A 57,671-nucleotide genomic window follows, 5' to 3' on the forward strand; every position below is an offset into this window, starting at 1 on the left:
GTGAGAACAGTCAGGTTTCGGGAGCAGGCGGTCGTGCCTAACAGTATGTGGCATCAATGTCTTGAAGTACTCCGGGATGAGTTTCCCGCGCAACAGTTCAATACCTGGTTGAGACCCCTCCAGTCGGATCTCCGAGAGGGGCAGCTGATGCTGTTTGCGCCGAACCGTTTTGTAATGGACTGGGTTAATGAAAAGTATCTGCGCCGTATAGAGGAAGTCCTGAAGGACCTCAACGGTGGTCAGGCGCCGCGGGTTCAGATGAAAGTAGGGTCGGCGCCCCGGGAAAGTGAACCGGTGGTGCGCTCGGTGGCTGAGCCAAAGCCGGCGAGTCTGGCCGACGAAATCGGGCAGCGGGTAACCGAGGAAGAGAAGAGTGTCGCGGCAACTGTGGCCGGTTCTACCTCTGCGGGTGTCAGCCGCAGTGCGCAGAAAATAAATGGCGAACGCCGGCCGGTGCAGGTGGAAGGTGACATCAAGCACCAGAGTTTTCTGAATGAGACCTTCACCTTCGAGACCTTTGTTGAGGGTAAGTCCAACCAGCTGGCCCGTGCGGCCTCAATGCAGGTGGCTGAGAACCCCGGCGGAGCCTATAACCCGCTGTTCCTGTACGGCGGTGTCGGTCTTGGTAAAACCCACCTGATGCACGCCATCGGTAATGAAATCGTCCGCCGTAATCCCAAGGCGAAAGTCGCTTACCTTCGATCTGAACGGTTCGTTGCGGATATGGTCAAGGCTCTGCAGCTAAACGCCATCAACGAGTTCAAACGTTATTATCGGTCCGTGGATGCGTTGCTGATTGACGATATCCAGTTCTTTGCCCGTAAAGAGCGCTCACAGGAAGAGTTTTTCCATACCTTTAATGCGCTGCTTGAAGGTGGCCAGCAGGTCATCGTGACCTGTGATCGGTTTCCGAAGGAAATCGTCGATATGGAAGAGCGATTGAAATCGAGGTTTGGCTGGGGTCTGACGGTAATGGTGGAGCCGCCGGAGCTTGAAACCCGTGTGGCGATTCTGATGAAGAAGGCCGAGCAGGCCAATGTGAAACTGAGCAGCGAGGCGGCATTCTTTATTGCTCAGAAGATTCGATCAAACGTTCGAGAGTTAGAAGGAGCGCTTCGTTTGGTGATAGCGAATGCTCACTTCACTGGGTCTGAGATTACCCCTCCATTTATCCGGGAAAGCCTGAAGGATCTGCTGGCGCTGCATGAAAAGCAGGTCAGTATCGATAACATCCAGCGCACGGTGGCGGAGTACTACAAGATCAAGGTGGCCGATCTATTGTCCAAACGCCGCACCCGGACGGTGACCCGGCCCCGTCAGGTGGCCATGTCCCTGGCCAAGGAGTTGACCAATCACAGCCTGCCAGAAATCGGCGACGCCTTTGGCGGCCGTGACCACACCACGGTGTTGCACGCCTGTAAGAAGATTGTGGAACTCCAGGAAACGGACCCTGGAATCCGCGAGGACTACCAGAACTTTATGCGATTGCTGACCACCTGACCGGGTGGCGATCAACCAACAACATTCACTTCCGACAACTGAAGCCGAGTGCCATGAAACTGACCATAAGCCGTGAATCCCTTCTTACTCCTCTGCAAAGCATTGCTGGCGTTGTGGAAAAGAAACAGACCATGCCGGTTTTGTCCAACGTGTTGCTGGAAGCTGAAGACAACACACTGACACTCACCGGTACCAATATGGAAGTTGAACTGGTCGGGCGGGTTACGCCGGTCCACGTGGACCAACCGGGCAGGATCACGGTACCGGCCAGGAAGCTGTCTGATATCTGTCGGGCACTGGGTGACGAAGCCCCGATTGATCTGGCGCTGGAAGGTGACCGTCTGCACGTGCGAGCGGGCAACTCCCATTTTACCTTGTCGACCCTGCCGGCTGAGCACTTTCCCAACGTGGAAGACGAGCCGGAAAGCTTCCGCCTGGAGCTGCCGCAGAAAGAACTGGGCCGGATGCTGGACGCCACGGCGTTTGCCATGGCCCAGCAGGATGTTCGTTATTACCTTAATGGCCTGTTGCTGGAAGTAGACAGTAGCCATGTGCGGGTGGTGGCGACCGATGGCCACCGCCTGGCCATGGCTCATTCCGACCTGCAAACCGGTTGCCCGGAACCCCGGCAGGTGATTGTGCCCAGAAAAGGCGTGTTGGAGCTCGCCCGCCTGCTCGACGATGTGGAATCGCCGGTCACCCTGGTGATTGGTGACAACCACCTGCGTGCGACGGTGGGCGCGTATACCTTTACCTCCAAACTGATCGAAGGCAAGTTCCCGGACTACAACCGGGTTATCCCCAGGGGTGGGGATAAGTTGGTGCTCGCTGACAGGGCAACGCTGAAGAACACCTTGCAGCGGGCCGGTATTCTGTCTCACGAGAACATTCGCGGCGTACGCTTGAACCTGGCACCGGGGGAGCTGCAAGTGTTCGCCAACAACCCGGACCAGGAACAGGCCGAAGACGCACTGCCGGTGGAGTATCAGGGCGAATCCCTGCAGATCGGTTTTAATGTAGGCTACCTGATCGATGTGATGAATGCGCTGGATGAGGCCCAGGTGAAGATTACCCTGTCGAACCCCAACAGCAGTGCATTGATCGAAGCAGAGAACGACAACAGCTGCCTGTATGTGGTCATGCCGATGCGGCTGTAACCTTTCCGGAGGAATTTAATGGGTGCCGTAACGAACGGAATCAAAGGTGCTTTCAGGGTTGGTCAGACACTGTCGGTGCTTGGCCGTACCGGGCTGAACTGGGTTCGGGGCGATCGCCCCCCTACCCCGAAACTGCTGCGCCAGACGTTTGAGAATCTTGGGGCCACCTATATCAAGCTTGGTCAGTTTATAGCGAGCTCCCCCACGTTCTTTCCAAAAGAGTACGTGGAAGAGTTTCAGTATTGTCTTGATAAAACCCCCAGTCTTCCATTTGGCGTGATCAAGCGCATTATCCGTGAGGAAATTGGGCGGCCGATTGATCAGGTGTACTCGGAAATCGATCCGGTGGCTCTGGCGTCGGCATCAATTGCGCAGGTTCATGCGGCGAAACTGGTGACTGGCGAAGACGTGGTTATCAAGGTTCAGAAGCCTGGCGTGGAGAATATTCTGCTGACCGACCTGAACTTTCTGTACCTGTCGGCGCGGATTCTGGAAACCCTGGCACCGAAGCTGTCGTGGACATCCCTGTCTGGCATTGTTGAAGAAATTCAGCAGACCATGATGGAAGAATGCGACTTCATCAAGGAAGCCAATAATCTGAAGGTGTTCCGGGAATTCTTGCTGAATACCCATAACGACGACGCGACCGTGCCCCGGGTATATGAGCAGTGCAGTACCCGCAGAATCCTGACGATGGAGCGTTTCTATGGCGTTCCGCTGACGGATCTCGACAGCATTCGCGGTTTTTCCAAAGATCCCGAACGTACCCTGATCACCGCCATGAACACCTGGTTTGCCAGTCTGACCCAGTGTGAGTTTTTCCACGCGGATGTGCACGCTGGCAACCTGATGGTGCTGAAGGACGGGCGCGTCGGGTTTATCGATTTTGGTATTGTCGGGCGCATCAGGCCGGACACCTGGCAGGCGGTCAGCGATTTCGTATCCGCGATTATGGTCGGTAACTTCGACGGTATGGCCGATGCCATGATCCGGATTGGCGTCACCCGTCGCACGGTGAGGGTGGATGAGCTCTCTGCCGACCTGCAACGCCTGTATCGTCAGATGGACCGAATGGTCCCGGACGACGTTCCCTATGAAATGGGTCAGGCGGAGGATGACGTTAACAATATTCTCATGGATATGGTGAAGGTGGGCGAAAGCCATGGGCTGCACTTTCCTCGGGAATTTGCGCTGTTGCTGAAGCAGTTCCTCTATTTCGATCGGTATGTGCATATCCTGGCACCGGAGATGGATGTGTTTATGGATGAACGGTTGACCATGCTCCATTAACGAGCGTCGCCGCCACGCATCTTGTACACTAAGGCAATGTCGTGTTCCGGCATTGCCTTTTTTTATGCTCCGACCCCGGTGATGAGAATTCCTCCTTTATGGCGCTTGTGAAACTCCAGACCCAGAATTTCCGAAACCTGGCGCCGGACCCTGTCGGTTTTTCACCTTCCTTTAATCTGTTGTACGGCGCTAATGGCAGTGGTAAGTCCAGTGCCCTGGAAGCGATTGCTTATCTGGGATTGGGGCGGTCTTTTCGGGTGAGTCGGCATCAGGCGGTGGTCAGCCATGGTCACAGCAAGTTAACGGTGTTTGGCGCTCTGGACAGTGGGCTCAGCAATAATGAGGACCAAAGTGGTACGGCGGAAGGCAGCACCGGCATCGCCCATCGGCTGGGAATATCCCGGGATGTATCTGCCAAGGAAACAGCGTTAAGGGTTGATGGCGAAGCTGTACGCAGTTTGTCATCCCTGGCCATGCATTTGCCCGTGTCGGTGATTGACCCAGGGGTATTCGACATTGTGGCTGGTGGTCCCGGAAAACGGCGGCAGTTTCTGGACTGGTTAGTGTTCCACGTGGAACCTTCCTTTTCGGTAATGTGGCAACAGTGCCAGAGAGTGACATCACAGCGGAATCAAACGCTCAGAAATGGTAGACTGGACGAATCTCTGCTCCGGGTCTGGGACAGTCAGTTCGGTGCCCTGGCGGAAACCCTGAGCGATGTCAGAGAGCAGGTTTTCAGGCAGTTCAAAGCGGCGTTCGATTCGGAGCTGCAGGAGCTGGATGCCAGCTGGACGGAAGGTCTGAAACTTGAGTTCTATCCGGGCTGGGATCGGTCCCGCTCGCTAGTGGATATACTGGCAAGCCACCGGGAGCAGGAGCGCCGTATGGGGCATACGTTGTATGGCCCTAATCGGGCAGACATCCGTCTCAAGTTAGGTGGTCGGCCGGTTGCAGAAACCTTTTCCCGGGGGCAGCAGAAGACACTGGTTATTCTGATGAAAATTGCCCAGGGAAAGGTGTTGAGTGATCTGGGTAAGCAGGTGACTTTCCTGCTGGACGACATTAATGCCGAACTGGATGTGCGCCATCGGATCATGCTGGTGCATAAGCTTCAGGATTTGCGTTGTCAGGTGTTTATCACCTCTATTGAGCATCCGGAACCTGACGTGCTCTGGGGCGACCGTGATGCACCGGAATACAGAATGTTCCACGTGGAACATGGAAAATTGACGGAAGAATAGACTGGCATTGGCGGCGTGTACCGTTTTCCGCTGAACCTCGCCAGTATCACCTTCAGGAGTCTCATTAATGAGTGAATCGAACTACAATTCCTCCAGTATCAAGGTCCTGAAAGGACTGGATGCGGTGCGTAAGCGCCCGGGCATGTACATCGGTGATACCGATGACGGCACCGGCCTGCACCACATGGTCTTTGAATTGGTGGATAACTCCATCGATGAGGCTCTGGCTGGCTACTGTTCCGAGATCGGGGTCATTATTCACCCTGACGAGTCTATCAGCGTTAAAGATAATGGCCGCGGCATTCCGGTGGATCTCCACGAAGAAGAGGGTGTTTCCGCTGCCGAAGTCATCATGACGGTTCTGCACGCTGGTGGTAAGTTTGATGACAACTCCTACAAGGTCTCCGGTGGTCTTCACGGTGTGGGTGTTTCGGTGGTTAATGCCCTGTCCTCTACCCTGACCCTGACGATCCGGCGTGAGGGCAAGGTTTACGAGCAGACCTATACCCACGGCGTACCTAACGCACCCCTGGCAGAAGTGGGTGAAACAGAAGCGTCCGGCACCAAGGTGCACTTTATTCCCTCACCGGAAACCTTTACCCATATTGAGTTTCACTACGATATCCTGGCCAAGCGCCTGCGGGAACTGGCGTTCCTGAACAGCGGCGTGCGTATTCGCCTGACCGATGAACGCAGTGGCAAGGAAGAAGTGTTCGAGTATGAGGGTGGTTTGCGGGCCTTCGTAGAACACCTGAACACCAACAAGACGCCAATTAACCGGGTGTTCCATTTCACCCGTGATCGAGAAGACGGCATCTCGGTTGAAGTGGCGATGCAGTGGAACGACGCCTTCCAGGAGAACCTTTACTGCTTCACCAACAACATCCCCCAGCGGGATGGTGGTACGCACCTGGCGGGCTTCCGCGCCGCCCTGACCCGTTCCCTGAATAACTACATCGATCATGAAGGTCTGGGCAAAAAGGCCAAGGTAGCCACCACCGGCGACGATGCCCGTGAAGGCCTCACCGCCATCATCAGTGTGAAAGTACCCGACCCGAAATTCTCCTCTCAGACCAAGGACAAACTGGTCTCCTCTGAGGTGAAAACCGCCGTTGAGCAGGAACTGTACCAGAGCTTTGCCGAGTACCTGCAGGAGCAGCCGAACGAGGCCAAGCTGATCGTCAACAAGATGGTTGAAGCAGCCCGGGCGCGGGAAGCCGCCCGCAAGGCTCGGGACATGACCCGCCGCAAAGGCGCCCTGGACATCGCCGGTCTGCCCGGCAAGCTGGCGGACTGCCAGGAAAAAGACCCCGCCCTGTCCGAACTGTTCATAGTGGAGGGTGATTCTGCGGGTGGCAGTGCCAAGCAGGGTCGCGATCGTAAAACCCAGGCCATCCTGCCCCTGAAAGGTAAGATCCTGAACGTGGAGAAAGCCCGTTTCGACAAGATGCTGTCGTCTGCGGAAGTGGGTACCCTGATTACCGCACTGGGTTGCGGCATCGGCCGGGAAGAATTCAATCCGGACAAGCTGCGCTACCATTCGATCATCATCATGACCGATGCGGACGTGGATGGTTCGCACATCCGTACCCTGCTGCTTACGTTCCTGTTCCGCCAGATGCGGGAAATCATCGAGCGCGGTCACGTGTTCATTGCCATGCCGCCCCTGTATAAGGTCAAGCGCGGCAAGCAGGAGCAGTACCTGAAAGACGAGAAGGCGAAAGAAGCCTACCTCACCCAGACTGCCCTGGACGGCGCTCAGCTGTTCGTGAATCCGGAGGCTCCCGCCATCAAGGATTCCGCCCTGGAAACCATGGTCAAGGACTACCAGGCGGTGATGGCGATGATCGAACGCCTGTCCCGCGCCTACCCCGCGAAGGTATTGCAGCAGATGGTGTACAACACCACCCTCAAGCCGGAGCAGCTGAAAGACGAGGCGGCGGTTGCCAAGTGGGTTGCACACCTGGGTGATGGTCTTGAACTGGATACCCGCACCGGCACCAAATACGTATTCTCGGTCACCCGGGACGAAGAGCGTGGCTTGTATCTGCCGATGGTTACCATCTATGTGCATGGTATTCCCCATGAGCACATCTTCAGCCATGACTTCTTTGAATCATCCTCCTACAAGGCGATTGCCCGCCTGGGTGAGACCCTGGAGGGGTTGATTGACGAGGGTGCCTACGTGCAGCGTGGCGAGCGCAAGCAGGTGGTGTTGTCGTTTGAGGGTGCTCTGGACTGGTTGATGAAAGAGGCCCAGCGTGGTCTGAACATCCAGCGCTATAAGGGATTGGGTGAGATGAACCCGGAACAGCTGTGGGAAACCACCATGGACCCGGAAAGTCGCCGCATGATGAAGGTCACCATTGAAGACGCCATCGCTGCCGACCAGATCTTCACCACCCTGATGGGTGATGACGTGGAGCCGCGCCGGATCTTCATTCAGACCAACGCCCTGGAAGTGACCAATCTGGACGTGTAACCACACTGACAGACTGGCATAAAAAAACGGTGGTACCCGACGGGGCCACCGTTTTTTGTTATCAGTCAGGAATTTTTATTCCGAGAGATTACTTCGAGGATTCCGCGCGTTTCTGTTCCTTCTCTTTTTCCTTCTCCACCAGGTGCTGAGCCATCACCTCTTCCAGGGTATACCCGGTCAGGCGGCGGATGGTGCGCCACAGGTAGTAGAAGATCAGCATCATCATGATCATTGAGGGAATGGCGATCATCGGATAGCTCACCAGGGTCATCCGTCCAAGCTCTTCGTTGAACGCCTGAGTGCCCGAGGGGCTGACCACGATCCACTTGGCCAGCACATAGTTCATGATCGAGGAGAACAGGAAGGTACCGGCAAAGAAATAGCTGGCGTTGAGCAGCCGCGCCTCGAACTCGTCAACACAGCCCTTCTCTTCCAGCGAGGCGTGGATCTTATCCACATCCAGAATGTTCGGGTTGTACAGCAGCGTTCGTACCAGTGGGTACTTGGTCCGGGTGGATATCAATACCGCAAGACCAATCACTGCCGGTACTGCCGCCTCCTTGATGGCCAGCCAGCCGGCGTCCAGCTCCAGTAACCCGATACCGCCAGTCAGGCCAACGCTGATCAGGCCCAGCAGGGCAATGAAGTTCTTTTTGCGGTAACGGATGAGCTCGAACAATCCCCAGCCAAGAGGAAACGCGAGGCCAATGACCAGTGCGTTGACACTGCCAAGATGCTCGTCACCACTGAACTTCATCAGTATGACCGAGGGAATGATGATACTGACCAGAAGGTCAACCCACGGTCTGGGTTTGTGGTCGGGAACGGAAGGGTTAGTCTGGGACGTCATGGTTACCGCCTATCGATGAATCGACGGCAGGCGCCTGAAAAGGCACTGCCGGAAAGAGCTTCCGGCAGTATACGACGAATTGAAGGCCGAACGTAACCGGACTCAGAAGCTACCGGACGAGCTGATGGATGAGCCCGCCGCGCCGGTTTGCACCTGGTTATTGGCGCCGCTTTGCCACACCAGCTGGGCATCCGGGTCTGACTCGCTGCGTTTGATGCACTTCCACTCTAACGGCGTGTTCGCAGGCATGTCGAAGCTCCCGGACCAGGTTGGATAATTGTCTGGATCCAGTTTCAGCGCATTCGCAGGTGACCAGTTGCCCAGGGTGGCATGATTGCCGGTAACGTAGACACTTTGTCCCCAGTCCGTGGTGCCGTTGCTGCACTGGAAGGTGACGCTGGCCTGCTCCCCGTCTGAACCGTTGCCGTTGTCTCCTTCATCGCCACCACAGTCAGCGCCAACATGCAGGGCCGCCGCTTCCATGGGCGCCACTGACAGACTCACCTGCCCACCCTGCACGGTTGCGCAGCTACCGCCACCGGCTACGTTACGATAGTGACCGTCGGGCAGGCCGGTCGTGAAGGTTCGAGCCAGGGTACTCCCTTCCCGGTTGATGGCCACAAAGCCCTTGTTGCCACGGCTGAAGGCGATCTGGTTATTACCGTTATCCCACCAATGGCTGACGCCGGAACCATCCGTCACGTTGCGGAAAGCCACCATGTTGGCAATCGAGTCCCAACGGTGTTCACAAATCCAGGCGCCGCCACATTGTGGGCTACCATTCTGGTAAACCGCCTGGGCGGGTGGTCCCTGGTCGCCATCCGAGAAGCTGTAACTCGACATCACCTTCGGATACCCGTAGGGCCAGGCCAGCATGAACACATTGGCGAGGTTATACAGGCCGCCATCCTTGTAGGTAACGATATTGCTGCCACCGGCACCATGGCCCCGCTGATTGTCGTGGTTGTCAGTAAACACCACCGCATCACCACCGGCCAGAAAACCCCAGCTTTCGCCAAACCCGTTGAGATTCGCCAGGCGCTGATTCTTGAACACGTCGCCAATAGCCGCGCTGTAGCGGAATTCGGTAACATCGGAAAGCCCGGTGTACTCGCCGGCACTCACCGCCTCCCCGCCCAGGTCTATCACTTCCTGGAAGACATACAGTGGATTGTTCACCCGGTTCAGGATGCCACTGATATCAGACGGCGACATATGCTTGGCAGCGTCGATTCGGATACCTTTCACACCAAGTGCGGTCAGTTGGTTCAGATACCCGGCTAGGGTGTCCTGAACGTAATTGTCTGCGGTGTTGAGATCGGGCAGCCCTACCAGCTGGCAGTTCCGAACCCGCCAGGCATCGGTGCCGTAATCTTCTGGATTGATGCCGCAGGGTGTATGAAAATCATTGCTGCTGTAGATGGGATAACTGAGGGAGGTTGAGCTGTACGCTGAACCCGCAGTGCCGGTACCACTGCCATTGGCCATATGGTTGATGACCGCATCGGCGTAAACATCCACGCCGGCCGCGTTACAGCGCTGGACCATATCAGCAAACGCGCTGGCGTCGCCACTGCGGCTGTTAAGCTGGTAACTCACCGGCTGATACCGGGTCCACCAGGCACTGCCCTGAATATGCTCCTGGGGCGGTGATACCTGAACTGCGCTGAAGCCCTTGGGGCCCAGGAAGTTTTCGCATTCCTGGGCGACGTCGCTCCATTTCCATTCAAACAGATGCACAAAGGCACCGGCCTGGGCCTGTTGCGTTGGCAATGTCAGTGCCAGTCCGAGCGCGGCACCGGTTGCCAATCGGGAGAGTGAGATCATTGCATGCTCCTGTGTTGTCATTGTTGTGGTGCATTTGGGATCAGCCTCGGTTGTCGGTTTTTTGTTCAAACGGGCTGACGTTCACAACATGCAATGATCAATGATTAGCCAACACATCCTTGGAGCAGATAAAAGGGGCGTAGGCACAGGAAGGGTATGTTTTTTGGTCACATCCACGCTCCTACTCCAAAGCATGAAGACCAAAAAAAAGCCGGGCACAAGCCCGGCTCTCTGGAACTGAAAGAAAGCGCCAATATCAGGCACCCACCTCCTTCAGGCATTCCTCCACAATGTTCAGGCCCTCTTCCAGCACCTCATCTTCGATGGTGACAGGCATCAGGAACCGCAGAGTGTTGCCGTACATACCGCAGCTGAGCAGTATCAGGCCCTTCTCCTTGGCTTTCTTGGTTATCGCCGCTACCAGCTCCGGCATGGGCTTGCGGGATTCCTTGCTTTCCACCAGCTCAAACGCGGCCATCGGCCCCATGTTGCGGGCATTATCCACGTGAGTGAACTGCTCCTGCCACTGGTCGAACCGGGCCCTCAGTTTGTCACCCAGGCGCTGGCTTTTGCCGAGGATATCTTCCTCTTTGATCACATCAAACACCGCCAGAGCTGCGGCACAGGCAGTAGGGCTGCCGGTGTAGGTGCCACCGAGGGAATTCGGGCCCGAGGAGTCCATTACCTTGTCGGTACCGACAATGGCAGAGATCGGCATACCATCGGCCATGGATTTGGCCATGGTCATGATGTCCGGCTCAACGCCGCTGTGTTCGATGGCGAACAGTTTGCCGGTACGGCCAAAGCCGCTTTGCACTTCGTCGACAATCAGAAGAATGTCATTGTCATCGCAGATTTTGCGCAGGGCTTTCAGGAAACTGGCTGGGGCGGGATAAAAACCACCCTCACCCAGAACCGGCTCCAGTACGATGGCGGCGGTTTCGTGGGCCGGGGAATCGGCTTTCATGGTCATTGCCAGGCCACGCAGGGCGTCTTCCTCAGTGATGCCGTGGTAAGGCACCGGGTAAGGCGCGCGGTACACCAGGCCGGGCATGGGGCCGAAGGAGGTCTGGTAAGGAGCGGCCTTGCCGTTCATGGCCATGGTGAAGAAGGTACGGCCGTGGTAGCCACCGTCAAAGCAGATCACGTTGTTCTTGCCGGTGGCTGCACGGGCAATCTTGACCGCGTTTTCCAGCGCCTCGGCCCCGGAGTTGGCCAGCATCACTTTGCCGTGGCCTTTGACCGGCACCACTTCGCTCAACTTCTGCGCCAGTTTTACGTAACCCTCATAGGGCATTACCGTCTGGCAGGTGTGCATCAGCTTGTCGAGCTGGGCTTTAATCGCCTCGACCACTTTCGGGTGCCGATGGCCGATGTTCAGAACGCCGATACCGCCGGCAAAGTCGATCATGCGCTTGCCGTCGGCGTCCCAGACTTCTGCATTCAGGGCGTGATCTGCAAATTGATCATTGGGGCTTGCCGCGCCCGCAGCGACGTATCGCTCTTTGAGTGCCTGCAATTCTTTATTGCTCACTTTGCTGTTCTCCCTGGTTCAGGATTGAGAAATTCTCTTAACAGTGTAGGGAGTACGCACTCAACACACAAACCGACCATTGTCCGTGTCTGCGGCTTCGTCCCGGAACTGCAGGCTGGCCAGGCGCCGGTAAAGTTCATTATCGCGCATCAGTTCATCGTGGCTACCGACCGCCAGCAGCCGACCCTGTTCCAGTACCGCGATGCGGTCAGCGTCTCTGACGGTTGCCAGCCGGTGGGCGATCACCAGGGTGGTACGCCCAGCGGTGAGCGCCGGCATGGCTTGCTGGATCAGGTGCTCGCTTTGGGCATCCAGGGCACTGGTGGCCTCATCCAGCAAGAGAATCGGGGCATCCGCCAGCAGCGCCCGGGCGATGGCCAGGCGCTGCTTCTGCCCACCGGATAACCCCAGCCCGGCATCCCCCAGCGGTGTGTCGTAGCCCTGCGGGAGCGCCTGGATAAACTCGTCGGCATGGGCAATCCGCGCCGCCTGCTCAACTTCGGATTGGGCTGCGCCAGGGCGGGCATAACGAATGTTGTCCGCCACCGTGCCATGGAACAACGCCGGGTTCTGGGGCACCAGGGCGAAGCAGCGCCTTAGCGCGTCCAGAGACAGATCGGAGGTGTCTACCCCGTCGATCAGGATCCGCCCGGCGTCTGGTTGATAGAAATGCAGCAACAGGTCGAACAGCGTGGACTTGCCGGCCCCGGAAGGACCAACCAGGGCCAGGGTCTCCCCGGGGCGGATATGCAGCGACAGATCGGCGATCGCCGGCTGGGCCTGTCGGCCGGGATAACTAAAGCCCAGATGCTCGATGGTGATCTCGCCGGTGACTGGCCCGGCAAAAGAGTGCTTTTCGCCTTCTCGGACAAACGCCGGTTCGGTCTGCAGCAGCTCAAACAGCCGGGCCGCAGACCCGGCAGCCCGTTGCAGTTCACCAATCACCTCACTGATCGCACCTGCCGCAACGCCAACCAGCAGGCTGTAGAACACGAATGCCGCCAGTTCACCGGGGCTTATCCGGCCATGAATCACATCCAGCCCGCCAATCCAGATCACAATGCCGACCGCCCCCATCACCAGGGAAATCGCCAGAGTGGTCAGCCACGCCCGCTGCCGGATGCGCTCGCGGGCAATGTCGAACGCCTTCTCAGACACCTCCGAGAAAAACCGCCGGTCGTGGGGCTGATGATTGAAGGCCTGCACGGTTTTGATCTGGGAAAGGTTCTCCCCCACGTAACTGCCTACATCCGCCACCCGATCCTGGCTCAGCCGTGACAGCTGCCGAACCCGGCGGCCGAAGAACAGGATCGGTGCAATCACCAGGGGGAACCCCAGCAGGATGATGGCCGCCAGCTTGGCGTTGGTGACAAACAGCAGAATCAACCCGCCGATGAGCATCAAGGTGTTGCGCAGGGCAATAGACACGGTCGACCCGATCACCGATTGCAGCACCGTGGTGTCGGCGGTAAACCGGGACTGGATTTCCAACGCCCGGTTCTGCTCGAAAAAGCCGGGGTGCAGATCAATCAGGTGGTTGAACACTTTCTTGCGAATATCCGCCACCACCCGTTCGCCAATCCAGGACACCAGGTAGAACCGGGCAAACGAACCAAAGGCCAGGCCGAGCACCAGAACAAAAAACAGACCAATGGCCTTGGCCAGGTTTTCCGGTGATTGCGTGGCGAGGCCCTGATCGACCAGAATGCGCAGGCCCTGGCCCAGACCCAGGGTTATGCCGGCAGTGATGACCAGTGCCAGCAGTGCCCCGGCCACCGCGCGGCGGTAGGGGCTTATAAACTCTATGACGAGTTTCAGGGCCTTACGGTGACGAGTGTTAATAATGTGCCTCCAAGGTGTTAGCTGCTGTAGACTCCAGCTTCAATACGGTTTGTTCTCCTGACAAGACCTATCATACAGCTACGTAAGAGCGCGCGGGTGGGTGGGCCTGCCAGGCCCACCCGCCCGTGCGTTCGACTTCTCCGAAACCGAAGGAAGACAGAGTGCGCGCCTACGCCGACAACGACTACCCTGCCGATCATAAGCCTGACTGGTCGATTATTTCCGGGCTATGGCCCTACCTTCTGGAATTCAGGGGTCGGGTCGCGCTGGCTATGGCGATGCTGGTATTGGCAAAGCTGGCTACGGTGGCCACGCCGGTCGCCCTGAAATACATCGTCGATTACCTGGACCAGAATCGCGGCGCCGACATGCTGCTGTGGATTCCGGTTGTGCTGGTAGTGGCCTACGGTTCGCTCAGATTTGGCGCCACCCTGTTCAGCGAATTGAGGGATGCTGTCTTCGCCCGGGTGGCGGAACGGGCCATGCGGAGGGTGTCTTTGCGAGTGTTTGAACACCTGCACCAGCGCGAGCTGGGTTTTCACCTGGACCGAAAAACCGGTGGCCTGGCCCGGGATATTGAACGGGGCACCAACGGCATCAGCTTCCTGCTGCGCTTCACCTTATTCAATATTGTGCCCACCATCCTGGAAATCCTGCTAGTAGCCGCCATCCTGCTGGTGGTGTTTAACGTGGGCTACGTCCTCGCCATATTGGTGGCCGTGGTGGTGTATGTGGTGTTCTCGATCAAAATCACCGAGTGGCGAACCAAGTTCGTGCGGGAAGCCAATGCAAGGGACAACCAGTCCAACTCCCGAGCCATCGACAGCCTGCTGAACTACGAAACGGTCAAATACTTTAATAACGAACGCTACGAAGCCGAACTGTACGACCAGGACCTGGACGACTGGGAAAAGGCCCGGCTGAAGAACCGCTTGTCCCTGGCTACCCTGAACGCCGGCCAGGCCTTGATCATTGGTGTGGCACTGATCGTGATCATGGCCATGGCGGTAGGCGAAGTGGCCAGTGGTGAGATCACCCTGGGCGACTTCACCATGATCAACGCCTACCTGATCCAGCTGTTCATCCCCCTGAACGCATTGGGCTTCGTTTACCGGGAAATCCGCCAGGCCCTGGTGAACGTGGAGCGGTTGTTCAAACTGTTGGGTGATGAGCCGGAGATCCTGGATGCAGCGGATGCCAAACCCCTGGCTGTGGATAACGGCGAGGTACGGTTCGAGCACATTCACTTCGCCTACCGGCCAGACCGCCCCATCCTGCAGGATGTGAACTTCACCATTCCCGCCGGCCACACAGTGGCGGTAGTGGGTGCCAGCGGTGCCGGCAAGTCTACCCTTGCCCGCTTGCTGTTCCGGTTCTATGAGGTGGATCAGGGCGCTATCCGTATCGATGGCCAGGATATCCGGACGGTCACTCAGGATTCCCTGCGTTCGGCCATTGGTGTGGTGCCGCAAGACACTGTGCTTTTCAACGATACCCTGTACCGGAACCTCGCCTATGGCCGCCCCGAAGCGACCGAGGAAGAAGTCTACCGGGCCGCGCGCATGGCCCATCTGGAAGACTTTATCCACAGCTTGCCGGAAGGTTACGAAACTAAAGTCGGCGAACGGGGCCTGAAATTGTCCGGAGGTGAAAAACAGCGAGTGGCGATTGCCCGGGTGATTCTGAAAAACCCGCCGTTACTGATTCTGGATGAGGCCACGTCGTCGCTGGATTCCCTGTCAGAACAGGCGATTCTGGGTGCCTTGAAAGAAGTCAGTCAGCAACGCACCACCTTGGTGATTGCCCACCGGCTGTCTACCATTCGCGATGCCAATACCATTCTGGTGATGGATGGTGGCCAAATAGTGGAAAGCGGCAGCCACAACGACTTGCTAACCCGCGGTGGTCATTACGCTCATCTATGGGAACAACAGCACCGGAGTGAGGATAACTGAGAAGCTAGGGGTTCGGCGGGGGAGGCCTTTCCAAAACCTTGCGGAGCCAGGGATGGCGGAGCAGAGCGTACAGGGATGTATTCACAGCGTGTTTTGGAAAGGCCTCCCCCGCTGAACTCCGGGACCCTTACTCCGTTAACCGAAGAGCCAGACCCGAGGCCCGCACCACCTGTTGCCCCACACTGTCTTTGAATACCTGCGCATCACCGGTAATCAGACTAAACCAGTTCTTGGCCCGGGTGATGCCGGTATACACCAGCTCCTTGGTGAGCACCGGGCTCAGGCGATCTGGTAGTACCAGGCAGGTGTGGTTGAACTCCGAACCCTGGGACTTATGCACCGTCATGGCGTAAACGGTTTCCAGTTGCTGTAGACGGCTTGGGGAAATCCAGCGGATGCCGCCGGTGCTGTCACCATTGGGGAAGGCTACCCGAAGGGTCTGTTTTGGCTCGCCGGTTTCGGTCTTATCCCAAGGCACACTAAAGGTGATGCCGATATCCCCGTTCATCAGGCCCAGATTGTAGTCGTTGCCGGTGACCAGTACCGGCCGGCCGGCATACCAGCCTTCGGTTTTGTCGATCAGTTTTTCAGCCAGCAGCTTTTGGGCGATTTGCTGGTTTAAGCCTTCGACACCCCACGGGCCCCTGCGCAGGGCACACAGAACCTGGAAGTCGTTGAAGGCTTCCAGCACGTTTGAGGCGTGGGCATCCCAGGCTTCCCGGGGACTGTCTGCGGTTAAACCGGAGTTGTGGATAACTTCCAGGTAATGGCGATAGCCCACTGGCGGTGGCAGCGCTTTGTCATTCACCACCCGCCCCTGCCCGGCGTTGCGGAAACTCTCCGGAGTGCCAGTGATGGCGTGGTGGCAAATCAGCTCCAGGGTCTGTTCCGGATCGGGTTTCGGAGTGTGGCCGTTCAGCCAGATGACATCCTCAAACTCGGCACCTCGGATCTGCCCCAGTACTTGGCTGGTGAGCGCGCTGGTGTTGACGGCTTCTGCCAGCTGGCGGATACCGCTGTCCTGCCCGAAGCGGTAGCTCTTGCGCAGCATGGCCACGGCCTGGTCCAGTGCCTGCCCCGAGTTATCTACAAGGCTGGCCGGTACCTGGGCGCCGGTGATGGCGGCCAGCCAGCTGGCGGTTTCCGGGGTGTAGTGGGCGTCGAAGGCTCGCTGGCACAATTCGCCCAGCACGGCACCGGCATCCACCGAGGCCAGCTGGTCTTTGTCGCCCAGCAGGATCAGCTGGGCGTTGGCGGGCAGGGCGTCGAATACCGAGGCCATCAGGTCGACATCCACCATGGAGGCTTCGTCGATCACCAGGATATCCACCAGCAGCGGATTGTCCCGATTATGGCGGAACTGGCGGGTGTCGGACCGGCTGCCCAGCAACCGGTGCAGGGTGGTGACCTTGATGGGGATGTCGTCCAGTTGCACGGAGCCGGGCAGGTCTGCCAGTGGCAATTTGCTGACTGCGCCGCCAATAGATTCGTTCAGGCGGGCGGCGGCCTTGCCGGTGGGTGCGGCCAGGCGAATGCGGTACTTGCGCCCTGCCCGTTCCGGGCCTTCCCCGGCCACGGCCTGCAGGGCCGCCAGAAGATTCACTACCGTGGTGGTTTTGCCGGTGCCCGGGCCGCCGGTGATCACTGCAAAGCGGTTACGGGCGGCCAGGGCGCAGGCCAGTTTCTGGTAATCCACCGGTTCGGTGGACCGGAACAGCTTATCCAGGGCCTGGGACAGGGTTTTCGCCGCCGATGATTGCGGGTCCGCCAGGGGTGAGGGCAACGTCAGCCGTTGCTGGATGCCGTCGGCAATGCGCTGTTCATAGCGCCAGAACCGGCGCAGATACAGCCGGGTGCCGTTCAGCACCAGCGGGGCCGGTACCGAACCTTCGCTTACGGCGAGGGAATCCTGCAGGGCCGCCAGGCAATCAGCCAGTTGAACCCGCGCCAGCAGGTCCTGTGGATAAAGCCCTTGCAGGTCGGCCACCTCGGCTTCGGATAGCCCGGTGTTGGCCGGTTCTTCCGGCGGCAGCGCCAGGGTATGGCCAGCATCATCCAGCAACCTGGCCAGGTCGATACACACGTGGCCCCGGCCCACCTGGTGGGAGGTCAGTGCCGCCAGAAGTAGCACCAGGGGGTGCGGGCTGTCGCCCTGCTCTTCGCTGAGCTCCCGGATCAGCCGGGCAAAGCCGGTATCCAGCGGGCGAATCCAGCCGGCCTGTTGCCATTGCAGTAGCAGGGCCTCGGTTTCGTCAAGGTTAGCCAATAGGTGTGAGTTATCCACAGCCTCCCGTGATTCCGTCGCCGCCTGGTTTACCGGCGCGTCGTCGCCCAGATCCAGGGCAAACTGGTTTTCAGTGTGGCGGGTACGGCTCATGCGGCCACCTCCCCGGCGACCGGCTCGCCATCGAACAGGGCGTCGAGTTGTTCGATCAGCATTCTGGGGGGCTTGTCGGTAAAGGCTCCGCCCGTGGTGGAATTCACCCCGCGCAGGAACAGGTACACCGCGCCGCCGATGTGCTGGTCGTAGTCATAGCCGGGCAGCCGGGCTTTCAGCAGCCGGTGCAGGGCCAGCAGGTAGAGGACGTATTGCAGGTCGTAACGCTTGGCCAGGATAGCCTCGCCCATGGCCTGGTCGGTGTAGGCGGCGTCGTCCTCGCCCAGGGTATTGGATTTGTAGTCCAGCACGTAATACTGCCCCTTGTGTTCGAACACCAGGTCGATAAAGCCCTTGAGCATGCCGTTGAAGCGGTTGGCCTCGGCCCGGGGCCGGTCGGCGCCGTTCAGGGTGTGGTCGGTGACCAGCTTGTCCAGTGTCTGGATGCTGACGTTGCGGCTTTCAAACCAGAACTCAAGTTCTGGGCGCAGGCTGCCCAGTTGCGCCAGGCTGGCGCTTTCTCGGCCGTCGCGATCCAGCTTCAGAGGCTTCTGGATCAGCGCCAGCAGCCACTGTTGCAAAGGTTCCACCCAGTCGCCCCAGCCCCGGGTACCGCAGCGGCGGGCCAGTTGCTCATGCAGCAGCTCGGGGTTATCCACAACCCGCTGGAAGCCTTGGGCCGTGCACCACTCCAGCAATTCGTGCAGGAAGGTGCCGGGGCCGGCGCCTTTGGGGAAATGGTGGTGGTTGCGCGCCGCGGGCACGGCGGGTGCCTCATCGGTGTCGTCCTGGGCACTTTCTTCCAGCAGGTTCTGGGTTTGGGCATCTTCCACCTCGCCGGTGAAGGTAATGCCGGTGCCGGCCATGCCGGTGTATTCGATGGTGGAGTAACTGGCAATCCACCAGTCCTCTTTCGCCTCCCGGCTGGAGATCAGCGCCGGCCCCAGGGCTTCCGGGGCGGTTTCGGTGAATATCGTGCTTTCGGCTTCCGGCAGCGGGGTAATCTGGATTTCAGGGCGGCCTAGCGCCAGCGGGGCCAGGGCCTCGCTGATGGGCTGCTCCGGTGTTCCGGCCATGGCATAGCCCAGGCCACTCTGGTGCCAGTTATCCACAGCTGCGGCGCCCACCCAGGTGGCAAACCGGGCCCGGGTCAGGGCCACGTAGAGTTTGCGGATATCTTCGCCCAGTCGCTCCTGGTCGGCTTTTTCGATGTCTTCCGGGGTCGGGTCGAACACGGTCACCAGCTTGCGGGTGTCGTCGTGGTAGCGAACGTACGCCTGTTTCGGGCTCTCCGCTCGGAACGCGGTGCCAAAGGGCAGGAACACCAGCGGGTATTCCAAGCCCTTGGATTTGTGCACGGTAATCACCTTCACCAGCCCGGCATCGCTTTCCAGGCGCAGGGTGCGGTGTTCGTCCTCTTCATCCGCGGCCCGCAGAATCTGGGTGAAGTGGTGCACCAACGCGTGCTCGCCGTCCAGTTGCAGGCTGTCCTGCTGCAGCAGTTCGGCAATGTGGAGGATGTCTGTCAGTCTTCGCTCACCATCCGGGCGCTGCAGCAGGCGGCCCGGCACTTCGAAGTCCATCAAAAAGCTGCGCAGCATGGGCAGTACGCCCTGGCTTTGCCATTGCTGCTGGTAACCCTGAAAGCGCTCGATTTCCCGTTCCAGCACCAGTTCTTCGGTCAGCAGCAGGTCGAGCGCTTGCCAGCTCTGGCCCAGGGTGGGTGTGGCCAGCGCTGTGCGGATAAAGGCCAGTTGCCGGGGCTCGGCGAAGGCCCGCAGCCAGCACAGCACCTCTTTGGCTTCCCGGGAGGTCAGCACCGAATCCCGGTCGGACAGGTACACGCTCTTGATGCGTCGGCGGCCAAGGGCGTCCCGCACCGCAGCCGCTTCGTTGCGGTTGTTCACCAGCACGGCGATGTCTTTGGGCTCCACCGGCTCGAGGTCAGTCGGGTTATCCGCCAGCACAAAGCCCGCCTGCTTGGCCTGGCCCAGGGTCAGCAGCCGGGCAATTTCACTGGCGCAGGTTTCGGCCACCTCGGCGGTGGCGGTGCCCTTGGCAAGGCCTTTGGGGTTGCCGTCCTTGTCGGTTTCATCGGATTCGAGGGTCCAGAACGCCAGGCTGGGTTGAACCTCTCCGTTCACGGCCCACAGCCGCTTGGTGCCGTTGGCCTTTACGCCCTGGAATGGCAGCGGGGTGCTGTCGCCCTTGCCGAACAGGAAGGCTCCTTTCGGACTGTGTTGGTCGCTGTACTCGAACACCCGGTTGACGGCGCTGACCATGGTCTCAGCGGAGCGGAAGTTGGTGCCCAGGGTGTAAGTGCGGGCCTGCACTCCTAGTCGGGCCTGCAGGTAGGTGTGGATATCAGCGCCCCGGAAGCCGTAGATGGCCTGTTTTGGATCGCCGATCATCAACAGGCAGGTGTTGGCGCTGTTGTCCTGCACCGCGTAAATCCGGTTGAAGATACGGTACTGCACCGGGTCGGTGTCCTGGAACTCGTCAATCAGCGCCACCGGGAACTGGCGGCGGATGGTGGCGGCCAGTTGGTCACCCCGGGGGCCGTGCAGGGCGTCGTCCAGTCGGGTGAGCAGGTCATCAAAGCCCATTTCCGAACGCTGCTGCTTTTCCGCTTCCAGCCGCCCGGCAATCCAGTGGCTGGCGTGGCGCAGGATGTCGGACTTGGCGCTGGGCTGGTTCTGGCCGAAGGCCAGCAAGGCGTCGATAGCCTCAAAGGCCGGGTGCTGGGGTGCCGGGTCGTCCCCTTTCAGGATGTTGTCCAGGCCTTCGGGAGTCTGGTTCTTGTAACCGGCGGCGCTGTCCAGCTTCTCCGGCAGCAGCTCGTCGGATTCCGCCCAGGTGACCAGGAACTCCCACACCTTGAGCATGGCGTTCTTGCTGCCGCCGTGCAGGCGTTTGCTTTTGTTTAGGTCGTTCAGCAGTTCGGTAACTTCCTGCTGCCACTGGCCCCAGGGGTGGGCTTTCAGTTCACTGGCCCGTGCCAGCCGCTCGCTGACCACCTGGTTGATGGCCTGGTGGACACTCTCTGGCGGTGTACCCAGGGCGGCCGGGTCGTCAATCAGGTTACGCACCGCCTTGCGCAGGTCGGTGGGGGTTTTCCAGTGGCTCAGGGCCTCGTCCATCAGCGCTGGTGGCAGCGGGTAGACAAAGGTGCGCCAGTAGTCCCGGGCCACGTCCTCCAGCAGTTCGCTCTGGTCGGTTTCCAGGGTGAGCTTGAACAGGCTGCCGCTGTCGAAGGCGTGTTCGCTGAGCATACGGTTGCAGAAACCGTGAATGGTGGACACCGCGGCTTCGTCCATCCATTCGGCGGCCAGCAGCAGTTTCTTGCGGCAGTCGGGCCAGGTAGCCGGGTCCGGGTAGCTGTTATCCCGCAACTTGTGGATAAGTGCGGTTTCCGGGGTGGGTTCGAGGTGGTCAGCGGTGTCGGAAAACACCTCGGCGGCCTGGGTCAGCCGGGTGCGGATGCGGTCTCGCAGCTCCTTGGTGGCGGCGTCGGTAAAGGTGACCACCAGCAGGTTGGGCGGCAGCAGGTTCTGCAGCGGGCTGTCTACACTTTGGCCATGGCCCAGCACCAGGCGCACATATAGGATGGCGATGGTGAAGGTTTTGCCGGTGCCGGCACTGGCCTCGATCAGGGCGCTGCCGTTCAGGGGCAGCGCCAGCGGGTCCAGGTTCGGGTTTCGGTTGGTCATTTGGTCAGTCATTCCATGCTCCCGATCTGCTCCGCCGCCGACTTGCCCTGCTCGGCTTCCCACAGCGGCACATAAAGCTGGTGCAGCAGGGCCTCAAACTCGCCACTGGCCATCAGTGCCTTGGGACTTTCAAAGGCACCCAGCAGGTAGCCGGTGTCCCGGTCCAGGGCCGTGGTGTAGGCCTGTTCTGCTTCACTGATGGCCCGTTCGTGGTCGCCGACGAATTTCTTGCCGCCGTAGTAACTGGTAATCCAGGCGAAACCGGCCTCACAGTGAATCGGCAGGGCCCGGGTGGTGGCTTCCATCCAGCGGCTCAGAATGGCTTCAAAATGCGGTTGTGCCTGCTCCGGAGCCATCACCGGGAAGTGGAACTTGCGGCCTTCTTCTTTGCCCAGAATCAGGGTTTCAAACGGCTGGCCGCTGAGCTGGCCGGCCAGGTGAATCAGCCAGTCCCGCAGCAGGTTGGCGTAGCGGACCTTTTTTGAGTAGCCGGAACCGGTAAGCAGACCGGAGCTGGCGATCACCAGCCGGCACAGCTGCCCTGCGGGGTTGCAACGCAGGTTGTCGATTAAATCCGCTACCTCAACCGCGCCGGTGCTATCCGAATACCGAAACTCGAACGGCAAGGGTTCGGCCACCGCTTCCGGCCACTCGGCCAGGGTACTGCGATAGCGCTCGAACAGGTCTGGCAGCCGGCCGGCCAGCTCGGTGCGCAGCCGATGTTCGGTGACGCCCATTCCCAGGTCGCCCCGCCGGGCCATGCGGTCCAGGGTGGTTTGCAGCCGTTCGTGCAATTCTTCTTCGCTGGCGGCTTTGACGACACCCTGCTGGATCAGCTCGTTGTCCAGGCGCCAGCGGTCCAGGCCGTTCAGATCGAAATTTTCGTTGTCGGTGTCCTCGTCTTCCACCTCTTCAAAGCGCACCTGCAGCCGACGCTGGTAGAAGGTGTCGATGGGCTTTTTCAGGAAGTTTGCCAGTTCATTCAGACTGATGGGTTCTTCCGGAGCCTGGTATGGCAGGGCTTCCCGGCCCTGCTCCGAGTTATCCACAGCATGGGCGCTGCGCCACTCCCGTTCGTAGGTGAACAGGCCGCGGGCCTTCAACACCTCGGCCAGCGGTTTGGGCTGGGCCTCGTCGCCTTCGCCCACGCCATTGGCTTTCGGGAAGTAGTCCCGGCTGAAGGGTTGCAGTGGGTGCTGGGTGGTCAGGGCTTGAGTAACCGAGCTGTCCGTTTTGCCTGCCACGGCCCAGAGGCTGTCCAGGTGATCCTGCAACTGGCCGATGAGCACCGAGGGTGGCCGTTCAGAGTCGTCCTTGATGCTGCGCCCCACCCAGCTGATGTACAGCTGTTCCCGGGCCGACAGCAGGGCTTCCAGGAACAGGTAGCGGTCGTCTTCCCGGCGGGAACGGTCCCCGGGCCGGTAATCCTGGGCCATCAGGTCGAAATCCACTGGTGGCCGGGAGCGGGGGTAGTCGCCATCGTTCATACCCAGCAAACACACCTTGCGAAAGGGAATGGCGCGCATGGGCATCAGGGTGGCGAAGTTCACCTTGCCGGCCAGGAAGCGCTGGTTCAGGCCGCCTTCGTCCAGACCCTGCAGCAGCACATCCTTGACGATGTTCAGGGGCAGCGCTTGCTGGTCTAGCCCGGCGGCCAGGGCATCGTCCAGCCACTGCTCCAGCTGGCGGCGGAAGCGGTTCAGTAATAACAGGTCTTGCCCTTCCACCTTGTGGAAAAACTGCGCCAGCATGGCGGAGAACAGGGCCTCCCACTCACCGGGCGTGCGGGTGGCCTGCAGTGCCTGCCACAGGGTTTCCAGCTGGTGTACGAACTCGCCCAGGCGCCCGGCCAGGCTGGCTTGCAGGCCGCCGATTTCGCCATAGGGTTCCACCCCGCCCCAGGGTTCGTCATCGCCCATGCCATAACCCAGCAACATGGCACGCAGCCCGGCCTGCCAGGTGTTGCGTTCCAGCTCTGCTGGCAAGTCCAGGCTTTCCCGGTGTGTGCCGTGCAGGCCCCAGCGGATGTTGGCGCCTTCCACCCAGCGCCGGGCCAGGGGAATCTCGTCTTCACTGATGTCAAAGCGGTCGCGGATGCCCGGTACTTCCAGCAGGCTGATGATCTCGCTCACGCCGAAGCGGCTGCGGGGCAGCGACATCAGGGTTTCCAGGGCAATCAGTACCGGCTCGTGGTGGCGCTGGCCCTGGTCGGAAATGGTGAACGGAATGTGGCGCTTGCGGCCGGGTGAATAGCGGCCGAACACCGCCTGGATATGGGGCGCATACACATTGATATCCGGCACCATCACGATCACATCCCGGGGCCGAAGCGTGGGGTCGGCATTGAAGGCGGCCAGCAGCTGATCGTGCAGGATTTCCACTTCCCGCTGGGGGCCGTGGGCGTCGTGGAACACTACGGAATGGTCACGGGCCAGATCCACCGTGCGTTGCTGCTGGCGGATTTCCTGCAGCGGTGTCAGGTTGTGGATATCGTTCTGCAACTGGTGCAGCAAGCAGGGGTTATCCACATCGCCATGGTCGGTGAAGATGTCGATTTTCTGCCCCGGGGTCTGGAAGCTGGCGCGGTAGTCGTCCGGGTTGTCGAACTCATCCAGCAGGCGAATGTAGTCCCGGCCTTGCTTGCCCCAGGCCGCCAGTAAAGGGTTTGCATGCTGGTGCAGTTGGTCCGGGTCGTCAATCTGTGACAATACTGGGTGCGCGGCGCCCCGTTTGCGTTCGGCTTTAAGCAGCTCCCGGTCGCTGATGATGTCGGCCCAGTAGAACTGGCAGGGGTTGTGAACGCACAGCACCACCTGGCTGAACCGGCTCAGTACGTACAGGGCTTCCAATGCTTGGCGGGGCAGGGACGACACCCCGAACACCACGATGCGCCTGGGCAAGCGGGCGGGATTGGCCGGCTCGGTAATGCGCTGGCCCTGCTCCATAAAGCGGGTGTGGATTTGCGAGCGGCTGGTGTGGGCCTCGCTGCCTGTGTCTTTCACAAGCGCGCGCCAGAGCAACGGCTGCCAGCGGGTTTCCATATCCAGGGATTTCTCCTCGCCCCGGGCGGTGATCACCACATCCTTGCCCTGCTCCCAGGCCGCCAGCCAGTCGGCCCGGAACACCTGGTACTGATCGAACAGGTCTGCCACTTTTTCGGCCAGCTGGAAGTTGCGCAGGTCGGTGTCGCTGCCATCCAGAAACCGCGCCGGTGGCGTGAAGGCCTCATCTTCCCCCACCAGTTCCGGCAACAACCGGTACAGCCGCCACACCAGACGGCGCTTGTCGAACGGCGACTGCTCCGGCACTTCGCCATCGGGCAACACCGCCCGGTAGGCCTGCCAGATAAACCGCGCGGGAAACAGGAAATCCATGCCGGCGGCAATGCCCAGGCCGCCTTCCACCCCATCCTCGGTGCGCTTTTCCGCCAGTGCCAGCTTCAGCCACTGGGCGATACCGTTACTCTGTACCAGGAAGGTCTCGCTCTGCAGCGGCGGCATGGGGTTCTGCCGACAGATATAGACCACGGCCCGGCGCAGGTCTTCCAGATGATTGGCGTGTATGGCGTGAAAGCCGGGTTCGATGGTGGGTGCAGCCGCCATGGGATTCCTTGTCTGGTGTTCGAGTCAATCCTGAGGGTACAGGTTACCGTATGTGACCACAGATGCGGACAGTCTGTAACGGCAGAACGCAGGGAATTATAGATGGCGGGGACGACAACCTGCGTCGCAGGTTGTCGGGAGGTCAGTGAGGGAGCTCAGTTGGCCGAAGTTGCTCGCTTATAACGGCACCCTCATGGTTTCGCCATGGCAGTCCGGCATGCCGATCATCTCGTCGGTGCCGGTTGGTGGGATGATTTCCACATGCTCCACATGGAAATCCCGGAAAAAGTCCCTTGCCGCGGCGGCACCGGTAAACAGAACCGCTTTTTCGTATGGATCGCTCAAAACATAGCCCTGGCCGTCCAGATAGAACCTGGCCATGTAATATCGCCCCTCCATCGATACAAGCTCCAGCGAAGCGATCGTGTCGTGCTTGTGGGATCTGAGTTCAAGCTCGGTCATCTGCATGGCAGTCTCCATCGTCTTTGTTGTCGTAGTAAGGAATACGACGCCGGGCGTCTGGCAGGTCAATTAGTGAGCAGCAACAGTGATGGATCAATCCGCAGCCGCAGTGGTAGCGTATTGATTAAAAGTTGAACAGAAAATGGGTGGTCGTCATGGGGATTAACATCGTTAACATCAAAACCGGCGTTATCCTGACCCTTACGATGGCATTGGTGTTTGCCCTGGCCTGGTCTTCCAGGCCGCTGGCGGACGACGCGGATGCCGATATCCAGGATGCCATCCTCAGCCAGATTGAAGCTTTCGCTAATGACGATGAGGTACAGGCCTGGGAGTATGCCTCAGAAGGGATCAAACGGCGATTCGGCACCTCCGAAGGGTTTCTGGCGATGGTGCGCGAGGCCTACCCCGCCGTTCACAGCGCCACCGCCATCGAGTTTGCCCAGCGGGTGCCCCATGATGGCTTTGATATTCAGGTGGTTCGACTGCAAGGCCCTGAGGGCAAACGCTGGGACGCCTATTACCGCATGGAGATGACGGACGGAGCCTGGAAGATCGCCGGAGTTCGCTTGCAGCCTGCGGACCTGGGTATCTGAAGGCCTCAGCGTACCCGCAGACAATCCAGTAGCAGGCCCCTGACAATCTGTTTTGAGGCCTCGTCGGCGCAGGAAAAGTCCTGAATGTGCAGCTGTTTTTTTGCCATCAGTCTGGCCAGGCAGTCGGCATCGATACTGATACAAACCTGACTACCGGGTTTCCAATCCAGCCACGATACTTGTTCTGCCCGATTCGTCCGGGACGTTTGCGGGATATTGAATACCATTCCCATAACCCCTCCTTAGCGTTAGTGAGCGACCATTGCCGAACGTTGTGCCCGAGGTGCCAGTGGCGAGGCGGGCCAGTTCAGGTATTCTGCAAAAAAGCTGGCTTGCCGGGAGGTATCCAACAGCACCTCAATGCATTGATCGGTGCTGCAGCCACCGCTGGGGCTGCCGTAGCAGGGCCTGGCAGACTGCAGGCTTTCCAGGGCACTGAACAGCACGTAATCTGCGGCGTGGTGATCGCCACGGTCCCGCAGGGCACGGCACACCAGTATGGCGGAAAGCGTGAGTTCCACGTGCATGCATTCCGGGTGGTCCGCCCTGGCCAGGCAGGCCAGGTCAAAGGCACTGCCGGTGGCGGCGATCATCTTCTCGGTCTGCTCGGTTTCGCAGAACGTGAAGGCGTATTCCATCCAGAACAGCCATAGATCGTTCTGTTCGTTGATGGAGAGTCGGGCAAACATTTGGCGATGGCGCGGGCAGAGAAATTTCATGGCGTCCTCCTTGTCTTGATGCAAATGATAATAGTTATCATTAGAGGGGTTGGCAAGGCGTGTGATGATTAATTTTTGTGCATGGATTAAAGTTCCAGCCCTATGACGACAGAATTCACGGGCCAGCGCCCGCAAACAGCAAACCTTGAAGACCCCCTGTATTACCTCAGCAATATGGACACCATCGTGTCCTGGGTGGCCGATCATCACGCAGATTTGTTGACCGAACGGGAGCAAACCCGGCTGGCGACGTTTGCCAAACTGGCGACTGGACCAAGAGCGTTACTCACGCGCATGGTGATGCGCACCGGTGAGCTTTTCCGGGCCGACAAGCTGCATTATCCGGAACTGCCGGTACCGGAGGCCGAAGCGCTCAAGTTATTGGTGCAGGAGGGCTGGCTGGATAACTCGCCGGAGCTGAGCCTGGATGATTTGTTCCGGTTGTTTACCCTGGCTGAACTAAGGCCTGTCTTTGGCGGTTGGCTGCACCAACAGGGCCACCCGAAAACGCTGGGAAAAGCTCAGATGCGGGAGTTGCTGGCGGAGGCGTTCGGTGAACCAAGGCCCCTGGGGCACTGGCTGGCAGAGGCCGTCGGTGAACAGGCCCCGGAAGTGGTCCAGCTCCAGGACATGGCCCTGTTCGACCGCATTCGTCTGATGTTTTTCGGCAACCTGCGCCAGAGCTGGACGGACTTTGTGCTGGTGGAACTGGGCGTGCAGCAGTTCGAGCCGGTGCCCTTTACCCCGGAATCCCGCGCCTTTCAGCATCGCTCGGAAGTGGATAGTTATCTGCAAATGAATCAGTGCCGAGAACGGCTCGATCAGGGTGAGCCAGCCACAGAGGTCTGGGCAGAGGTACCCGGCCCTGTGGATAACCCCTGGCTCACCAGCCGACGGGATCGGTTGTTGCTGGAGCTGGGCCGGCAGGCGGAGCGTCAGGGCGAGCGGGAACTGGCACTGAAGGCCTGGGAGAACAGCGGCCATCGGGAAGCGCGACTGAAACAGCTGCGGCTGCTGGAACGGATGAAGCGTTTTGAGCAAGCCTGGGCCATTGCTTGCCAATGGCAGACGGCCGAGTTAAGTGATGCCGAAGCCCAGGGCCTGGCCCGCCTGCTGAAACGGCTCGCGCCCAAGGTGGGGGCGGACAAGCCCGAGCCTGTGGATAACCCCACCCTGAGGGAATTCACCCTGACCTTGCCCAAGCCAGACACCGGCACCGTGGAGCTGGCGGCCCTGCGTCATTTGGGCTCCGATGACGCGCCGGTGTTCTATGTGGAGAACACCCTGATCAACGCCCTGTTCGGGCTTCTGTGCTGGCCGGTGATCTTCAAGCCCCTGCCCGGCGCTTTCTTCCATCCTTTCCACATTGGTCCGGCAGACCTGACCCGGGACGATTTCGTGGCTCGGCGCCAACAGGCATTCGAGCAACGTTTCCGTTTGCTGGAAACCGGCGCCTATCGCCGGGACATTCTCGACGCCTTTCAGACCAAGCAAGGCATCGCCAATCCCTTTGTGTTCTGGCCGGTACTCGATGAAGAGCTGTTGGAGCTGGCCCTGCACTGCATTCCCCCAGGGCACCTGGATGCCCTGTTCCGTCGCCTGCTCAACAACATCAAGGAGCACAGAAGTGGTTTTCCGGACCTGATCCGGCTGGTGCCGGAGGCTGACGACCCCGAACAACGCTATGAAATGATCGAAGTGAAAGGCCCCGGCGACCGATTGCAGGACCACCAGGTGCGCTGGCTGCAGTTCTTCGCCCGGCAGGGCATCCCGGCCAGCGTCTGTTATGTGCGTTGGCAGGATGATGAGGCAAGCCTGTGAAAGTCGCCGTCCGCACCCTGTGTGAATTCGCGGCCCGACACGGCGACCTGGACTTCCGCTATACCCCGGCGCCAAGTTCCGAGGAGGGCATTGCCGGCCATCAGGCGATCCAGGCAAAACGCGGGTACGGCTATAAAAGCGAGTATTCACTTACCGGCAACGTAATGGGGATGCAGCTGTCCGGCCGGGCCGATGGCTACCACCCCCACAAGAACCGACTGGAAGAAATCAAGACCCACCGGGGTGATGTGTCCCGCATTCGCCCCCACCAGCGCGCCCTGCACCGGGCCCAGTTGCGGGCCTATGGTGCCCTGCTGTGCCGGCAGGAAAACCGTAAAAGCGTGGAACTGGCGCTGGTGTATTACGACACCGGCCGGGACAAGGAAACCGTGCTCACCGAAACCGCCAAGGCGGACGAGCTCTGGCAGGAACTGGAAACACTGTGTGGCCTTTACGAGGCCTGGGCCGAGCAGGAAGAACACCACCGGGAGCAGCGCGACGCCCTGCTGGCCAATCTCACCTTTCCTTTCCCGGACTTTCGCCCCCGGCAACGACGTCTGGCGGAAACGGTGTACAAGAATTCAGTGAAAGCCGGCACCTTACTGCTGGAGGCGCCTACCGGCCTTGGCAAAACCCTGGGCACCTTGTTCCCGGCCCTGATGGCGATGCCCGCGGCGCGGCAGGACCGGCTGTGCTACCTCACCTGTCGCAACACCGCCCGGCAACTGGCGCTGGATGCTGTGGATAAGTTGCGAGACGCCCAGGATGAGCTGCAGCCCTGGCCCCTGCGCACCCTGGAGCTGGTTTCCAAAGACGACGCCTGCGAACACCCGGACAAAGCCTGCCACGGCGAGTCCTGCCCCCTGGCAAAAGGCTTCTTCGACCGCCTGCCCGACGCCCGGGCCGAAGCTGCTCAAAGCAAAGAGCCGTTAACTCAGGATAATCTGGCGAAAATCGCCGCAGGTCACGACATTTGCCCGTATTTTCTGGCCCAGGAAATGGCCCGTTGGAGTGACCTGGTGATTGGCGACGTGAACCGGCTGTTCGACCAGTCGGCCCTGCTGCACGGCCTGATTCGGCAGAATAGCTGGCGGGCTAGCGTACTGGTGGACGAAGCCCACAACTTGGTGGACCGGGCCCGGGGCATGTATTCGGTGCAGTTGGAGCAGCAGCGTTTACTGAAGCTGAAAAAGACCGCCCCGAAACCAGTCAAAGCGGCCCTGGACCGCTCCGCCCGGGCCTGGCAGGCGCTGATCCGGGACCACGGCGAACAGGCGCAACCGGTGTTCCTGGCCACACTGCCGCCGCAACTGCTGGGCGCATTGCAGGCCATGGTCTCGGTGATCACCGACTACCTGGCTGACAACCCGCCGGACCTGGCCCTGCAGGAGGTGATGTTCGAAAGCGTGGCCTTTATGAAACTGGCAGACAGCTTCGGCGACCATTCCCTGTGTGAATTTCAGCGCAGCGGCCGGGGCCGGGCCAGCCTGACCATCCAGAACCTGATCCCGGCGGATTTCCTCACCGAACGCTTCGAATCGGCCCACTCGGTGTTGCTGTTCTCCGCTACCCTCAGCCCCGGCGTTTATTACCGGGATCTACTTGGCCTGCCGGAAGACGCCCGCTTCACTTCCCTGCCCAGCCCGTTCAGTGCCGAGCAACTCAAAGTTGAGTTCACCCCAGGCATCAGCACCCGGCAGGTACACCGAGAGGCGAGCCTGCAGCCGATTGCCGAGTTGATTGCCAAACAATACCGGGAGCGGCCGGGCCATTACCTGGCATTCTTCAGCAGCTTCAAATACGCCAAGGAAGTGAGCGATACGCTGGCGAACCAGGCCCCGGACATCCCCCAGCGCTCCCAACAGCCCGGCATGAGCCCGGACCAACGCAGGCAGTTTCTCGCAGAGTTCCAGAAGCCCGAAGGCAGCGTCGCCTTTGCGGTACTCGGTGGCGTATTCAGCGAAGGCATCGACCTGCCCGGTGACCAGTTGATCGGCGCCTTCGTTGCTACTCTGGGCCTGCCGCCCTTTGATGCCTGGCACGAAATCCTCAAAGACCGCCTGCAGCAACGCTTTGGTGAAGGCTACAACTACACCTACCTGATCCCCGGCCTGCAGAAAGTGGCCCAGGCCGCCGGCCGGGTGATCCGCACTCCGGACGACCGGGGCGTGATCTGGCTGATTGACGACCGGTTCCTGCAGGGGCAGGTGCGCAACCTGTTACCAAAGTGGTGGTTCAGCAATTCGGAGCCTTGAAGCGTCAAATTGTCGCGGTTGGCGTCAGTTGTTACATATCGCTATAGAAAAACTTGTTCGCTTGCTTAGAATGCGTGGCCTTTAATGACAATCCGACCGTTGATCAAGGACACAGATTGCAAATGACTCCCACGGATCTCGTATTTCAGAGCTATGGCCGCTGCTGCCGGAAAGATGAATTCTTCGTCGATTTCTACGACTTCTTCATGTCCAGTTCCGACGCCATCCGCAACCGGTTTGTCGATACCGATATGTCTGCCCAGCGCCACCTGCTGCGCAACGGTGTAATGCAGATCATCCTGGTGGCCCGGGGTATGTCAGACCGCAAATTGAAGGACCTTGGCCAAAGCCACAACCGCCACAACTACAACATTCAGCCGGAGTGGTACGGTTTGTGGGAAGAAGCACTGTTGAAGACGGTTCGGGTACACGACCCGGAGTATACGCCGGAGCTGCGGCAAGCCTGGCGGGACGTGTTGAAGCCGGGGATTGATCTGATTCGCGGCGCTTACTGAGCCCCGTAACCAACAAAAAGGCCCCGATGTGGGGCCTTTTGCATGCTTAGCCGAACTCGAAGAACGCCAGCTTGTTACCGTCCGGGTCCCGCACATAGGCGCCGTAGAACATATCCGGAATACGTTGCCCAGGCTCCCCATCGCAGGTTGCACCCAGCTCAATGGCTTTGTGATAGAACTTATCCACAGCTTCTTTGGACCCCGCCGGGATGGCCACCATATTGCCATTGCCCGGATGATTGGGCTCACCGTTGAACGGTACGCACACCGCCAACATGGGCTTGGCCATGCTCTCGCCAATGAACGCAATGCGCTCCATATCCAGCAACACCTTGCCGCCCAGATCCCCCAGCAGATCGCTGTAAAATTGCTTGGCCTTGCCCATGTCACTGACACCGATGGTTACGTATCCGATCATGCCTGTTCTCCGTGGTTGGTTGAGGTTCAGTATACGTCGCTTTCCGCAGTTCAGAGCTCAGGCAATCACAGCAGTGTTTTCGCCGGCGCTTTGTTATGGTTGTTTGTGCAACTCCCTGAACTAAGGACAGCGCCTGATGAAACCCTTCGCTCTGCTGACCACCCTACTCCTGTTACTGACCGGTTGCACCGGATTGCCAAAAGGCATCGAACCGGTCACCGGCTTCGACCAGGACCGCTACCTGGGCACCTGGTACGAAATCGCCCGGCTGGACCATTCCTTCGAGCGGGGCTTGAGCCAGGTAACTGCTGAGTACACCCTGAATGATGACGGCAGCATCAAGGTCATCAACCGGGGCTACAACGCAGAACAGGGCGAGTGGAAAGAAGCCCAGGGCCGGGCAAAGTTTGTGGGTGACAGCGATGTGGGCCATTTGAAAGTGTCGTTCTTCGGGCCGTTTTACGCGTCTTACGTAGTGTTCGAGTTGGATGACGACTACTCCACGGCCTATATCACCGGCTACAACCGGAATTACCTGTGGCTGATGTCGCGCACTCCGGAGGTGAGTGAGGAGGTGCTGGAGGCGTTCAAGGCCCGGGCTGCGGCGGAGGGGTTTGAGCTTGGGGAGTTGATTGTGGTGGAGCAGTGAGTCGTGATGCGCCAAATTCTTGATGCCGCTCACAGCGTTGGGCTTTGGAGTTGTTTCAGGCGGAGTGCCAACTGTATATTCCGCCGGCACTTTGGAGTGCCTGACTAAGGTTGCTTGAAGCCTTGGTTTTCAAACATGGAAGGCATTAAAAGGATAAGGATATGAAGCAGTACAAAATCTTCACGCACCCCTCTGGCCAACAAGAAGCGGTAAAACAGGGGTGGTCCTGGCCGGGATTCTGTTTTGGCGGATTCTGGGCTCTTTTCAAGAAAATGTGGGGCCTGGCTGCCCTGATTCTAGCTGGCGGCTTTAGCATCGGGTTCCTGCTGGGTTTGATCATGCCCCTGGATGCGGCCAACCTGCTGACCAACATCATCGCACTGGGTATTGCCATCGCCATAGGCGTCAACGGCAACAGAATGCGTGAGCAGAATCTGCGTATCCGCGGCTTCGAGACAGACGGCGAGATCGTTGAAGCGAAAAACCCGGACGGCGCTGTGGCCCAGTTCCTGGGCGGCGAGACGTCGGTAGCTGCCTGATCGCGAATATTCCGAAGTTTGGCTTTTGACTGGGTTGTCGACCTGCTTTAACCAGGCCAAGCGGAGTGGGGGATCCCGGTCAGTGTTATAGCCTCGGAGAGTTGCACCGGGGCTTTTTGCTTCCATTAACCATCAATAACGCCAACAAACTCCCCAACCACCCGATATTGAAGTGCTTCTTCATCTGTCAGGAGAAGGGCTTGAAAACTGTCATCGTAAGAGTTCGGTTTCAGTTGAATACGGGTGTGGCGCCAGCCGTATTTGTCCTCGGTCTTAAAGCTTTCGTAGACCTTCACCGTGTAGCATGACTCTGAATCGGCATCAATGCTGTCCATACACTCCACCAGAACCGTCTTTCCGTTTCGGGAACCACCAGGGTCGGTCCGAAACAGACACAGGGCTCCATTGGGAATAACCCGGTTCATGGATTCGCCGAACACCCGGCAGGCGAACAATCCTTTACGCACTCGCACTCCTTCGGGAACTCCGACCCAGTCTGGGTGCCTGGTAGGGTCAATGTAGCTGACATCAATGAGTGCTCCGAAATCCCCCGCAGCCGCTTGCAGATCGAACAGCGGCACGGCGTTCACATAAGGTTCCAGCTCCAGCACGTTTGTGGCTTCAGGCGTTTCGACGTGAGCGCTATAAACCGGAATATGCTGTTTCAGATATTCCCGCAGCGCATCGTCACAGGCGTAGACAAAGGTGCCACGGATGCCGCGCAGCATGATGGTGCGGTAGATGTTGATGATGTATTGCTTCAGTTCCGCCGGGTCTTTGATGCCCTGGCCGCCGGTGCGGTCGTGGTAGTTGCGCTTGTCGATTACGATGGACTGGCTATCCGGGTCATACCGGATCTCCTCTCCGAAGATGATGCCGGCATAGTTCAGGTCATAGCCCTGAGTGGTGTGAATGCAGCCAACCTCCCGGTGTGATCCTTCCTTGTTGATCCAGTCGGTATTGGTGCTGTTCCAGCGTAGCTGAACATCGTCGATCACGATATCGTAAGCCTCATCGTCCTTCTTCGAGGCCCAGGGCCAGGAATAACCGGCGATCAGCCGTGACAGCCCGACCCGTTCCTCTTTTTCGTTGATGGTATGGACCAGGTCTTTGAGGGAGTCGAACACCTCAAACTCGTAGTTCCTGGCGGTGAATACCACGCCGTCATCAACACGGCCGTTCAGTAACTTATCCACAAACTCGACATAGGGTTGCCCGGCCTTTACCCGGAACTGGGACAGCAAGCGATGAGTGACCGAGCCGCTGGCAGCTTTCAGGCGCTGGAACACTTCAACATCGGCATCGGAGGGTTTGATGGACTGGCCTTCGTCGTAGAAGAAGATCGCCTTATCCGCCTGCTGGCACACCCAGTCCACTTCGCTGCAGCTGTGCTTGTCCATGCCCAACGCGGCGCAGGCCTTGTCGAAACTGCCGAAGTAAGCACCCAGGTTCTTGCGCTTGCGCAAACGGTGGGACTCGTCCACCAGCACAATATCGTAGTGCTGTTTGGTGAGCTCTGACGGGCTGATGACCATATCAGGGCTGAGTCCCGAAACGTGCCTGAACGCCTTCTTGAGGGTGGTTCGGAAGGAGGTCATCGGAACTACAAGCGCCATTGTCGGTTCGGGCATGAGGGCTTTGAGCGACGAGAGCAGAGAATGGATCTCAGCTTCTTCTTCAGAGAATTCCCTGAGATTGATCTGGTGTGCTTGCGAATGGAGCAACTTGAACAGAAAGATGGCCAGTACCGACTTGCCGGTTCCGGCTCCTCCCTCGACAACGATGTTCTTCACACCGGGATTGAGCAGCTCGTGCATGATGGTGAGCAAACCCTGACGCTGATCGAAGGACAGGGATTTGTAGGGGGAGTATTTAAAGACATCGGAGTTATCAAGGTGGTCCAGGGTGCGGGTCACAACACCCTTGGCAATCAACCGGTTCCAGACTTCCCGGAACACCTCTTCATACAGGGCGCCGCGCTGGTAATAGTTGTGGTCAGCCAGCCCCAGGTTGCCGTTCAGCAGGGTGTACTTGCCATCGGCGGCCATGTACTTGATCAGCAGGGATTCCACATCCAGGGTGGCGGATTTGTTGAAATACTCGCTGGTGATCAGGTGAACCGCGGTCAGCAGCTGCTTTTCGTCATGCTTGAGGTGGGTGCTCATGCGGGTGATCGTGTCGGTGGTTTCGCCGATGTAGGCGCGCCGGTGCTTTTCGTCGCTAAGCACGTAGACCAGGGGCCAGTTACCCGCAGCAAAGGCATTATCGCGCAAGTCGTTCAGGGCGTCCCGGCTGAAGGGGTAGCGCTGAATCTCCACCATCGGCGATTGGCTCATAGCTCGGTGTACTTCTTCGCCGTTCCCCGGGCTTTGCTGACCGGGTACTTCTTTTCGTTAAGGGCAATCTTGTCGAGAACAATCTGTTCCACGTCCAGCTCATAGCTGTCTGCCAGCAGCAGCGCATAGGCAATCACGTCAGCCAGTTCTTCCTTCACTTTGCTGGCATCGGCTTGTTCGGGAGATTTCCACAGGAACAACTCCAGCAGTTCCGAAGCCTCGATACTGAGGGCTAGGGATAGATCTTTCGGGTTGTGGAATTGTTTCCAGTCTCTGTCATCCCGGAACTGACGTAGCCGGGCGATCGCCTCATTCATCAAAATACTCCTTTAATCATGAGCAGATTGACTAAGGATACAGAAATTCATTGGGCTTGGGGTGTAAGAACCCGGAATGAAACCGTGCGGGCAAATTAAAACAGGAAAAGACAAAACAGGAGGGAAAATGGTCGGCGTGAGAGGATTCGAACCTCCGACCCCTTCGTCCCGAACGAAGTGCGCTACCAAGCTGCGCTACACGCCGATCAACCGCCGGTATTATACGGATTGCCGGCCGTTTTACTACCCCCGTCCCTGGGGAAATTTATCCGTATAACTGCGGAGCGGTTCCTCAGCTGGCCGTCGGCAGCAGGGAGATATCGGCCACTCGCAGGAACAGGTTACGCAGGCGGTTGAGCAGTGCCAGGCGGTTGTTGCGCACGGCTTCTTCGTCTGCCATCACCATCACGTCGTCAAAGAAGGTGTCTACCGGCTCGCGCAGGCTGGCCAGGGAGGTCAGTGCGCTGGCGTAGTCACCCTGCTCGAACAGCGGCAGTACTTTCCGCGCCTGTTCTTCAACCTTGGCCGCCAGGGTCTTCTCGGCGGCATCCTGAAGCAGTGCGTTATCCACCGTCTCGCCGATGCTGTCGCCACCCTGCTTGGTCAGGATGTTGGACACCCGCTTGTTGGCGCCGGCCAGGGCCTGGGCTTCCGGCAGCTGGCGGAAAGCCTCTACGGCCTTCACCCGGCGGTCGAAGTCCAGCGGGCGGGTTGGGCGGCGGGCGTGCACCGCCAGGTACACTTCGGCGCCGATGCCCTGCTCGTCGTAGTGGGCGCGGAAGCGCTCGAGCATGTAGTCCACCACGGTGCTGGCGGTGTTCTGCTCGGTCAGCACGGTGAAGTTCTGCTCGGCCCATTCACACACGGTTTGCAGGTCCAGGGGCAGCTGGCGTTCGATGATGATGCGCAACACACCCAATGACGCCCGGCGCAGGGCAAACGGATCACGGGTACCGGACGGCGGCTGGTTGATGCCGAACAGGCCCACCAGGGAATCAATGCGGTCGGCGATGGCCACGGCGCACCCGGTCAGGGTGGTGGGCAGGTCGTCGCCGGCAAAGCGCGGCATGTACTGCTCGTTCAGGGCCTTGGCCACGTCGGCGTGTTCGCCGTCGTTGCTGGCGTAGTACTGGCCCATGATGCCCTGCAGATCGGTGAACTCCAGCACCATTTCGGTAACCAGGTCGGTCTTGGCCAGCATGGCCGCGCGCTCGGCCAGGGCCGGATCGCTGTTGATGGCGTCGGCGATTTTCTTCGCCAGCGCAGACACCCGCACGGATTTGTCGTAAAGGCTGCCGAGTTTGTCCTGGAACACGATGGGCTTGAGCGCCTCGATGCGGTCTTCCAGTTTGGTCTTGCGATCGGTTTCGTAGAAGAAGGCAGCGTCGGACAGACGCGGGCGAATCACCTTCTCGTTACCGGAGATGACCTGGGCCGGATCTTTGCTTTCCAGGTTGGCCACGGTGATGAACAGCGGCAGCATCTGGTCGTTGGCATCCACCACGTGGAAGTACTTTTGGTGCTCCTTCATGGAGGAGATCAGCGCCTCGGCGGGCACGTCCAGGAAGCGTTCCTCGAAGCGGCCCATCAGCGGCACCGGCCATTCGTTCAGGGCAGTGACTTCATCCAGCAGGTCTTCGTCGATCACCGCCTTGCCGTTGGCTTCTTTCTCCGCCAGTTGAGCAACGCCCTGACGAATCTGTTCACGGCGCTCGGCGAAGTCGGCTAGTACGTAGCCTTCCTGCTTCAGTACCACTTCGTAATCGGCCGGGGTCGGCACGATCAGCTCTTTCGGGCAATGGAAACGGTGGCCACGGGTTTTGTTGCCGGGCTTCAGGTTCATCACCGGGGTGTCGATGACTTTGTTGCCGAACAGCAGGATCAGCCAGTGTACCGGGCGCACGAATTCGGTTTTGTGGGCGCCCCAGCGCATGCGCTTGGGAATTGGCAGCGCCGCCAGGGATTTCTCCACCAGCTCGGGCATCAGCTCAACGGTGGCTTTGCCCTGCTCCACGGTGCGGTACACCAGCCAGGCGCCCTTGTCGGTCTCCAGAGTGTCGAGCTGGTCCGGGGTAATGCCAAGAGAGGTGGCAAAGCCGGTCAGGGCCCGGGTCGGGTTGCCGGAGTCATCAAAGGCGGCTTTCACCGCCGGGCCGCGCTTCTCTACCGGCTTGTCTGGCTGGGCATCGGCCAGGTCGCGAATGCGCACCGCCAGGCGACGGGGGGCGGCGAAGGCTTCGACCTTGCCAAATTCCACGCCAGCCTCTTCCAGGCCTTTGACAATGCCCTGGGTGAAGGCGTCAGACAGCGGTTTGAGGGCTTTCGGAGGCAGCTCTTCGGTGCCCAATTCAACCAGAAAATCCTGTGTGGCCATTATGCGTTCCCCTGTTCCTGCGGTGCCTTGTTGGCTTTCTTGCCCTTCTTATTGACCTTGGCGTCAGCAGCCTCGGCGGCGGCCAGCACTTCCTTGCGAAGATGCTCGGGCGCCAGCGGGAAGCCCAGCTTGCGGCGGCTCTCGAAGTAGGCCTGGGCAACGGAGCGTGCCAGGGTGCGTACACGCAGGATGAAACGCTGGCGCTCGGTCACAGAAATAGCGTGGCGGGCGTCCAGCAGGTTGAAGGTGTGAGAGGCTTTCAGAACCTGTTCGTAGGCAGGCAGTGGCAGCCCGGCTTCGATCAGGCGGGCGCTTTCCCGCTCGTAGACGTCGAAACTGTGGAACAGGAACTCGGTGTCGGCGTGCTCAAAGTTGTAAGTGGACATCTCCACTTCCTGCTGATGAAACACGTCGCCGTAGGTAACCACACCGTCCGGGCCCTTGGTCCACACCAGGTCGTACACGCTGTCGACGCCCTGGATGTACATGGCGATACGCTCAAGCCCGTAGGTCAGCTCGCCGGTCACCGGGTAGCATTCCAGGCCGCCCACTTGCTGGAAGTAGGTGAACTGGGTCACTTCCATGCCGTTCAGCCAGATTTCCCAGCCCAGGCCCCAGGCGCCCAGTGTGGGGGATTCCCAGTTGTCTTCGACAAAGCGGATGTCGTGGACCAGCGGGTCCAGGCCCAGGGCGCGCAGGGAATCCAGGTACAGCTCCTGAATGTTGTCTGGCGACGGCTTCAGAACCACCTGGAACTGATAATAGTGCTGCAGGCGGTTCGGGTTCTCGCCATAGCGGCCATCCGTTGGGCGGCGGCTGGGCTGGACGTAGGCGGAGTTCCAGGTTTCCGGGCCGATGGAACGCAGGAAGGTGGCCGGGTGGAAAGTACCGGCGCCCACCTCCATGTCGAGGGGCTGGAGAACCACGCAGCCGTGCTGCGCCCAGAAATTCTGCAGTGCCAGGATCAGACCCTGGAAGGTCTTGATATCCGGCGCGGAGTTGTTGGTTGCCTTGTCTGTCACGACGTTTGCCTGCTGGTCAGTCTGTGTGTGGCGCCCCGCTTTCCGGGGCACTCCGAAATTTGAAAACGCGCATTATACGCTGGCTGGCGTTGCATTTCTAAGTGCCAGCCAGGGTGTTGTTTTGCTTGAGATCAATCAGAAGAAGGTGAGGCCCACCTGGAACAGCTTTTCCACGTCCCGGATACGGGTTTTGTCCACCAGGAACAGGATCACGTGGTCATCGGGCTGCACTCGAATATGGTCGTGGGCAATCAGTACTTCGTTATGGCGAACGATGGCGCCGATGGTGGTGCCCGGCGGCAGATTGATCTCGTCCAGGCGCTTGCCCACTACTTTGGATGACCGGTGATCACCGTGGGCGATGGCTTCGATGGCTTCCGCAGCGCCCCGGCGCAGTGAGTGAACGTTCACAACATCGCCCCGGCGCACGTGGGTGAGCAGGCTGCCGATGGTGGTCTGCTGGGGCGAGATGGCGACATCAATATCGCCGCCCTGGATCAGGTCCACGTAGTCCGGGTTGTTGATCAGGGTCAGTACCTTGCGGGCGCCCAGCCGCTTGGCCAGCAGAGAGGCCATGATGTTGGCTTCGTCGTCGTTGGTGACGGCGCAGAACACATCGGTGTTCTCGATGTTCTCTTCCAGCAGGATGTCCTTGTCGGCGGCGTTGCCTTCCAGCACCACGGTTTTGCGTAAACGTTCGGACAACATCACACAGCGGTCGTGGTCCCGCTCAAGAATCTTCACCTGGTATCGGCTTTCCAGAGTATTGGCCAGCCGGTAACCAATGTTGCCGCCACCGCAGATAAAGATGCGTTTGTAGGGTTTGGACAGGGGTTGAAGCTCGCTCATCACCGAGCGAATGTGATCGGAGGCGGCAATAAAGAACACCTCGTCGCCGTCTTCGATAACCGTGTCGCCCTGGGGCATGATGGCCCGGTCTTTGCGGAAAATCGCGGCCACCCGGGTATCGATCTTGGGCATATGGGTGCGCAGGTAGGACAACTCATGGCCTACCAGTGGCCCACCCTTGGTAGCACGTATGGCCACCAGCCTGACCAGGCCCTTGGAGAACTCGAGCACCTGCAGGGTGCCCGGGTACTCGATCAGCCGGGTGATGTGTTTGGTGACCAGGTGTTCCGGGCTGATCAGTACGTCGATGGGAAAGCCCCGGAGGCTGTCCAGGTCTTTGTCCATATCCCGGCGGTAGAACAGCTCGGATTTGGCCAGATAGGCGTTCGCCCGCACCCGGCAGATGGTGGTGGGCGTCTTGTACAGCAGCTTGGACACCTGGCAGGCCACCATGTTGGTTTCGTCGCTGTTGGTCACAGCGATCACCATGTCGGCGTCTTCCGCGCCGGCCTGGCGCAGCACCGTGGGGTAGGAGGCACGGCCGTGCATGGTGCGGATGTCCAGCCGGTCCTGAAGCTCACGTAGGCGGGCGCTATCGCTGTCGATCACCGTAATGTCGTTGGCTTCATTGGCGAGGTTTTCCGCCAGGGTGCCGCCTACCTGGCCCGCACCGAGAATCAGGATTTTCATAGTTCAGGTTTCTCCAGCACGGCGTAGAAAAAGCCGTCATGGCTGTCCGGGACTGGCAGTAACTGGCGCCCGGTGTTCATGTCCTGACCCCAGTCGACATCAATTTCTATCAGCCGGGCCTGGTCCTGCTGTTTCAGGAACCGCTGGATTATACGGTGGTTTTCCTGGGGAAACACCGAACAGGTAGCGTATACCAACCGCCCGCCGGGTTTCAGGATAGACCACATGGCCTCCAGCAGGCCAAGCTGAATGCTGGCCAGGGGCACGATGTCGGATTCCCGGCGCAGCAGCTTGATGTCCGGGTGCCGGCGAATCACACCGGTGGCGCTGCAGGGCACGTCCAGCAGGATACGATCAAATTGGGCGCCATCCCACCAGCTGTCAATGTCGGCGGCGTCGGCCTGTGTCAGGGTGGCGTGCAGGTCGAGCCGGTCCAGGTTCTCCTGTACCCGGGGCAGGCGCTCGGCGGATTCGTCGATGGCAATCACTTCGTCCAGTTCGCCACAGGCCTCCAGAATGGCGCAGGTCTTGCCGCCGGGAGCTGCGCAGGCGTCCAGTACACGCTGGCCTGGTTGCAGGTCCAGCAGAGTGGTGCATAGCTGGGCGGCTTCGTCCTGCACACTGGCACCGCCGTCTTCGAACCAGGGCAGACGTTCTACCGGCACCGGGCGTTCAAGCTGAATGCCGTGGGGGGCGAAGCGGGTGGGATTCGCCTCAATACCGGCTTCTGCCAGCAGCTCCAGGTACTCATCGCGGGTAAAGCGCAGGGCGTTGACCCGCAACGTCATGGGCGCCTGCTGGTTGTTGGCGTCGAGAATGGCTTGCCAGTTATCGGGCCAGTTGTGGCGCAGCTTTTCCACCATCCACACCGGATGGCTGTAGCGGCTGCTGTCGTCTTTCGGCTCCGGCGCCCCTTCCCTTTCCGCGGCCCGCAACACGCCGTTGACCAGACCGGTCAGGTGGGGCTTGTCCAGCGCCCGGCAGGCTTCCACGGTTTCGTTCAGCACGGCATAGGTGGCCTGCTCACTGAACCGCAACTGGAACAGGGCGACCAGCATCAGGTGATGAACAACCCGGTCCGGTTTGCGCAGGGGCTTTTTCAGGCGCTGGTTGAGCTCGCCCTCAAGCCGGTGAAACCAGCGGCAGGTGCCGTAGCAGATCGCTTGAAGTTGCGGCCTTTGTTCCGGGGGTAACTGGTTCAGGGCTGGCGGCAGGCATTGGGTCAATGACTGGCCGTTTTCCACTGCCAGCAACACGTTGGCAGCGACGGCACGGAATGGCAGGGGCTGGTAAGCCATGGTCAGTTCAGCTCCTGGCCGGGCAGTAGCACCTGCTTGCCGCCGTTGATCAGGTCGCTGATGCTCTGGGCTTTGCTGCCGGGCAACTGGACCGAAGTGACTTTCAGGGTGCCGGTGCCGCAGGCGACTTCAACGCCTTCTCTCTCGCGACTGATCACGGTGCCTGGCAGCTTGTCGCTGCTCTGATCCAGTGCGCTGGCCTGATGAAGGCGGATGCGTTGCTCGCCGAGATCGGTAAAGGTGCCGGGCCAGGGGTTAAAGGCACGAATCAAGCGTTCGATCTCGATGGCGCTGCGGGACCAGTCGATGTGGCCTTCTTCCTTGGACAGTTTGTGGGCGTAGTTGGCGTCGGCATCGTTCTGTGGCTCAGGGGCCAGCTCGCTGTTTGCCAGTTGCACCAGGGCTCCCACAATAGCTTTGCCGCCCATGTCCGCCAGGCGGTCATGCAGGCTGCCGCCGGTGTCGTCGGCATGGATCGGGGTGCTGGTTTTCAACAGCATATCGCCGGTATCCAGGCCTTCGTCCATCTGCATGATGGTAATGCCGGTTTCGGGGTCGCCGGCGGCAATGGCGCGCTGGATCGGGGCGGCACCTCGCCAGCGTGGCAGCAGTGAAGCGTGGATGTTCAGGCAGCCGTGGGTGGGGATATCCAGCACGGCTTTGGGCAGGATCAGGCCGTAAGCGGCCACAATCATCACATCTGGCTTTAACGCAGCAAGTTCCTGCTGGGCGTCTTCCGGTTTCAGGCTGACCGGTTGGAACACCGGAATGCCGGCGTCCAGGGCGACCTGTTTGACCGGGCTGGGCATCAGTTTGCGGCCCCGGCCGGCGGGGCGGTCTGGCTGGCTGTAGACGCCCACCAGGTTATAGCCGGCTTCCAGAAGGGCTTTCAGGGCGGTGGCGGCAAAATCCGGCGTTCCGGCAAAAACAATGCGCACGGTGGTTGCTTCTCTGTGTCGTTGATACGAAAAAACCGGGTCGTAACCCGGTCTGAATTCGGTTCTGTGCTGTTGGCGCCTCAGGCGCTTTGCTTGTGGAGCTTTTCCAGCTTCTTGCGAATGCGGTTACGCTTGAGCGAGCTGAGGTAGTCCACGAACAGCTTGCCGTTCAGGTGGTCCATTTCATGCTGGATGCACACCGCCAGCAGGCCGGTAGCCTCGAGTACAAAGTCTTCACCGTTACGGTCTTTGGCGGTAATCCGGCAGTGTTCGATGCGCTTCACGTCTTCATAGAAACCGGGAACCGACAGGCAGCCTTCCTGCATGGCTTCCAGCTCACCGTCCAGTACTTCTACTTTCGGGTTGATGAACACCCGGGGCTCGCTCTTGTCTTCCGACAGGTCCATGACGATGATCTGCTTGTGCACATTGACCTGAGTAGCCGCCAGGCCAATGCCGGGGGCATCGTACATGGTCTCGAACATGTCGTCGATCAGCTTGCGGATGTCGTCGGTCACTTCGTCCACCGGCTTGGCGATGGTGCGAAGGCGCGGGTCCGGATACTCAAGAATCTCTAAAATCATAATGCTTTGGCTTCTCTGAAATGCGACGGCGGTCTGCGCAAATTTTCTCCACGAATCTATGATGGGGAGAACGTAATGGCTCTATTATCCGATAAATTGTCGATTGAGTACAAACTGATCAGTTAATAGTTAAAATCTTTCAGCCATACTGAAGAATTTACTGGAAGAACAAAAGATAACATCACAAATACCCGAACATCTTCTATAGTAACGGGAATAACAACGTAATAAGCTGCGGGGATACCGCTGCGACGTTACCCAACGCAAAGATTCAAGGCACGCGATCAAGGATATAGACAATGAGGAAATTGTTGTACGCTCTGGCAGCGACGGCGCTGCTGTTTACTTCCTGGGCCCAGGCACAACCGGAGCTCAGGTCTGATCATCCTGAGCGTTACACTGTCGTCAAGGGGGACACCCTTTGGGACATTTCAGCGCGATTCCTGAACAACCCCTGGTACTGGCCGGAAATCTGGCACGTTAATCCGCAGGTTGCCAACCCCCACCTGATTTACCCGGGTGATCGCCTGGCGCTGGTGTACATCGATGGCAAGCCCCGCATTACCAAGGTGTCTACCAGCGATGTCGTCAAGCTGTCACCGCAAATCCGCTCCGAAGCGATCGACACCCCGATTCCAGCCATCCCGCTGGATGCCATCAGCAGTTTCCTGACCGACACCCGCATTGTCTCGCCGGCTGAAATCAACGGCGCACCTTACGTGCTCGAAGGTGAAGATGGTCGCATCATCACCGGTGCCGGTGACCGGGTTTATGCCCGTGGCCAAAAGCCGGCCGACCGGGTTGGCGTTTTCCGTCGGAGCAAGGAATTTGTGGATCCGGAAACCGGTGAATTCCTGGGGCTGGAGGCACGCAGCATTGCCAAGGGTAACATTACTGCGGAAAACGGTGATGTACTGACCATGACCCTGACCCGTTCCAGCGAGGAAGTGCGCATCGGTGACCGCCTGCTGGTCAACGAAGATCGTCGCCTGACCACCAACTTCGTGCCCAGCTCTCCGGATGAGGAGATCGAGGGCCGGATGATTTCCGTGGATGGTGGTGTTAACCAGATTGGTCAGTACAACGTGGTGGCTATCAACCGCGGCGAACGTGAGGGCCTGATGCCGGGCCACGTGCTGGCAGTGATGAAGAGCGGTAACCTGGTCCGTGACCCGGTCACCGGTGAAACCATTGAGCTGCCGTCCGAGCGGGCTGGCCTGCTGATGGTGTTCCAGTCTTACGAAAAGATGAGCTATGGCCTGATTCTTCAGGCGACTCGCCCGCTGGCGGTGGGTGATCGGGTCAAGAACCCCTGATCACCCCTGTATGGGCTTGTCTGTAATGAGATAGAATGGCCGGGCCGGAGCGCCCGGCCATTATCGTTTTCAAGGATGAAAAAGATGTCTGCACCTACCTGCCTGGAATCGGCCAGCGACCGCTGGCTGCTGTTGTCTCTTTTGCCCCGGTTTGGCCTTCGCCTGCGTGAGCGGATACACGCGAATACCGAACAGCTGACCGATATTCTCGACATGAATGCCGCCACCCTGAAGGCCCTGGGCCTGACCACCGATGCCATTGAAGCGGTGATGGCCTGGCAGGCCGACGATTCCGGGCACCCGGTCATTGTAGAGGCCGGCCGCATTCGCTCGGCCAGTATGGCCTCCGGGATCTTCCTGATGGGCTATGGAGAAGCCGGATATCCGGATGCACTCAGGCATATTCATAACGCCCCGTTGTTGCTGTACGGTCGGGGTGATCCCGACTTACTGCGCAAAGACCAGCTTGGCGTTGTCGGCAGTCGCAATGCCACCCGGGCCGGACTTGAGCATGCTCGGCAGTTTTCGGCAGAACTGAGCCGGCGTGGACTTCTGATCACCAGCGGCCTTGCCCTGGGTATTGACGGTGCCGCCCACGCCGGCGCTCTGGATGCTGGTTTTCCGACCATTGCCGTGGTGGGCTGTGGTCTCGACCGGTTGTATCCGGCGCAGCACCGAAAACTGGCCGAGCGCATTATTGAGCAGGGGCTTATTATCTCGGAATACCCGCCCGGCACACAGGCCCGGGCCGCCCATTTCCCGCAGCGGAACCGGATCATCAGTGGCCTGAGCCGCGGCGTGCTGGTGGTTGAGGCAAGCCTCCGTAGCGGCTCGCTGATAACGGCCAGAACCGCGCTGGAACAGGGGCGCGAGGTGTTCGCCATTCCCGGCTCGGTGCACAGCCCGGTGGCTCGGGGTTGTCACCAGTTGATCAAACAGGGCGCAAGGCTGGTGGAGACCGCTGATGACGTTCTGGAGGAACTGGGCACCTGGTGGTCGATGCAGCCCGCATCGGAATGTGATCAAACCGGCCCCGCAGAGCAGGATTTGTCCGGGTTGGACAGTCGGGAAATCGCGGTGCTTGAGGCTTTGGGGTATGATCCACAATCTACCGATGCACTGAGCCAGGCTACGGGTCTGCCAGCGGATCAGCTGATGCAGTCTTTGTTGCTGCTGGAGCTGGAAGGGTTGGCTAATTCCGCTCCCGGTGGTTATCTCCGGGCGGGCTGACGGTGCATTATTTGGGTTCGACCAACCGGATAGTACAATTTCGTTATGTCAGCGACGTCTCCCCTGCATTCATGGCAGCTCCATTGTGCCCGCCGCACCGTTCTGGCCGGCGGCGTTATTGCCTATCCCACCGAGGCCGTCTGGGGGCTGGGATGTGATCCCTGGAACCGCGAGGCGGTTGAGCGCATCCTCGAATTAAAGCAGCGCCCGATGCACAAGGGCATGATTCTGGTGGCTGCGTCTATTGATCAGGTGCGCTTTCTGCTTGATCCTCTGCCCCGGGTACTGCAATGGGAAGCCGAGCAGCACTGGCCAGGTCCGATTACCTGCCTGGTACCGGATGTGCTCGAGCAGGTGCCGGACTGGGTGCGCGGCAAGCATAGCACCATTGCGGTTCGTGTCAGTAACCATCCGGTTGTTCAGGCTCTGTGTAATGCTACTGGTATGCCGCTGGTGTCCACGTCCTGCAACCCCGCTGGCCGGGCGCCGGCCCGCAGCATCTGGCAGGTACGCCGATACTTTGGTGGTGAGCTGGACCGCATTGTGCCTGGAGCACTGGGTGGCAACCGCAAGCCCAGCCGAATCATCGATATTGTTACCGGAAAACAGTTTCGCTAGGAGATTGCATGTCACAGCAGCCGGATACCCAAGCCGTTAAAGACTATCTGATCGGGCTTCAGGAGCGCATCTGTCAGCGGCTTGAGGCGGTTGATGGCGGGGCAGCGTTTATCCGTGACAGCTGGCAGCGCCCGGAGGGTGGCGGCGGTATCAGCCGGGTGATCAGCGGTGGCAAGGTGATCGAGAAGGGTGGTGTGAATTTCTCCCACGTGATGGGCGACACCATGCCGGCTTCCGCCACCGCGCATCGACCCCAGCTGGCCGGTGCACCCTGGCAGGCTATGGGCGTGTCACTGGTGATCCATCCGGAAAACCCCCACGTGCCGACCTCCCACTCCAATGTGAGATTCTTCATCGCCACGCCGAAAGATGCCGAGCCGGTGTACTGGTTTGGCGGTGGCTATGACCTGACGCCCTACTACGGCAACCAGGAAGACTGCGTGCACTGGCACCAGACCGCACGCAACGCCTGTGCCCCGTTTGGGGATGACGTCTACCCCCGGTTCAAGCAATGGTGTGACGACTATTTTTATCTGAAACACCGGCAGGAACCCCGGGGTGTGGGTGGGTTGTTCTTTGACGATCTCAACACCGGAGATTTCGCCCGGGACTTTGCCTTTATGCAGGCCGTGGGCGACAGTTATATCGAGGCCTACGAGCCGATTGTGCGGCGCCGGATGGCCCAGCCCTGGGGCGAGCGGGAGCGGGAGTTCCAGCTCTACCGCCGCGGGCGCTATGTGGAGTTCAACCTGGTGTACGACCGGGGCACCCTGTTTGGTCTGCAATCCGGCGGCCGCACGGAGTCCATTCTGATGTCGCTGCCACCGCTGGTGCGCTGGGATTATGACCGGCAGCCGGTGCCCGGCAGCGAAGAAGCCAGGCTGACAGACTACTTCCTGACGGGCCGTAACTGGCTGGAGGGCGCCAATGACCAATGAACTCTACGCGGTGGTGGGTAACCCCATCAGCCACAGCAAGTCCCCCAGGATTCACAGTCTGTTTGCCTGCCAGACCGGCGAGCCGGTGGAGTACACCGCCATTCAGGCTCCGATTGATGAGTTTTCCGCCACCGTGCGGCATTTTTTCGACCGGGGCGGCAAGGGGTTGAATGTGACGGTGCCGTTCAAGGAACAGGCTTGGACCCTGGCGGACCACCGAACCCCACGGGCCGAAAAGGCAGGTGCGGCCAATACCCTTTACCTGGATCAAGAAAACGAGCTGGTGGCCGATAACACGGATGGCGTTGGTATTGTCCGTGATTTACAGAACAATCACGAGGTGGCGCTGAATGGCTTGAAGGTGCTGGTGCTTGGCGCTGGCGGTGCCGTTCGGGGCGTAATTGGGCCGATACTGGCCGAACAGCCGGCAGCGTTGACTATTGCCAACCGAACGGTGGCCAAGGCGGAGGCGCTGGTCAGGCTGTTTGCCAGAGAAGCGGGCGCCACGGTCTTGAATGCCTGTGGATTCGAGGCGCCGGATCAACCGTTTGATCTGATCATCAACGGCACCAGCGCCAGCCTGCAGGGCGATTTGCCACCGGTATCGGCAAATGTGATCGGGCCGGCTACGGTGGTGTACGACATGATGTATTCTTTACAGACCACCACGTTCAACCAGTGGGCCCTGGATCACGGTGCCCAACGGGTATTTGACGGTCTCGGGATGCTGGTGGAACAGGCCGCAGAGTCATTTTTCGTGTGGCGGGGCGTGCGCCCCGAGACCGCACCGGTCATTGAAGAGTTGAGAACCGACTGAGGCTGCGTTTCCGGGCCGTTCAATAAGGGTTGTTGATGGACATTCTCACGCTTGTCGGGTTGCTTGCCGGAATTCTGATTGTGGTTCTGGCCATGTTGGCTAACGCCACCGCACTCACCTTCCTGAACCTGCCCGGGCTGGCCATTGTTCTGGGTGGCACCTTTGCGGTGACGCTGATCAAGTTCCGCATGCCGTCGGTGGTCAGCGCCTTCAAGCTTGCCATGCGCACCGTCTTCACTGATCGCCTGCCACGGCCAGCGGAATTGATCCGGGAAGTGGGCGTGCTGGCTCGGGTGGTCCGCAAAGAGGGTATCCTGGGCCTGGAAAACCATGAGACCGACGACGAGTTCCTGCAAAAAGCCATCAACCTGTGTGTGGATGGTCATCCACCGGAGCTGGTGGAGGAAGCCCTGCTGCAGGAAACCCAGCAAACCGCAGAGCGTTATGAAGTGGCTGAGCGGGTGTTCCGGGGTATTGGTGAATCCGCGCCCGCCATCGGTATGCTGGGTACCCTGGTAGGGCTGGTGCAGATGCTGAACACTCTGGATGACCCTTCCTCCATTGGCCCGGCCATGGCCATTGCGCTGCTGACCACCCTCTATGGCGCCTTTATTGCCCAGCTGATCGCCTTACCCCTGGCAGACAAGCTGCAACTCAAGGCGGAAGACGATTCTCGCAACCAGATGCTCATCATTACCTCCATCAAGAGCATCATGCGCGGCGAAAACCCCAGGGTCATGACAGAACTGCTGTCGTCTTATGTGACACCGGAACACCGGACCAACCTGGAACCGGAGCGGGAGGCCTGAGGTTTGCAACCGGCGCGGCCACTGAAGAAAAACGCCCTTAAAAAGCGTACGCCCGACTGGATTGTCACCTTCGCGGATCTGGCAACCCTGTTGCTGACGTTTTTTATCCTGCTGTTGTCGTTCGCCGAGATGGATATCGAGAAGTACCGCGCCATGGCGAACTCCATGTCCCTGGCGTTTGGTTCCAGCAATGTGGTGGCCGAAGACATCGGCGGTACACCCCTGACCCTGATTGAAGCCGATACCGTATCGCTGCCGGAACCTTCTGAAAACCTGCAGGACCAGCCGGAGTTCATTGACGAGCGAACCGAGCGTTCGGAAACGCGACAGATTCCCGGTGGCGTTCTGGACCTGGCCGGTCGCTTGATCCAGGAACTGGAAGCAGAGGTGGCTGCGGATACCTTGCACGTAAACTATGACGAAGATCAGGTGGTAATTCGGTTTTCCGAGGAGGCCACCTTCCGTTCCGGCGATGCTGCCATCATGCCCGGAATGATTCCGATCATTGAACGTGTTGTTGAGGTTCTGGCGTCTTGTACCGGTGATGTGGTGGTATCAGGCCACACCGACGATGTGCCGATTTCCAGCGGCATGTACCGATCTAACTGGGATCTGTCGGCGGCTCGCGCCGTGTCTGTGGTGCACGAGCTGGTATTGGACCGCCAGATTCCAGCAGATCGTGTGGTGGCTGCTGGCCGTGCAGAAACTCGCCCTCTGATGCCCAACGATAGCGCTGAAAACCGCGCGGTTAACCGCCGGGTCGAAATTGCTGTTCGTAACCCGGAGTGTGACGCCGCCGTCCCTACCCGTGATTTGCCTGTGGAAATCCTGCCCTGATTGCTTATAGCTTGAGCGTAGATTCTCATAGTGCATTCATATAAGTGATGCAGATTCAAAGCCTTATACTGTGCCGCTCAAACCTTGGCAGATAACGGGAGTTTTCAGCATGAGCGGACCAGATAAACCAAAGGTTATTGGAGAGGAGTGGAGTGACGAGCGGGTTAAAAGCTTTCTCGATCTGTCACCCTGGGACAAGAACCTGAACCCGGATCATTTCGTGCTGATTCGTGCCTATGAGTCCATGCGTGCAGGTGATTTCGAACGGTTTTTGGCATTCTTTGTGGAAGCCGGCCGCGACCTGAACGCCGAAGATGAGCACGGCCAGACTATCCTGGACCGGGTGTCACAACACCGTCGCAGCGGTGATTACGCTCAGGCTCTGGAAAAAGCCGGCGCAAAACAAAAGGCAACGGCCGGGAACTGAGCCCCGGCCCGAACATCGCCTTACTGCACTTCTACTTCGATGGCTTTGGGCTCTTTGGGTTCGGCCTTTTGGATGCTCAAAGTCAGCAGGCCGTCCTTGAAGCTGGCTTTCACGCTGTTCTCGTCCACATTGTCCGGCAACGTGAATCGGCGCAGGAAGCTACCATAGACCCGCTCGATGCGATGGTGCTTCTTGTCACTGGACTCTTCCTCATGCTTGCGCTCGCCCTGAATGGTGAGCACGCCATCGTGTACTGTCACCTTCACATCGTCCTTGTTCATGCCGGGTAATTCGGCTTCCACAGTGAAGGCTTCGGCCGTTTCCTTGATATCCACAGCCGGAGCCCAGTCGCTGCGACTGAACAGGTCTTTACCTTCCCGTTCGCCATTGGTGCGTGCTACCCCAAACATCCGGTTGTAGCGGTTCATCATGTCCTCGAATTCGCCGATCGGATTCCAGCGGGTCAGATTGCTCATAGGGAACTCCTCCTTTAACGATGTCGAACCTGAGATTGTCTTCAGCTTCGCTCGCGGAACAGCTCCAAACCGGTGGCGCCAGCCGGATGGACTCCGTGAACTTCTGCTATTCACGAATATAGGTTCGGCCGGTACCTTTTCAAGTGCTCTACTGGTTACTTTTTGACCTGCATCAAGGGCGCTCCGGGTTCGCCAAACTGGGTCAGCAGAAATGCCCGAAATCGGCTCATGGGGGCGCCATCGGTGTGCTCGTCCGGCAGGGTGCCCGGTTGGAATCCTGGCAGGTCTCCGTTCAGAAAGGGGGCTACCAGCGTCGGGTTGCGGCTGATGACGTGAATGATCACATCCCTGCTGGCATCGTCTCCGGTGATGAGCGGCGCCGGCTGGTGATCACCGAGGATGAACAGCAGGGTCTCGTCCGTCAGGTAGCGAGCGGCGTAGTCTCCGGCGACGGCCAGGGCGTAATCGATGGCCTGGATGTAGTGCTCCCGTACCCGCTCCGGATCTCGCCAGAGCGAGGCGGGGGCTTCGCCAGCGCCCTCCCATTGCTGGAAAACCTGGCCATCCCCGATGCTGTCCCAGTCGTCCAGCACCGGAAGTATCGGCACCCAGGGTGCGTGGCTGCTGATCAAGGCCAGCTCCGCAAAAACCGGGGCTGGCGTTGCCTGTCTAAGCTGTTCGAACCGGTGCCAGGTGAACTGATCGGGCATGGTGACCCAGTTGAACGCTGGCCCCTGGTAACCGAGCGCGTCTTGATCATAGATGCGGTGGTAGCCAAATAGCTGACCTTCCGGCCACTCCCGGGTGATGGCGGGCATCACCGCCATGGTCTGATGCCCGGTCACCCGGAAATCATCAATTAGCGTGGCGTAGTTGCTGCTCAGCAGCGCTTCATAGGCAATCTGGGTGTTGATCCACTGCCCGCTGAGCACCGAGAGATGACCGAGCCAGGATTGCCCGCCCTGGATAGGCGCTTTAAGCCGCCCCGTGGCGACGGTCAGGCCGGCGTTATCGAGCTGTTCGGCCAAGGTGGCCAGCCTGGGGCCCAACACCGGCCGGTAACGTTCGTCGGTAAGCCCGGAGATGCCGTAGGATTCCACGAAGGCCAATACCACATCGGTATTGGCCAGGCCCGGCAGTGCGCGGGGTTGCCGGCTGGCGGTTGGTTGTTGTTCCAGGCCGGCACGAAAAGCCGAAGTGGCCTGGTGTGTGTGCAGGATCAGCGATCCCTGGTTGGCAACGAAAGCCAGGGCTGGGCTCCCCACCCAGGGTGTCAGCACCGTCAGTGTTAGCAGTGTTACGGCGCTGACCCAGAGAGCCCGCCCCCGCACGGGAACCGCTCGGGCAAGGTGCAGTCCGAGCCAGCGAAACAGCCAGGCCACCAGGGCTGCGGCAAAGATCAGTGCGATAACAACCAGCACGGCGCCCGGAATCCCCAGATTGGTGCGGAGCAGATGCCAGGCGGCATCCAGCAAACCCACTTCCAGATACAGATTCAGGCCCCGCCCCAGGCTCTGACGGACCAGCGCATCGGCCGCAATCAGCCAGACCACCAGGGCGTAAATGCCTGAAAACAGCATCGCCAGTCGGTCACGTTGGTTGGGTAGTTGGTGTAACAGCCACCAGATAATCAGGGCTTCCAGCGCGAGCCATGGCGCCGGGCCCGGAAGTGCCAGGGCGGGCAGCAGCAACAGCCCGTTGAGCAATACAAAGGCGGCCAGCATCAGAACGATCTGGCCTCGGGCGGTGGTGGCGTGTACTGGTACAGCCAGGTTTCAGTCAGTGCCTGGGGGCCTATTCTCAGGTAAAGGCGCAGGTCTATCGGGCTGGTGTCATCATCCGGAATCAGATCAAACATTGCGCGGAAGCCGTTGATGGCGTGCAGCGGCCTGGCCGATACCAGTTCTACCTTGCCCCGGCTGGCACTCACGACTGCCTCGACCCCGGCATGACGGTCCATCATTGAAAGGCTCCCGCCGGCAAAGTCCACCGCAAAGCGCCGGGAAAAGTAGGTTCTGGGTTGACCGATGACGCCGCCAACCCCGGTGCGGGTGGCGACCACGGCGCCAAGCTCCGGATTTTGATCCGGCATGGTTTCGCCCCAGGAGAGCCGGTACCCGATGGGGTAGGCTTCTCCGGGCCGCCAGGACTCCTTCGGATTCCAGAAGGCCACGATGTTGTCAAAGGTTTCATCGAGTGTCGGAATCTCCACCAGCATCACGGCGCCCTCGCCCCAGTTACCTTGGGGGGTTACCCAAAGACTGGGCCGCTGTTCGTAAAACACGCCATCATCCTGGTAGTTGCTGAAATCCCGATCCCGTTGCAGAAGGCCAAATCCCCGGGGTTGGTAATCGACGAAATGGCTGACCGTCAGTTGCTGTGGATTGGTCAGGGGGCGCCAGATGCGCTCGCCGTTGCCGGTCCAGATCGCCAGGCCATCGGAATCGTGGATTTCCGGGCGCCAGTCATTGGCCATGCGCCGATCGTTTTCGCCGGTCTGGTACATGCTGGTAAGTGGTGCGAGCCCGAAGCGTGTCAGCTCCTTGCGGGGGTAAAGGGTGGCCTCCACGTCCATGGTCAGGTTGGCGCCAGGATGAATCACAAACCGATAGGCGCCGGTCACACTGGGGGAATCCAGCAGGGCATGGACGGTCAGTGACAGGTCGCCTTCGGCTGGGCGTTCAAGCCAGAAGGTAGTGAAGCGAGGAAATTCCTCGGGCTGCGGCAGCCCGGTATTGATCGCCAGGCCGCGGGCTGACAGACCGTACTGGCGGGACTCCCCCACCGCCCGAAAGTAGCTTGCGCCCAGAAACGCTGCGATGTCCCGGCTGAAGTCCTGGTGGAAATGCACGCGGAATCCGGCGTAGCCGAGGCTGTCCGGCAGGTCATCAAACGCGTCATTGTCGCCATAGTCGAAGTTTTCGTTCTGGTAGGGCAAGGCGTGGGCCCTGCCATTGACCACTTCGTAGAAGTGCACGGGCTCCTGGAAGTACAGGCCCAGGTGAAAGAACTGGAGTTGAAACGCGCTGTTCCGGTGGCGCCATAGCGCCTGGTCTGGCCGGTAACGTATGGCTTGATATTGGTCCCAGTCCAGGGATTGCAGGCTTGGCGGCAGGGGGTTCTGGGGGGCGCGGTACGGTTTGGCCGCCAATGCCCGGGCGTGTTCCCGGAGCCAGCGGGCACTGAAAGCCTGTCCGGAGGAGCCGACAACGCTGGCCAGCGCGCGCCCGGTACCAGACAGGGCAAGAGGAACACCGGCGGCCAGTGCCAGGCTGAATTTCAGGAGGCGACGCCGATCCATGGGGAGTGCTCCGGTTGGGTTTTGTGAGTGCGGGTAGCGGTTTGTATTGGCCCCAGGTTCAAGCCCAGACGGGCAAGTGCCCCACCCCAAGGTGAGTCGGGCTCAGCCTGCCAGGCCTTGAGGTGCAGCGATTGCATGGCCTCTGGGTGTTCGCATAGCAGGCTGATCTGGCTGCCAGTGAGTGCGCCGGGGCCCTGTGCTGCGCACTGTTCAACCAGGGCATTCAACACCCGTTGCTTGCTTCCCCCGGAGGGGCCGGGTTGGCGTTGCCGCCAACAGTGGTAACGCGGTGATAGTACTGTCTGCTCGAACCAGCTCAGTAATGGCAGGCGATTGCTCTGCGGGTGGTCCATCGAAGCGCGAGTGATGACTGGCACAGGGGATGCCTGTTCGGGAATGACCATTTGTTGGCCTGAGCCCGTGCCCGCCAGCCAGACAGTGAGTAACGGCGCAATCAGCACCGGAATCGTGACCGGCAGGGCCCAGGGTGTCAGGTTCGGGCTGTACCATTGGATCAGAACCAGTACGCCGGCGCACACCAGTGCGGGCCCGGCAAAGTGCTGAAGCGCTTGTGCCAGCCCACCGGCCCCGGTTCGATTCTGGCCCTGCCAACGCAGGCTGCGGTTGAGGACCGCACCGGCCACATGGCCGCTGTGGGCGATCATTCGAATGGGTGCCAGTATCAGAGACACCAGGGTTTCAATCACCGTGCTTGCCGCCATTCGCCAGCGGCCACCATACAATCTTGCCCGCCCGGCAAGTCCTTGGTCCAGCAGCGCCAGTGTCCTCGGGCCCAATAGCGTTGTTACGGTGAGCCCGATCAGGCAGGCGCCGGCAAGGCTCCCGTTGGTGGACGACACCCCGATCAGCCCGGGCAACGGTTGGCTGCCCGGTGTTCCCGCCATGGTGAGGTAGCCAGACAAGCCAAGAAACGCTAACCACAGGGGTGAGGCCAGATAAGACAGAATGCCAGTGAGTAGCGCCAGGCGATGGGCAAAACGCAGCTTGGTCATCGTGAGCAAAGGGACCAGGTGCTGCAGGTTGCCCCGGCACCAGCGACGGTCGCGAATCAGGTCGTCTTCGAGAGTGGGTGGTGATTCCTCATAGCTGCCGGCGATGGCCGGTTCCAGCCACACCTCGAAACCGGCGCGGCCCATCAGCGCAGACTCAAGATAGTCATGACTCAATACCGGGCCACGAAAAAGCCCCCAACCCCGTAACTTTCGCAAACCGCAGTGGGCCATGAACGGTGCTACCCGGATAATGGCATTGTGGCCCCAGTAATTGGCATCACCCAGCTGGATGGCTGCCAGGCCGGCACTGTGGATTCGGCCATAACACCGGTTGGCAAACTGCTGCAGCCGGGCAAAGCGGGTACCCGCACGCGCCAGCCTGGGTGCGGTCTGGATAATGCCGGCCTGGGGCCGCCGTTCCATCAACTGAACGAGTTTTTCAATCGCAGGGGCTGTGAGCAGGCTGTCGGCGTCCAGCACCACCATGTAACGGTATCGGGCGCCCCATCGTCGGAGGAAGTCGGCGATGTTGCCGCTTTTAAAGTTCAGGTTCACTCGACGGCGGCGGTAAAAAAGCCGGTTGCCGGTAGCCATACCGGCGCTCAGCTCGGCACAGGCCGCCTGCTCCTCAAGCCAGACTTCCGGGTCTTGACTGTCAGACAACACATAGACATCAAGTTGGTTGCGCCAGCCCTTGTCTTCAAGCTCTTTATACACAGCCTGAAGATTACCGAGGGAACGTTGTACCGGTTCGTGACAGACTGGCATCACCAGCGCCAGCCGGCCTTTGAATGGCCCGGCGCCTGCACACCCTGAGAACCGGCGGCTGAGGCTGTGGGGATCGCCCCCGCGCCTGAGCATTGCGAAGCCGAACACGGCGGTCCAGAACCCCAGTCCTATCCAGGTGAACAGAATGGCGAACAGGCCAGCCAACACCATAGCCGGCCATCCCTCCTGGGTCAGTGGCAGGCTGTGGGAGAGCAGCCAAACGCCGAACGATGTCTGCCCAAGCACCAGTAGTGCAAGCATAGCGCGCCGTCGGTAGGCGACCGGCTGCCAACAGAATTCAGTCACCCTGGTACCCGATCCGGCCCCGGGAAAGCTTTGGCGGGGTAGCTTGGTGTTTGTCAGTGTCTGTCGAAAGAGAACGCTGAATGGCAGGCAGAACATGGCTCAGATTTGCATTGCCCGCCCCGTAACGATAACGGTCAACCAGGTCTTTCACGCAGGACAAAGCAACGGGGCAGTCGTCGTGCTTTACCGCACGAAGATACAGTAATGCACGTTGATGGGTGGTGTCTGTCAGATCCACGGTTGTCTCCCGGCTTGTAACGGCTCGGAAACATACGGAAGTGTCCCGGTATTCAGACCACTTTATGACGCGTCATTAAGATACTGGTCTTTGAGCTTAACGTAGTTGGCTGCGGTGTATTTGAAGAACGTGCGTTCCTTGTCTGACAGCGCCCGGGCCTGCTTACAAGGCGAGCCCACGTAAAGGTAGCCGGATTCCAATCGCTTGCCCGGTGGCACCAGGGTACCGGCCCCGATAATCACTTCGTCTTCCACGATGGCACCATCCATCACCGTGCAGCCCATGCCCACCAGCACCCGGCTGCCAATGGTGCAGCCATGCAAAAGAGCTTTATGACCAACGGTCACATCATCACCAATGATTAACGGCCAGCCGCCAGGGTTGAAGTCGCTGGCATGGGTGATATGCAGAACGGAGCCATCCTGAATGCTGCAGCGGTCGCCGATGCGGATTTTGTGCATGTCACCGCGGATGACGGTCATGGGCCAGACCGAGCAGTCTTCACCCATCTGGACATCGCCGATGACCACGGCGCTCTCGTCTACCCAGGTCCGCTCACCAAATTGTGGTGTGATACCCTTGTGAGTTCGTACATTTGCCATTACATATACCTCAATGCTGTCCAAATACGGTGCAAGGCGCCGGTGGGGGATGGCTTTCAGAAACACGCTCCTTCGGCACATCCATGTGGCGCTTGGGCTCCGCCATCCATGGCTCCGCACAGTTTCTGAAAGCCATCCCCCACCGGCACCCCGTAGCTTGGTGCAAGCTATCTTATTCACGAACAGCTGAGAAGGGGACTTATGAATAACCCGCTTTTGACAGATG

46 protein-coding genes and 1 tRNA gene (1 of these 47 running past the window's edge) are annotated in these 57,671 nt (G+C 59.5%); 21 read left to right on the plus strand and 26 right to left on the minus strand.

Annotated elements, in window-relative coordinates; all coding sequences use genetic code 11:
• Nucleotides 1–45: 45 nt before the first annotated feature.
• The 5 genes from dnaA (at nucleotide 46) to gyrB (ending at nucleotide 7,670) form a co-directional block, all read left to right on the plus strand.
• Nucleotides 46–1,500: a chromosomal replication initiator protein DnaA gene (gene dnaA, locus FIV08_RS00005; protein WP_374814451.1), complete on the plus strand. Its 1,455-nt coding sequence runs from the start codon at nucleotides 46–48 to the stop codon at nucleotides 1,498–1,500.
• A 53-nt stretch (nucleotides 1,501–1,553) separates the two neighbouring features.
• Complete coding sequence (dnaN, locus tag FIV08_RS00010; protein WP_152436926.1) at nucleotides 1,554–2,657, plus strand: DNA polymerase III subunit beta; 1,104 nt, start codon at nucleotides 1,554–1,556, stop codon at nucleotides 2,655–2,657.
• Between the two features lie 18 nt (nucleotides 2,658–2,675).
• Nucleotides 2,676–3,947, plus strand: coding sequence for an ABC1 kinase family protein (locus FIV08_RS00015; RefSeq protein WP_152436927.1), 1,272 nt, complete (start codon nucleotides 2,676–2,678; stop codon nucleotides 3,945–3,947).
• A 98-nt stretch (nucleotides 3,948–4,045) separates the two neighbouring features.
• A complete protein-coding gene (recF, locus tag FIV08_RS00020) occupies nucleotides 4,046–5,188 on the plus strand; it encodes a DNA replication/repair protein RecF (protein WP_152436928.1) in 1,143 nt (380 codons plus the stop codon).
• Nucleotides 5,189–5,255: 67 nt separating this feature from the next.
• Nucleotides 5,256–7,670 carry a DNA topoisomerase (ATP-hydrolyzing) subunit B gene (gene gyrB / locus FIV08_RS00025; protein ID WP_152436929.1) on the plus strand — a complete coding sequence of 805 codons (2,415 nt, stop codon included), beginning with the start codon at nucleotides 5,256–5,258 and terminating at the stop codon, nucleotides 7,668–7,670.
• Nucleotides 7,671–7,758: 88 nt separating this feature from the next.
• On the opposite strand, the gene FIV08_RS00030 is transcribed toward gyrB, so the two are convergent.
• From FIV08_RS00030 to FIV08_RS00045, 4 genes are all read right to left on the minus strand, one after another.
• A complete protein-coding gene (locus tag FIV08_RS00030; protein ID WP_152436930.1) occupies nucleotides 7,759–8,520 on the minus strand; it encodes a VC0807 family protein in 762 nt (253 codons plus the stop codon).
• A 102-nt stretch (nucleotides 8,521–8,622) separates the two neighbouring features.
• Nucleotides 8,623–10,347, minus strand: coding sequence for a carbohydrate-binding module family 20 domain-containing protein (locus tag FIV08_RS00035; RefSeq protein WP_172972228.1), 1,725 nt, complete (start codon nucleotides 10,345–10,347; stop codon nucleotides 8,623–8,625).
• A 256-nt stretch (nucleotides 10,348–10,603) separates the two neighbouring features.
• Nucleotides 10,604–11,881 (minus strand): aspartate aminotransferase family protein, encoded by a 1,278-nt coding sequence (locus FIV08_RS00040; RefSeq protein WP_152436931.1) that lies wholly within the window; start codon nucleotides 11,879–11,881, stop codon nucleotides 10,604–10,606.
• A gap of 60 nt (nucleotides 11,882–11,941) precedes the next feature.
• Nucleotides 11,942–13,699 carry an ABC transporter transmembrane domain-containing protein gene (locus FIV08_RS00045; RefSeq protein WP_152436932.1) on the minus strand — a complete coding sequence of 586 codons (1,758 nt, stop codon included), beginning with the start codon at nucleotides 13,697–13,699 and terminating at the stop codon, nucleotides 11,942–11,944.
• Nucleotides 13,700–13,884: 185 nt separating this feature from the next.
• Here FIV08_RS00045 and FIV08_RS00050 point away from each other — a divergent pair, with 185 nt between their 5' ends.
• Nucleotides 13,885–15,678 (plus strand): ABCB family ABC transporter ATP-binding protein/permease, encoded by a 1,794-nt coding sequence (locus FIV08_RS00050; protein ID WP_152436933.1) that lies wholly within the window; start codon nucleotides 13,885–13,887, stop codon nucleotides 15,676–15,678.
• Nucleotides 15,679–15,805: 127 nt separating this feature from the next.
• Here FIV08_RS00050 and recD read toward each other — a convergent pair whose 3' ends face one another.
• The 4 genes from recD to FIV08_RS00070 form a co-directional block, all read right to left on the minus strand.
• The gene (gene recD, locus FIV08_RS00055; RefSeq protein ID WP_152436934.1) at nucleotides 15,806–18,055 is read right to left on the minus strand and encodes an exodeoxyribonuclease V subunit alpha; all 2,250 of its coding nucleotides are present in this window, start codon (nucleotides 18,053–18,055) and stop codon (nucleotides 15,806–15,808) included.
• A complete protein-coding gene (gene recB, locus FIV08_RS00060; RefSeq protein ID WP_152436935.1) occupies nucleotides 18,052–21,777 on the minus strand; it encodes an exodeoxyribonuclease V subunit beta in 3,726 nt (1,241 codons plus the stop codon). Before recB ends, recD begins: the two co-directional genes overlap by 4 nt.
• Entirely contained in the window at nucleotides 21,774–25,367 is a 3,594-nt protein-coding gene (gene recC, locus FIV08_RS00065; RefSeq protein WP_152436936.1) for an exodeoxyribonuclease V subunit gamma, read from the minus strand. Before recC ends, recB begins: the two co-directional genes overlap by 4 nt.
• A gap of 177 nt (nucleotides 25,368–25,544) precedes the next feature.
• On the minus strand, nucleotides 25,545–25,835 hold the full coding sequence (locus FIV08_RS00070; protein WP_058090937.1) for a DUF6482 family protein: 291 nt from the start codon (nucleotides 25,833–25,835) through the stop codon (nucleotides 25,545–25,547).
• 149 nt (nucleotides 25,836–25,984) lie between these two features.
• On the opposite strand from FIV08_RS00070, the gene FIV08_RS00075 reads away from it, so the two are divergent.
• The gene (locus tag FIV08_RS00075; RefSeq protein WP_152436937.1) at nucleotides 25,985–26,425 is read left to right on the plus strand and encodes a DUF4864 domain-containing protein; all 441 of its coding nucleotides are present in this window, start codon (nucleotides 25,985–25,987) and stop codon (nucleotides 26,423–26,425) included.
• A gap of 5 nt (nucleotides 26,426–26,430) precedes the next feature.
• Here the strand turns inward: FIV08_RS00075 and FIV08_RS00080 are convergent, their stop codons facing one another.
• A complete protein-coding gene (locus tag FIV08_RS00080; protein ID WP_152436938.1) occupies nucleotides 26,431–26,658 on the minus strand; it encodes a hypothetical protein in 228 nt (75 codons plus the stop codon).
• A 15-nt stretch (nucleotides 26,659–26,673) separates the two neighbouring features.
• Entirely contained in the window at nucleotides 26,674–27,144 is a 471-nt protein-coding gene (locus FIV08_RS00085; RefSeq protein ID WP_152436939.1) for a hypothetical protein, read from the minus strand.
• 102 nt (nucleotides 27,145–27,246) lie between these two features.
• Here FIV08_RS00085 and FIV08_RS00090 point away from each other — a divergent pair, with 102 nt between their 5' ends.
• From FIV08_RS00090 to FIV08_RS00100, 3 genes are all read left to right on the plus strand, one after another.
• Nucleotides 27,247–28,965 carry a VRR-NUC domain-containing protein gene (locus FIV08_RS00090; RefSeq protein ID WP_152436940.1) on the plus strand — a complete coding sequence of 573 codons (1,719 nt, stop codon included), beginning with the start codon at nucleotides 27,247–27,249 and terminating at the stop codon, nucleotides 28,963–28,965.
• The gene (locus FIV08_RS00095; RefSeq protein ID WP_152436941.1) at nucleotides 28,962–31,220 is read left to right on the plus strand and encodes an ATP-dependent DNA helicase; all 2,259 of its coding nucleotides are present in this window, start codon (nucleotides 28,962–28,964) and stop codon (nucleotides 31,218–31,220) included. The genes FIV08_RS00090 and FIV08_RS00095 overlap by 4 nt, the downstream gene beginning before the upstream one ends.
• Nucleotides 31,221–31,342: 122 nt before the next feature.
• A complete protein-coding gene (locus FIV08_RS00100; RefSeq protein WP_152436942.1) occupies nucleotides 31,343–31,735 on the plus strand; it encodes a globin domain-containing protein in 393 nt (130 codons plus the stop codon).
• A gap of 46 nt (nucleotides 31,736–31,781) precedes the next feature.
• Here FIV08_RS00100 and FIV08_RS00105 read toward each other — a convergent pair whose 3' ends face one another.
• On the minus strand, nucleotides 31,782–32,153 hold the full coding sequence (locus tag FIV08_RS00105) for a VOC family protein (protein WP_058093060.1): 372 nt from the start codon (nucleotides 32,151–32,153) through the stop codon (nucleotides 31,782–31,784).
• Nucleotides 32,154–32,289: 136 nt separating this feature from the next.
• Between FIV08_RS00105 and FIV08_RS00110 the strand changes: the two genes are divergently transcribed.
• Both FIV08_RS00110 and FIV08_RS00115 read left to right on the plus strand, forming a co-directional pair.
• Nucleotides 32,290–32,802, plus strand: a complete 513-nt coding sequence (locus FIV08_RS00110) for a lipocalin family protein (protein ID WP_152436943.1) — start codon at nucleotides 32,290–32,292, stop codon at nucleotides 32,800–32,802.
• A gap of 161 nt (nucleotides 32,803–32,963) precedes the next feature.
• A complete protein-coding gene (locus FIV08_RS00115) occupies nucleotides 32,964–33,341 on the plus strand; it encodes a DUF2628 domain-containing protein (RefSeq protein WP_152436944.1) in 378 nt (125 codons plus the stop codon).
• A 125-nt stretch (nucleotides 33,342–33,466) separates the two neighbouring features.
• Here the strand turns inward: FIV08_RS00115 and FIV08_RS00120 are convergent, their stop codons facing one another.
• The 9 genes from FIV08_RS00120 to def all read right to left on the minus strand — a co-directional run bounded on the left by FIV08_RS00120 (nucleotide 33,467) and on the right by def (nucleotide 43,752).
• The gene (locus FIV08_RS00120) at nucleotides 33,467–35,677 is read right to left on the minus strand and encodes a DNA/RNA helicase domain-containing protein (RefSeq protein ID WP_152436945.1); all 2,211 of its coding nucleotides are present in this window, start codon (nucleotides 35,675–35,677) and stop codon (nucleotides 33,467–33,469) included.
• On the minus strand, nucleotides 35,674–35,994 hold the full coding sequence (locus FIV08_RS00125) for a nucleotide pyrophosphohydrolase (RefSeq protein ID WP_152436946.1): 321 nt from the start codon (nucleotides 35,992–35,994) through the stop codon (nucleotides 35,674–35,676). The genes FIV08_RS00120 and FIV08_RS00125 overlap by 4 nt, the downstream gene beginning before the upstream one ends.
• A 128-nt stretch (nucleotides 35,995–36,122) precedes the next feature.
• Nucleotides 36,123–36,199, minus strand: a tRNA-Pro gene (locus FIV08_RS00130).
• Between the two features lie 87 nt (nucleotides 36,200–36,286).
• Entirely contained in the window at nucleotides 36,287–38,368 is a 2,082-nt protein-coding gene (glyS, locus tag FIV08_RS00135) for a glycine--tRNA ligase subunit beta (protein WP_152436947.1), read from the minus strand.
• Nucleotides 38,368–39,390 (minus strand): glycine--tRNA ligase subunit alpha, encoded by a 1,023-nt coding sequence (gene glyQ / locus FIV08_RS00140; RefSeq protein WP_152436948.1) that lies wholly within the window; start codon nucleotides 39,388–39,390, stop codon nucleotides 38,368–38,370. The genes glyS and glyQ overlap by 1 nt, the downstream gene beginning before the upstream one ends.
• A 135-nt stretch (nucleotides 39,391–39,525) precedes the next feature.
• Complete coding sequence (trkA, locus tag FIV08_RS00145) at nucleotides 39,526–40,929, minus strand: Trk system potassium transporter TrkA (RefSeq protein WP_061331400.1); 1,404 nt, start codon at nucleotides 40,927–40,929, stop codon at nucleotides 39,526–39,528.
• On the minus strand, nucleotides 40,926–42,227 hold the full coding sequence (rsmB, locus tag FIV08_RS00150; RefSeq protein ID WP_152436949.1) for a 16S rRNA (cytosine(967)-C(5))-methyltransferase RsmB: 1,302 nt from the start codon (nucleotides 42,225–42,227) through the stop codon (nucleotides 40,926–40,928). Before rsmB ends, trkA begins: the two co-directional genes overlap by 4 nt.
• 2 nt (nucleotides 42,228–42,229) lie before the next feature.
• Nucleotides 42,230–43,165, minus strand: coding sequence for a methionyl-tRNA formyltransferase (gene fmt / locus FIV08_RS00155; RefSeq protein ID WP_152436950.1), 936 nt, complete (start codon nucleotides 43,163–43,165; stop codon nucleotides 42,230–42,232).
• 80 nt (nucleotides 43,166–43,245) lie between these two features.
• Nucleotides 43,246–43,752 carry a peptide deformylase gene (gene def / locus FIV08_RS00160; RefSeq protein ID WP_152436951.1) on the minus strand — a complete coding sequence of 169 codons (507 nt, stop codon included), beginning with the start codon at nucleotides 43,750–43,752 and terminating at the stop codon, nucleotides 43,246–43,248.
• Between the two features lie 296 nt (nucleotides 43,753–44,048).
• On the opposite strand from def, the gene FIV08_RS00165 reads away from it, so the two are divergent.
• From FIV08_RS00165 to FIV08_RS00200, 8 genes are all read left to right on the plus strand, one after another.
• Nucleotides 44,049–45,065, plus strand: coding sequence for a LysM peptidoglycan-binding domain-containing protein (locus FIV08_RS00165; RefSeq protein WP_061331396.1), 1,017 nt, complete (start codon nucleotides 44,049–44,051; stop codon nucleotides 45,063–45,065).
• Between the two features lie 84 nt (nucleotides 45,066–45,149).
• On the plus strand, nucleotides 45,150–46,295 hold the full coding sequence (dprA, locus tag FIV08_RS00170; RefSeq protein WP_152436952.1) for a DNA-processing protein DprA: 1,146 nt from the start codon (nucleotides 45,150–45,152) through the stop codon (nucleotides 46,293–46,295).
• Between the two features lie 45 nt (nucleotides 46,296–46,340).
• Entirely contained in the window at nucleotides 46,341–46,913 is a 573-nt protein-coding gene (locus FIV08_RS00175; protein WP_152436953.1) for an L-threonylcarbamoyladenylate synthase, read from the plus strand.
• 8 nt (nucleotides 46,914–46,921) lie between these two features.
• Nucleotides 46,922–47,851: an oxygen-dependent coproporphyrinogen oxidase gene (gene hemF, locus FIV08_RS00180; RefSeq protein ID WP_152436954.1), complete on the plus strand. Its 930-nt coding sequence runs from the start codon at nucleotides 46,922–46,924 to the stop codon at nucleotides 47,849–47,851.
• Complete coding sequence (gene aroE, locus FIV08_RS00185; RefSeq protein WP_152436955.1) at nucleotides 47,841–48,668, plus strand: shikimate dehydrogenase; 828 nt, start codon at nucleotides 47,841–47,843, stop codon at nucleotides 48,666–48,668. Before hemF ends, aroE begins: the two co-directional genes overlap by 11 nt.
• A 35-nt stretch (nucleotides 48,669–48,703) precedes the next feature.
• On the plus strand, nucleotides 48,704–49,477 hold the full coding sequence (locus tag FIV08_RS00190; RefSeq protein ID WP_152436956.1) for a motility protein A: 774 nt from the start codon (nucleotides 48,704–48,706) through the stop codon (nucleotides 49,475–49,477).
• Between the two features lie 3 nt (nucleotides 49,478–49,480).
• On the plus strand, nucleotides 49,481–50,314 hold the full coding sequence (locus FIV08_RS00195) for a flagellar motor protein MotB (RefSeq protein ID WP_072675831.1): 834 nt from the start codon (nucleotides 49,481–49,483) through the stop codon (nucleotides 50,312–50,314).
• Between the two features lie 109 nt (nucleotides 50,315–50,423).
• Nucleotides 50,424–50,741: a PA4642 family protein gene (locus tag FIV08_RS00200; protein ID WP_072675830.1), complete on the plus strand. Its 318-nt coding sequence runs from the start codon at nucleotides 50,424–50,426 to the stop codon at nucleotides 50,739–50,741.
• A 20-nt stretch (nucleotides 50,742–50,761) separates the two neighbouring features.
• Here FIV08_RS00200 and FIV08_RS00205 read toward each other — a convergent pair whose 3' ends face one another.
• The 6 genes from FIV08_RS00205 to FIV08_RS00225 form a co-directional block, all read right to left on the minus strand.
• A complete protein-coding gene (locus FIV08_RS00205; RefSeq protein ID WP_152436957.1) occupies nucleotides 50,762–51,217 on the minus strand; it encodes an Hsp20/alpha crystallin family protein in 456 nt (151 codons plus the stop codon).
• A 155-nt stretch (nucleotides 51,218–51,372) separates the two neighbouring features.
• A complete protein-coding gene (locus FIV08_RS00210) occupies nucleotides 51,373–52,941 on the minus strand; it encodes a sulfatase (RefSeq protein WP_152436958.1) in 1,569 nt (522 codons plus the stop codon).
• Entirely contained in the window at nucleotides 52,941–54,518 is a 1,578-nt protein-coding gene (locus FIV08_RS00215; protein ID WP_152436959.1) for a glucan biosynthesis protein, read from the minus strand. Before FIV08_RS00215 ends, FIV08_RS00210 begins: the two co-directional genes overlap by 1 nt.
• On the minus strand, nucleotides 54,497–56,701 hold the full coding sequence (gene mdoH / locus FIV08_RS00220; RefSeq protein WP_152436960.1) for a glucans biosynthesis glucosyltransferase MdoH: 2,205 nt from the start codon (nucleotides 56,699–56,701) through the stop codon (nucleotides 54,497–54,499). Before mdoH ends, FIV08_RS00215 begins: the two co-directional genes overlap by 22 nt.
• Nucleotides 56,598–56,843, minus strand: a complete 246-nt coding sequence (locus FIV08_RS19650) for a hypothetical protein (protein WP_172972227.1) — start codon at nucleotides 56,841–56,843, stop codon at nucleotides 56,598–56,600. Before FIV08_RS19650 ends, mdoH begins: the two co-directional genes overlap by 104 nt.
• 62 nt (nucleotides 56,844–56,905) lie before the next feature.
• Nucleotides 56,906–57,445, minus strand: a complete 540-nt coding sequence (locus FIV08_RS00225; RefSeq protein WP_106694563.1) for a gamma carbonic anhydrase family protein — start codon at nucleotides 57,443–57,445, stop codon at nucleotides 56,906–56,908.
• A gap of 201 nt (nucleotides 57,446–57,646) precedes the next feature.
• Between FIV08_RS00225 and prlC the strand changes: the two genes are divergently transcribed.
• Nucleotides 57,647–57,671, plus strand: partial view of an oligopeptidase A gene (gene prlC, locus FIV08_RS00230; protein ID WP_152436961.1) — the beginning only. 2,021 nt of this gene lie beyond the right edge of the window; the window shows 25 of its 2,046 coding nt (coding positions 1–25); it begins with the start codon at nucleotides 57,647–57,649; its stop codon lies off the right edge, out of view.

The sequence above is a fragment of the Marinobacter sp. THAF197a genome, assembly GCF_009363275.1.
Taxonomy (GTDB): Bacteria; Pseudomonadota; Gammaproteobacteria; order Pseudomonadales; family Oleiphilaceae; genus Marinobacter.

Excerpts from the sequence above, each read along its gene's own strand:
- FIV08_RS00070 (WP_058090937.1), bottom strand. The coding sequence starts at position 25,835 with ATGCAGATGACCGAGCTTGAACTCAGATCCCACAAGCACGACACGATC.
- FIV08_RS00225 (WP_106694563.1), bottom strand. The coding sequence starts at position 57,445 with ATGGCAAATGTACGAACTCACAAGGGTATCACACCACAATTTGGTGAG.
- glyS (WP_152436947.1), bottom strand. The coding sequence starts at position 38,368 with ATGGCCACACAGGATTTTCTGGTTGAATTGGGCACCGAAGAGCTGCCT.
- recF (WP_152436928.1), top strand. The coding sequence starts at position 4,046 with ATGGCGCTTGTGAAACTCCAGACCCAGAATTTCCGAAACCTGGCGCCG.
- FIV08_RS00115 (WP_152436944.1), top strand. The coding sequence starts at position 32,964 with ATGAAGCAGTACAAAATCTTCACGCACCCCTCTGGCCAACAAGAAGCG.
- FIV08_RS00100 (WP_152436942.1), top strand. The coding sequence starts at position 31,343 with ATGACTCCCACGGATCTCGTATTTCAGAGCTATGGCCGCTGCTGCCGG.
- dnaA (WP_374814451.1), top strand. The coding sequence starts at position 46 with ATGTGGCATCAATGTCTTGAAGTACTCCGGGATGAGTTTCCCGCGCAA.
- FIV08_RS00080 (WP_152436938.1), bottom strand. The coding sequence starts at position 26,658 with ATGGGAATGGTATTCAATATCCCGCAAACGTCCCGGACGAATCGGGCA.
- FIV08_RS00175 (WP_152436953.1), top strand. The coding sequence starts at position 46,341 with ATGTCAGCGACGTCTCCCCTGCATTCATGGCAGCTCCATTGTGCCCGC.
- FIV08_RS00200 (WP_072675830.1), top strand. The coding sequence starts at position 50,424 with ATGAGCGGACCAGATAAACCAAAGGTTATTGGAGAGGAGTGGAGTGAC.
- FIV08_RS00165 (WP_061331396.1), top strand. The coding sequence starts at position 44,049 with ATGAGGAAATTGTTGTACGCTCTGGCAGCGACGGCGCTGCTGTTTACT.
- recD (WP_152436934.1), bottom strand. The coding sequence starts at position 18,055 with ATGAGCCGTACCCGCCACACTGAAAACCAGTTTGCCCTGGATCTGGGC.
- FIV08_RS00090 (WP_152436940.1), top strand. The coding sequence starts at position 27,247 with ATGACGACAGAATTCACGGGCCAGCGCCCGCAAACAGCAAACCTTGAA.
- trkA (WP_061331400.1), bottom strand. The coding sequence starts at position 40,929 with ATGAAAATCCTGATTCTCGGTGCGGGCCAGGTAGGCGGCACCCTGGCG.
- FIV08_RS00105 (WP_058093060.1), bottom strand. The coding sequence starts at position 32,153 with ATGATCGGATACGTAACCATCGGTGTCAGTGACATGGGCAAGGCCAAG.
- FIV08_RS00015 (WP_152436927.1), top strand. The coding sequence starts at position 2,676 with ATGGGTGCCGTAACGAACGGAATCAAAGGTGCTTTCAGGGTTGGTCAG.
- recC (WP_152436936.1), bottom strand. The coding sequence starts at position 25,367 with ATGGCGGCTGCACCCACCATCGAACCCGGCTTTCACGCCATACACGCC.
- aroE (WP_152436955.1), top strand. The coding sequence starts at position 47,841 with ATGACCAATGAACTCTACGCGGTGGTGGGTAACCCCATCAGCCACAGC.
- FIV08_RS00110 (WP_152436943.1), top strand. The coding sequence starts at position 32,290 with ATGAAACCCTTCGCTCTGCTGACCACCCTACTCCTGTTACTGACCGGT.
- FIV08_RS00030 (WP_152436930.1), bottom strand. The coding sequence starts at position 8,520 with ATGACGTCCCAGACTAACCCTTCCGTTCCCGACCACAAACCCAGACCG.
- FIV08_RS00125 (WP_152436946.1), bottom strand. The coding sequence starts at position 35,994 with ATGAATGAGGCGATCGCCCGGCTACGTCAGTTCCGGGATGACAGAGAC.
- FIV08_RS00215 (WP_152436959.1), bottom strand. The coding sequence starts at position 54,518 with ATGGATCGGCGTCGCCTCCTGAAATTCAGCCTGGCACTGGCCGCCGGT.
- FIV08_RS00205 (WP_152436957.1), bottom strand. The coding sequence starts at position 51,217 with ATGAGCAATCTGACCCGCTGGAATCCGATCGGCGAATTCGAGGACATG.
- mdoH (WP_152436960.1), bottom strand. The coding sequence starts at position 56,701 with ATGTTCTGCCTGCCATTCAGCGTTCTCTTTCGACAGACACTGACAAAC.
- hemF (WP_152436954.1), top strand. The coding sequence starts at position 46,922 with ATGTCACAGCAGCCGGATACCCAAGCCGTTAAAGACTATCTGATCGGG.
- recB (WP_152436935.1), bottom strand. The coding sequence starts at position 21,777 with ATGACTGACCAAATGACCAACCGAAACCCGAACCTGGACCCGCTGGCG.
- FIV08_RS00075 (WP_152436937.1), top strand. The coding sequence starts at position 25,985 with ATGGGGATTAACATCGTTAACATCAAAACCGGCGTTATCCTGACCCTT.
- FIV08_RS00190 (WP_152436956.1), top strand. The coding sequence starts at position 48,704 with ATGGACATTCTCACGCTTGTCGGGTTGCTTGCCGGAATTCTGATTGTG.
- FIV08_RS00035 (WP_172972228.1), bottom strand. The coding sequence starts at position 10,347 with ATGATCTCACTCTCCCGATTGGCAACCGGTGCCGCGCTCGGACTGGCA.
- dnaN (WP_152436926.1), top strand. The coding sequence starts at position 1,554 with ATGAAACTGACCATAAGCCGTGAATCCCTTCTTACTCCTCTGCAAAGC.
- FIV08_RS00120 (WP_152436945.1), bottom strand. The coding sequence starts at position 35,677 with ATGAGCCAATCGCCGATGGTGGAGATTCAGCGCTACCCCTTCAGCCGG.
- rsmB (WP_152436949.1), bottom strand. The coding sequence starts at position 42,227 with ATGGCTTACCAGCCCCTGCCATTCCGTGCCGTCGCTGCCAACGTGTTG.
- dprA (WP_152436952.1), top strand. The coding sequence starts at position 45,150 with ATGTCTGCACCTACCTGCCTGGAATCGGCCAGCGACCGCTGGCTGCTG.
- gyrB (WP_152436929.1), top strand. The coding sequence starts at position 5,256 with ATGAGTGAATCGAACTACAATTCCTCCAGTATCAAGGTCCTGAAAGGA.
- FIV08_RS00085 (WP_152436939.1), bottom strand. The coding sequence starts at position 27,144 with ATGAAATTTCTCTGCCCGCGCCATCGCCAAATGTTTGCCCGACTCTCC.
- FIV08_RS00210 (WP_152436958.1), bottom strand. The coding sequence starts at position 52,941 with ATGCTGGCCGCCTTTGTATTGCTCAACGGGCTGTTGCTGCTGCCCGCC.